58 protein-coding genes and 1 pseudogene (1 of these 59 running past the window's edge) are annotated in these 54269 nt (G+C 68.1%); 11 read left to right on the plus strand and 48 right to left on the minus strand.

The features are described from left to right. Positions 1 to 135: 135 nt before the first annotated feature. The 3 genes from ACE3TL_RS05310 to ileS form a co-directional block, all read right to left on the minus strand. Positions 136 to 705 (minus strand): DUF3035 domain-containing protein, encoded by a 570-nt coding sequence (locus ACE3TL_RS05310; protein ID WP_374577685.1) that lies wholly within the window; start codon positions 703 to 705, stop codon positions 136 to 138. A 79-nt stretch (positions 706 to 784) separates the two neighbouring features. Further along, positions 785 to 1270, minus strand: a complete 486-nt coding sequence (lspA, locus tag ACE3TL_RS05315) for a signal peptidase II (RefSeq protein ID WP_374577736.1) — start codon at positions 1268 to 1270, stop codon at positions 785 to 787. Between the two features lie 129 nt (positions 1271 to 1399). Then, positions 1400 to 4312, minus strand: a complete 2913-nt coding sequence (gene ileS / locus ACE3TL_RS05320) for an isoleucine--tRNA ligase (RefSeq protein ID WP_374577686.1) — start codon at positions 4310 to 4312, stop codon at positions 1400 to 1402. A gap of 486 nt (positions 4313 to 4798) precedes the next feature. Between ileS and ACE3TL_RS05325 the strand changes: the two genes are divergently transcribed. Continuing rightward, positions 4799 to 5191, plus strand: coding sequence for a GreA/GreB family elongation factor (locus ACE3TL_RS05325; RefSeq protein WP_374577687.1), 393 nt, complete (start codon positions 4799 to 4801; stop codon positions 5189 to 5191). Here the strand turns inward: ACE3TL_RS05325 and ACE3TL_RS05330 are convergent. The 7 genes from ACE3TL_RS05330 to ACE3TL_RS05360 form a co-directional block, all read right to left on the minus strand. Beyond that, the gene (locus ACE3TL_RS05330; protein ID WP_374577688.1) at positions 5188 to 6123 is read right to left on the minus strand and encodes a bifunctional riboflavin kinase/FAD synthetase; all 936 of its coding nucleotides are present in this window, start codon (positions 6121 to 6123) and stop codon (positions 5188 to 5190) included. The two genes, ACE3TL_RS05325 and ACE3TL_RS05330, sit on opposite strands and share 4 nt — an antisense overlap. Positions 6124 to 6127: 4 nt before the next feature. Beyond that, positions 6128 to 6556, minus strand: coding sequence for a MaoC family dehydratase (locus ACE3TL_RS05335; RefSeq protein ID WP_374577689.1), 429 nt, complete (start codon positions 6554 to 6556; stop codon positions 6128 to 6130). A gap of 36 nt (positions 6557 to 6592) precedes the next feature. Continuing rightward, complete coding sequence (locus ACE3TL_RS05340; RefSeq protein ID WP_374577690.1) at positions 6593 to 7456, minus strand: TIGR01459 family HAD-type hydrolase; 864 nt, start codon at positions 7454 to 7456, stop codon at positions 6593 to 6595. Positions 7457 to 7502: 46 nt separating this feature from the next. Further along, a complete protein-coding gene (locus tag ACE3TL_RS05345; protein WP_374577691.1) occupies positions 7503 to 8807 on the minus strand; it encodes an EAL domain-containing protein in 1305 nt (434 codons plus the stop codon). Positions 8808 to 8910: 103 nt separating this feature from the next. Next, a complete protein-coding gene (locus ACE3TL_RS05350; protein WP_374533633.1) occupies positions 8911 to 9789 on the minus strand; it encodes a 3-hydroxybutyryl-CoA dehydrogenase in 879 nt (292 codons plus the stop codon). A gap of 289 nt (positions 9790 to 10078) precedes the next feature. Further along, positions 10079 to 11023, minus strand: a complete 945-nt coding sequence (locus ACE3TL_RS05355; RefSeq protein ID WP_374577692.1) for an electron transfer flavoprotein subunit alpha/FixB family protein — start codon at positions 11021 to 11023, stop codon at positions 10079 to 10081. Continuing rightward, positions 11023 to 11769, minus strand: coding sequence for an electron transfer flavoprotein subunit beta/FixA family protein (locus ACE3TL_RS05360; protein WP_374577693.1), 747 nt, complete (start codon positions 11767 to 11769; stop codon positions 11023 to 11025). The genes ACE3TL_RS05355 and ACE3TL_RS05360 overlap by 1 nt, the downstream gene beginning before the upstream one ends. Before the next feature lie 158 nt (positions 11770 to 11927). Here ACE3TL_RS05360 and ACE3TL_RS05365 point away from each other — a divergent pair, with 158 nt between their 5' ends. Beyond that, positions 11928 to 12221 carry a hypothetical protein gene (locus ACE3TL_RS05365; protein ID WP_374577694.1) on the plus strand — a complete coding sequence of 98 codons (294 nt, stop codon included), beginning with the start codon at positions 11928 to 11930 and terminating at the stop codon, positions 12219 to 12221. Here ACE3TL_RS05365 and ACE3TL_RS05370 read toward each other — a convergent pair. From ACE3TL_RS05370 to ACE3TL_RS05390, 5 genes are all read right to left on the minus strand, one after another. Beyond that, the gene (locus ACE3TL_RS05370; RefSeq protein WP_374577695.1) at positions 12218 to 12787 is read right to left on the minus strand and encodes a cob(I)yrinic acid a,c-diamide adenosyltransferase; all 570 of its coding nucleotides are present in this window, start codon (positions 12785 to 12787) and stop codon (positions 12218 to 12220) included. The genes ACE3TL_RS05365 and ACE3TL_RS05370 overlap by 4 nt on opposite strands. Position 12788: 1 nt before the next feature. Beyond that, positions 12789 to 12992, minus strand: coding sequence for a twin transmembrane helix small protein (locus ACE3TL_RS05375; RefSeq protein ID WP_374577696.1), 204 nt, complete (start codon positions 12990 to 12992; stop codon positions 12789 to 12791). Between the two features lie 32 nt (positions 12993 to 13024). Continuing rightward, the gene (locus tag ACE3TL_RS05380; RefSeq protein WP_374577697.1) at positions 13025 to 13642 is read right to left on the minus strand and encodes a TetR/AcrR family transcriptional regulator; all 618 of its coding nucleotides are present in this window, start codon (positions 13640 to 13642) and stop codon (positions 13025 to 13027) included. 174 nt (positions 13643 to 13816) lie between these two features. Continuing rightward, the gene (locus ACE3TL_RS05385; RefSeq protein WP_374577698.1) at positions 13817 to 14470 is read right to left on the minus strand and encodes a TetR/AcrR family transcriptional regulator; all 654 of its coding nucleotides are present in this window, start codon (positions 14468 to 14470) and stop codon (positions 13817 to 13819) included. Between the two features lie 538 nt (positions 14471 to 15008). After that, positions 15009 to 16649: an acyl-CoA dehydrogenase family protein gene (locus ACE3TL_RS05390; RefSeq protein WP_374577737.1), complete on the minus strand. Its 1641-nt coding sequence runs from the start codon at positions 16647 to 16649 to the stop codon at positions 15009 to 15011. Positions 16650 to 16725: 76 nt separating this feature from the next. Between ACE3TL_RS05390 and ACE3TL_RS05395 the strand changes: the two genes are divergently transcribed. Continuing rightward, positions 16726 to 17358: a glutathione S-transferase family protein gene (locus tag ACE3TL_RS05395; RefSeq protein WP_374577699.1), complete on the plus strand. Its 633-nt coding sequence runs from the start codon at positions 16726 to 16728 to the stop codon at positions 17356 to 17358. Positions 17359 to 17428: 70 nt separating this feature from the next. On the opposite strand, the gene ACE3TL_RS05400 is transcribed toward ACE3TL_RS05395, so the two are convergent. The 7 genes from ACE3TL_RS05400 to ACE3TL_RS05430 all read right to left on the minus strand — a co-directional run bounded on the left by ACE3TL_RS05400 (position 17429) and on the right by ACE3TL_RS05430 (position 24700). Continuing rightward, positions 17429 to 18211, minus strand: coding sequence for an alpha/beta fold hydrolase (locus ACE3TL_RS05400; RefSeq protein WP_374577700.1), 783 nt, complete (start codon positions 18209 to 18211; stop codon positions 17429 to 17431). An 82-nt stretch (positions 18212 to 18293) separates the two neighbouring features. After that, on the minus strand, positions 18294 to 19394 hold the full coding sequence (locus ACE3TL_RS05405; protein WP_374577701.1) for a Rieske 2Fe-2S domain-containing protein: 1101 nt from the start codon (positions 19392 to 19394) through the stop codon (positions 18294 to 18296). 86 nt (positions 19395 to 19480) lie between these two features. Then, on the minus strand, positions 19481 to 20092 hold the full coding sequence (locus ACE3TL_RS05410) for an ATP-dependent Clp protease proteolytic subunit (RefSeq protein WP_374577702.1): 612 nt from the start codon (positions 20090 to 20092) through the stop codon (positions 19481 to 19483). 146 nt (positions 20093 to 20238) lie between these two features. Next, positions 20239 to 21285 (minus strand): hypothetical protein, encoded by a 1047-nt coding sequence (locus tag ACE3TL_RS05415; protein ID WP_374577703.1) that lies wholly within the window; start codon positions 21283 to 21285, stop codon positions 20239 to 20241. 80 nt (positions 21286 to 21365) lie between these two features. Beyond that, positions 21366 to 22841, minus strand: coding sequence for a M20 family peptidase (locus ACE3TL_RS05420; RefSeq protein WP_374577704.1), 1476 nt, complete (start codon positions 22839 to 22841; stop codon positions 21366 to 21368). A gap of 66 nt (positions 22842 to 22907) precedes the next feature. Next, positions 22908 to 23660, minus strand: coding sequence for a sulfite exporter TauE/SafE family protein (locus ACE3TL_RS05425; RefSeq protein WP_374577705.1), 753 nt, complete (start codon positions 23658 to 23660; stop codon positions 22908 to 22910). A gap of 74 nt (positions 23661 to 23734) precedes the next feature. Then, positions 23735 to 24700: an alpha/beta fold hydrolase gene (locus tag ACE3TL_RS05430; protein WP_374577706.1), complete on the minus strand. Its 966-nt coding sequence runs from the start codon at positions 24698 to 24700 to the stop codon at positions 23735 to 23737. Positions 24701 to 24782: 82 nt separating this feature from the next. Between ACE3TL_RS05430 and ACE3TL_RS05435 the strand changes: the two genes are divergently transcribed. Further along, the gene (locus ACE3TL_RS05435; RefSeq protein ID WP_374533650.1) at positions 24783 to 25547 is read left to right on the plus strand and encodes an SDR family oxidoreductase; all 765 of its coding nucleotides are present in this window, start codon (positions 24783 to 24785) and stop codon (positions 25545 to 25547) included. 43 nt (positions 25548 to 25590) lie between these two features. Here the strand turns inward: ACE3TL_RS05435 and ACE3TL_RS05440 are convergent, their stop codons facing one another. Continuing rightward, positions 25591 to 26352: a hypothetical protein gene (locus ACE3TL_RS05440; RefSeq protein ID WP_374577707.1), complete on the minus strand. Its 762-nt coding sequence runs from the start codon at positions 26350 to 26352 to the stop codon at positions 25591 to 25593. Positions 26353 to 26473: 121 nt separating this feature from the next. Further along, positions 26474 to 27640, minus strand: a complete 1167-nt coding sequence (locus tag ACE3TL_RS05445) for an aminotransferase (RefSeq protein WP_374577708.1) — start codon at positions 27638 to 27640, stop codon at positions 26474 to 26476. A 41-nt stretch (positions 27641 to 27681) separates the two neighbouring features. Between ACE3TL_RS05445 and ACE3TL_RS05450 the strand changes: the two genes are divergently transcribed. Then, on the plus strand, positions 27682 to 28143 hold the full coding sequence (locus ACE3TL_RS05450; protein ID WP_374577709.1) for a GNAT family N-acetyltransferase: 462 nt from the start codon (positions 27682 to 27684) through the stop codon (positions 28141 to 28143). A gap of 9 nt (positions 28144 to 28152) precedes the next feature. On the opposite strand, the gene ACE3TL_RS05455 is transcribed toward ACE3TL_RS05450, so the two are convergent. From ACE3TL_RS05455 to typA, 3 genes are read right to left on the minus strand one after another with little or no spacing between them, the layout of a single operon-like run. Further along, the gene (locus ACE3TL_RS05455; RefSeq protein WP_374577738.1) at positions 28153 to 28497 is read right to left on the minus strand and encodes a response regulator; all 345 of its coding nucleotides are present in this window, start codon (positions 28495 to 28497) and stop codon (positions 28153 to 28155) included. 13 nt (positions 28498 to 28510) lie between these two features. Further along, positions 28511 to 29809, minus strand: coding sequence for a sensor histidine kinase (locus ACE3TL_RS05460; protein WP_374577710.1), 1299 nt, complete (start codon positions 29807 to 29809; stop codon positions 28511 to 28513). Positions 29810 to 29819: 10 nt separating this feature from the next. Next, on the minus strand, positions 29820 to 31655 hold the full coding sequence (typA, locus tag ACE3TL_RS05465; protein ID WP_374577711.1) for a translational GTPase TypA: 1836 nt from the start codon (positions 31653 to 31655) through the stop codon (positions 29820 to 29822). A gap of 399 nt (positions 31656 to 32054) precedes the next feature. Here typA and ACE3TL_RS05470 point away from each other — a divergent pair, with 399 nt between their 5' ends. Next, positions 32055 to 33326 carry a DNA recombination protein RmuC gene (locus ACE3TL_RS05470; RefSeq protein ID WP_374577712.1) on the plus strand — a complete coding sequence of 424 codons (1272 nt, stop codon included), beginning with the start codon at positions 32055 to 32057 and terminating at the stop codon, positions 33324 to 33326. A gap of 14 nt (positions 33327 to 33340) precedes the next feature. Continuing rightward, on the plus strand, positions 33341 to 33850 hold the full coding sequence (def, locus tag ACE3TL_RS05475; RefSeq protein WP_374577713.1) for a peptide deformylase: 510 nt from the start codon (positions 33341 to 33343) through the stop codon (positions 33848 to 33850). 62 nt (positions 33851 to 33912) lie between these two features. Here def and ACE3TL_RS05480 read toward each other — a convergent pair whose 3' ends face one another. Continuing rightward, positions 33913 to 34269 carry a hypothetical protein gene (locus ACE3TL_RS05480; RefSeq protein ID WP_374577714.1) on the minus strand — a complete coding sequence of 119 codons (357 nt, stop codon included), beginning with the start codon at positions 34267 to 34269 and terminating at the stop codon, positions 33913 to 33915. 91 nt (positions 34270 to 34360) lie between these two features. Here ACE3TL_RS05480 and fmt point away from each other — a divergent pair, with 91 nt between their 5' ends. Together fmt and truA are read left to right on the plus strand one after the other, a co-directional pair. After that, entirely contained in the window at positions 34361 to 35287 is a 927-nt protein-coding gene (fmt, locus tag ACE3TL_RS05485; protein WP_374577715.1) for a methionyl-tRNA formyltransferase, read from the plus strand. Continuing rightward, on the plus strand, positions 35287 to 36024 hold the full coding sequence (gene truA, locus ACE3TL_RS05490; protein ID WP_374577716.1) for a tRNA pseudouridine(38-40) synthase TruA: 738 nt from the start codon (positions 35287 to 35289) through the stop codon (positions 36022 to 36024). Before fmt ends, truA begins: the two co-directional genes overlap by 1 nt. A gap of 9 nt (positions 36025 to 36033) precedes the next feature. Here the strand turns inward: truA and dapE are convergent, their stop codons facing one another. Continuing rightward, a complete protein-coding gene (dapE, locus tag ACE3TL_RS05495) occupies positions 36034 to 37176 on the minus strand; it encodes a succinyl-diaminopimelate desuccinylase (protein WP_374577717.1) in 1143 nt (380 codons plus the stop codon). Between the two features lie 295 nt (positions 37177 to 37471). On the opposite strand from dapE, the gene ACE3TL_RS05500 reads away from it, so the two are divergent. Beyond that, complete coding sequence (locus tag ACE3TL_RS05500; protein WP_374577718.1) at positions 37472 to 37993, plus strand: hypothetical protein; 522 nt, start codon at positions 37472 to 37474, stop codon at positions 37991 to 37993. 4 nt (positions 37994 to 37997) lie between these two features. On the opposite strand, the gene ACE3TL_RS05505 is transcribed toward ACE3TL_RS05500, so the two are convergent. From ACE3TL_RS05505 to ACE3TL_RS05585, 17 genes and pseudogenes are all read right to left on the minus strand, one after another. Then, positions 37998 to 38489: a hypothetical protein gene (locus ACE3TL_RS05505; RefSeq protein ID WP_374577719.1), complete on the minus strand. Its 492-nt coding sequence runs from the start codon at positions 38487 to 38489 to the stop codon at positions 37998 to 38000. Between the two features lie 342 nt (positions 38490 to 38831). Beyond that, complete coding sequence (gene dapD / locus ACE3TL_RS05510; RefSeq protein WP_374577720.1) at positions 38832 to 39662, minus strand: 2,3,4,5-tetrahydropyridine-2,6-dicarboxylate N-succinyltransferase; 831 nt, start codon at positions 39660 to 39662, stop codon at positions 38832 to 38834. Continuing rightward, on the minus strand, positions 39663 to 40325 hold the full coding sequence (locus ACE3TL_RS05515) for a pyrimidine 5'-nucleotidase (RefSeq protein WP_374577721.1): 663 nt from the start codon (positions 40323 to 40325) through the stop codon (positions 39663 to 39665). It abuts the gene before it with no gap. Continuing rightward, the gene (gene argB, locus ACE3TL_RS05520; RefSeq protein WP_374577722.1) at positions 40322 to 41236 is read right to left on the minus strand and encodes an acetylglutamate kinase; all 915 of its coding nucleotides are present in this window, start codon (positions 41234 to 41236) and stop codon (positions 40322 to 40324) included. The genes ACE3TL_RS05515 and argB overlap by 4 nt, the downstream gene beginning before the upstream one ends. Positions 41237 to 41310: 74 nt before the next feature. Then, positions 41311 to 42453, minus strand: coding sequence for an acyl-CoA dehydrogenase family protein (locus tag ACE3TL_RS05525; RefSeq protein ID WP_374577739.1), 1143 nt, complete (start codon positions 42451 to 42453; stop codon positions 41311 to 41313). Positions 42454 to 42531: 78 nt separating this feature from the next. After that, positions 42532 to 43182, minus strand: coding sequence for a ribosome biogenesis GTP-binding protein YihA/YsxC (gene yihA, locus ACE3TL_RS05530; protein ID WP_374577723.1), 651 nt, complete (start codon positions 43180 to 43182; stop codon positions 42532 to 42534). Next, complete coding sequence (gene yidC, locus ACE3TL_RS05535) at positions 43179 to 44984, minus strand: membrane protein insertase YidC (protein WP_374577724.1); 1806 nt, start codon at positions 44982 to 44984, stop codon at positions 43179 to 43181. Before yidC ends, yihA begins: the two co-directional genes overlap by 4 nt. Before the next feature lie 39 nt (positions 44985 to 45023). Then, the gene (gene rnpA, locus ACE3TL_RS05540) at positions 45024 to 45395 is read right to left on the minus strand and encodes a ribonuclease P protein component (protein ID WP_374577725.1); all 372 of its coding nucleotides are present in this window, start codon (positions 45393 to 45395) and stop codon (positions 45024 to 45026) included. Between the two features lie 34 nt (positions 45396 to 45429). Beyond that, complete coding sequence (gene rpmH / locus ACE3TL_RS05545) at positions 45430 to 45564, minus strand: 50S ribosomal protein L34 (protein ID WP_374534891.1); 135 nt, start codon at positions 45562 to 45564, stop codon at positions 45430 to 45432. 77 nt (positions 45565 to 45641) lie between these two features. Beyond that, positions 45642 to 46391, minus strand: a complete 750-nt coding sequence (gene map / locus ACE3TL_RS05550; protein WP_374577726.1) for a type I methionyl aminopeptidase — start codon at positions 46389 to 46391, stop codon at positions 45642 to 45644. A 15-nt stretch (positions 46392 to 46406) separates the two neighbouring features. Further along, complete coding sequence (locus ACE3TL_RS05555) at positions 46407 to 47384, minus strand: NADPH:quinone oxidoreductase family protein (protein WP_374577727.1); 978 nt, start codon at positions 47382 to 47384, stop codon at positions 46407 to 46409. Further along, on the minus strand, positions 47365 to 48423 hold the full coding sequence (locus tag ACE3TL_RS05560) for an alpha/beta hydrolase (protein ID WP_374577728.1): 1059 nt from the start codon (positions 48421 to 48423) through the stop codon (positions 47365 to 47367). Before ACE3TL_RS05560 ends, ACE3TL_RS05555 begins: the two co-directional genes overlap by 20 nt. A 6-nt stretch (positions 48424 to 48429) precedes the next feature. Then, positions 48430 to 49053, minus strand: coding sequence for a TetR/AcrR family transcriptional regulator (locus ACE3TL_RS05565; protein ID WP_374577729.1), 624 nt, complete (start codon positions 49051 to 49053; stop codon positions 48430 to 48432). Positions 49054 to 49120: 67 nt separating this feature from the next. Continuing rightward, positions 49121 to 49396 carry a hypothetical protein gene (locus ACE3TL_RS05570; RefSeq protein WP_374577730.1) on the minus strand — a complete coding sequence of 92 codons (276 nt, stop codon included), beginning with the start codon at positions 49394 to 49396 and terminating at the stop codon, positions 49121 to 49123. A gap of 62 nt (positions 49397 to 49458) precedes the next feature. After that, positions 49459 to 49824, minus strand: coding sequence for a helix-turn-helix domain-containing protein (locus ACE3TL_RS05575; protein WP_374577731.1), 366 nt, complete (start codon positions 49822 to 49824; stop codon positions 49459 to 49461). After that, positions 49817 to 50038 (minus strand): annotated as a pseudogene (locus tag ACE3TL_RS05580) (BrnT family toxin); the annotation flags it as partial. The gene ACE3TL_RS05575 and the pseudogene ACE3TL_RS05580, both read right to left, overlap by 8 nt. Before the next feature lie 197 nt (positions 50039 to 50235). After that, a complete protein-coding gene (locus tag ACE3TL_RS05585; RefSeq protein ID WP_374577732.1) occupies positions 50236 to 52176 on the minus strand; it encodes a methyl-accepting chemotaxis protein in 1941 nt (646 codons plus the stop codon). Between the two features lie 237 nt (positions 52177 to 52413). On the opposite strand from ACE3TL_RS05585, the gene ACE3TL_RS05590 reads away from it, so the two are divergent. Continuing rightward, on the plus strand, positions 52414 to 52722 hold the full coding sequence (locus ACE3TL_RS05590) for a hypothetical protein (protein WP_374577733.1): 309 nt from the start codon (positions 52414 to 52416) through the stop codon (positions 52720 to 52722). A gap of 70 nt (positions 52723 to 52792) precedes the next feature. Here the strand turns inward: ACE3TL_RS05590 and ACE3TL_RS05595 are convergent, their stop codons facing one another. Both ACE3TL_RS05595 and ACE3TL_RS05600 read right to left on the minus strand, forming a co-directional pair. Continuing rightward, positions 52793 to 53596 carry a DUF72 domain-containing protein gene (locus tag ACE3TL_RS05595; RefSeq protein WP_374577734.1) on the minus strand — a complete coding sequence of 268 codons (804 nt, stop codon included), beginning with the start codon at positions 53594 to 53596 and terminating at the stop codon, positions 52793 to 52795. Positions 53597 to 53612: 16 nt separating this feature from the next. After that, positions 53613 to 54269 carry part of the coding region annotated (locus ACE3TL_RS05600; protein WP_374577735.1) for a M28 family metallopeptidase on the minus strand (this coding region is incomplete at its 5' end). Its footprint extends 658 nt past the window's final position, so 657 of the 1315 annotated nt are shown.

The raw sequence follows: 54269 nt of genomic DNA on the forward strand, positions 1-54269 counted from the left end.
TGTGTTTGTATTGGCCCCCGGGGGGGGTGTGTGTTCCGCGACGGTTCTGGGGGGGCATTTCTGACTCGGCGGGCCCCCTCCGTCTCGGCGCGATGCGCCGATCCACCTCCCAGCGGGGGAGGAATTTATCGATGATCAAAGCCCTGGGAGCTTGATGCGGGTCTGCTTTTCGCGGGCGATGACGACCTGGCCGCCGCCGGTCAGGCCCTTGACCTTGGCTTCTTCGGCCGCGGGGTCGATGGGGGCGGCGACGTTGTCGGCGGCCGCTGCGGTGACGGCCTGGCTGGGGGCCTCCTTGCCGTCCTTCCAGAACATCACGCGGTCGGCGAAGGATTTTTCCTTGTGGGCGAGGTCGCCGGTCTCGTCGTCGACGACGTAGCGGATCAGCGGATCGGCCTTGTCGGCGCCGGCCTTGGCGACCAGCAGCTTCTCGCCGTCCGAACGGGCCTGGGCCTCGCGCTGGCCGAGCAGGGCGGTGCGCGCGGCGCTTTCCGGCTGCAGCTCCTGCGGGCGCGGCTCGCCTGGGGCGGGCGGGCGCAGGGCGTAGTCGGGCGGCACCACCAGCGGAGCCTTGGAAACCACGCGGAATTCGTCGGGCGTGACCTTGGTCATGCCCAGCGCGCTGCGGGTCGAACTGCAGCCTGCCAGGCTCAGGCCGGCGACCGCCACCAGGGCCGAGGCGGCAAGCACACGGTTCAGACTCATCAGGTTAAGCTCCAATAGCCGCCCCCCGGCGGTGAAGGGATCGTTTGAATAGCGCATCGGGCGATACCCGCCAACGCGATTAAGCATCCGAATCCTTACGTGCGGAATCGAGCAACAAGAAGACCACGCCGATGGTGATGGCGCTGTCGGCGATGTTGAACACCCAGGGAAAGAAGCCCAGTCGCTGGAAGTCGAGGAAGTCGACCACCGCGCCGAACCGCAGGCGGTCGATGGCGTTGCCGATCGCCCCGCCGATGACCAGGCCGAGACCGAGGCCGAGGAACGGACGGACAGCCTTGCGCGCCCAGACCGCCAGGATGACGGCGACCACCACCGAAAATAGCGTCAGCGCCCAGCGCATCAGGTCCTGGTCGGCGCGGAACAGCCCGAAGCTGACCCCGCGGTTCCAGACCATGGTCAGCGAGAACGGTCCGGCGATCGGTGTCGAGATGCGGCTGGGGAGGTCGTAGACGTAGAGTATCCAGTACTTGGAAAGCTGGTCGACCAGGATGACCAGGGCGGCCAGGCCGTAGGCTGTCCAGCCGAGTTTGGAGATGGATTTCAACACTTCACTCTTTTCCGCTCATCCCGGCGAAGGCCGGGACCCAGGTGAAGCCCACCAGGCGCACCAGATGAATCTGGGCCCCGGCCTTCGCCGGGGTGAGCGGATTTTTGGTCGATCCCACGTCCAGCTTCAAGCTCGCGCCGCACCCCCGGCGGCGACCGCCTCGGCGTCGCGCAGCGAGAGGTCGGGATAGCGCGGATCGGTTCCGACCTCCGGCAGGATGCGCCAAGAGCGGGCGCACTTGCGGCCTTCAGCGCGCAACGGTTCGACCGCCACGCCGGGGATTTCGGCCAGGCGGAAGGCGCCGTCCGGACCCTCGCCGGCGACCAGGGTCGCCTGGCTGGTGCGGAACACCTCGGCGGCGTCCAGGCCCTCGAAGGCGGCGAGGAGGCCGGCGTCGGAGATGTGGACGCGAGGCGCAGCTTCCAGGGCCGCGCCCATGCGCTTTTCGCGGCGCTCGATCTCCAGCGCGCCGGTGACCACCGAGGTCACCGTCTGGACCTTGGCCCAGCGTTCGGCTTCGGCGGGGCTCGCCCATTCGGCCGGCGTTTCGGGAATGATGCGCAGGGCGTTGGAATGGGCGTCCGGATAGCGGGTGGTCCACGCCTCTTCCATGGTGAAGGGCATGAGCGGGCCGAGCCAGGCGGTCAGGCGCTCGAACACCGCGTCCATCACCGTGCGCGCGGCGCGGCGGCGGATCGCCGTCGGCTGGTCGCAATAGAGGCTGTCGCGGCGGATGTCGAAGAACAGCGACGACAGCTCGTTCTGGCAGAACTCGATCAGCGGGCGGATTACATCCTGGAAGCCATAGCCTTCGTAGGCGGCGCGGACCTGGGCGTCGAGCTCCCACAGCCGGTGCAGGATGAAGCGCTCCAGCGGCGGCATCTGGTCGAGTTCGACCGCCTCGTCGGGCGAATAGTCGGCCAGGGCGCCCAGCATGTAGCGGACGGTGTTGCGCAGCTTGCGATAGGCGTCGGAGGTGGTGGCCAGGACGGTCTTGCCGATGCGGCTGTCGTCGGAATAGTCGATCATCGCCGCCCAAAGGCGGATGATCTCCGCGCCGCTCTCGCGGATCACCACCTGCGGGTCGACGACGTTGCCCTTGGACTTCGACATCTTCTCGCCGTTCTCGTCCATGGTGAAGCCATGGGTGAGGATGGCGTCGTAGGGCGCGCGGCCGCGGGTGCCAGAGCTTTCCAGCAGCGAGGACTGGAACCAGCCGCGGTGCTGGTCGGAGCCTTCCAGATAGAGGTCGGCCGGCCAGCGGGTATGGGCGCGGTTCTCGAGCGTGAAGGCGTGGGTCGAGCCGCTGTCGAACCAGACGTCGAGGATGTCCTCGACCTTCTCATAGCGGTCCGGGTCGTGCTGGCCGAGGAAGTCGGTCGCCGGGCGGGTGAACCAGGCGTCGGCGCCTTCTTCGCGGATGGCGGCGACGATGCGGGCGTCGACCTCGGGATCGTGCAGCGGCTGGCCGGTGTCCTTATCGACGAACATGGCCAGCGGCGCGCCCCAGGCGCGCTGGCGGCTGATGAGCCAGTCGGGGCGGCTCTCGACCATCGAGCGGATGCGGTTCTTGCCGGCGGCCGGATAGAAGGCGGTGGCCTCGATGGACTCTAGCGCCGTCTCGCGCAGGGTGCGGCCGTGCAGTTGCGGCGTGTCGATCGGCTCGTCCATGCGGATGAACCACTGCGGGGTGTTGCGGAAGATCACCGGCGCCTTGGAGCGCCAGGAGTGCGGATAGGAATGCTCCATCCGGCCGCGGGCCAGCAGGCGTCCGGCCTCGATCAGTTTCTCCATGACCGCGCCGTTGGCCGGGCCGAACTTGCCGGCCTTCTTGCCTTCGTTCTCCAGCACCTTGAGGCCGGCGAACAGGGCGACGTGCGGATAATAGGCGCCGTCGGGATCGACCGTATCGGGGATCTCGCGATGGCCGTGGGCGAGCCAGACCAGGTAGTCGTCGGCGCCGTGGCCCGGCGCGGTGTGGACGAAGCCCGTACCGGCGTCGTCGGTGACGTGATCGCCCTCCAGCAACGGCACCTGGAAGCTGTAGTGCGTATCGAGCGCGGCCAAGGGATGCTCGCAGACCATGCCCTGGCAATCGACGGCTTCGAGCCGGCGGGCCTTGGCGATCTTGGCCGCCTTGAAGACGTCGTCGGCCAGCTTGTCGGCGAGGATCAGGCGATCGCCCGGCTTGGCCCAGGGCTCGAACTCCAGCCCCTCTTCCATCGCCTCGACCTGGTAGACGGCGTAGTCGATGGCGTCCGAATAGCTGATCGCGCGGTTGGCGGGGATGGTCCAGGGGGTGGTGGTCCAGATCACCACGCTGGCGCCGCGGGCGGCCTGGCTGCCCTCGACCACCGGGAACTTGACCCAGATCGTGGGGCTGACGTGGTCGTGATACTCGACCTCGGCGTCGGCCAGGGCGGTGCGCTCGACCGGGCTCCACATCACCGGCTTGGAACCGCGATAGAGCTGGCCGGAGGCCACGAACTTGTGGAACTCGGCGACGATGGCCGCCTCGCTCGAATAGTCCATGGTGGCGTAGCGGCCCGCCCAGTCGCCGATCACGCCCAGGCGCTTGAAGCCCTCGCGCTGCACGTCGATCCAGTGTGCGGCGTATTCGCGGCAGCGGGTGCGGAACTCGGCCTTGCTGACCTCGTCCTTGCGGCGGCCCTGGCTGCGCAGCTCCTCCTCGATCTTCCATTCGATCGGCAGGCCGTGGCAGTCCCAGCCGGGCACGTAGTCGACGTCGTAGCCGAGCAGGAAGCGCGAGCGGACCACGAAGTCCTTCAGGGTCTTCTGCAGCGAGTGGCCGATGTGGATGGCGCCGTTGGCGTAGGGCGGGCCGTCATGCAGCACGAACAGCGGCGCGCCGGCGCGCTGCCGCTCGGCGCGGACGGTGTTGTAGAGGTCGATGGCGTCCCATTTGGCCAGGATTTCCGGCTCCTTCTGCGGCAGGCCTGCGCGCATGGGGAACGGGGTTTCCGGGAGGAAGACGGTTTCGCGATAGTCGCGCGAAGGCTTTTCGGCGTCGTCGGCCATGGGACTTTCCAGCTTGGCTCGGAACTTGGGGACTAGGACGGGGAAACCCGGCGCGCGCTGGAGCGGTCGTCCGGCGGCGTCACGCCGGGCGGGTAATTCGAACGGGCTTCCGAACCGCAGTCATGCCCCGGGCTGTAGCAGAGGGCGCGGGCGGGCGCGAGCCCCTTTGCCCTCGGCGCGCCTGCGTAGCGCGCGGATTTGACATCGCCGCCGGGCCCGGTCAGGATCGATGCAGGATGTGTATTTACGCCAACATGCCGCGCCGAGCGCACCATGCGGGACGCCTAGTCACAGGAGACTAGCCCCGGGCTCATAGCGGCTGCACGCCGCGAGTTCGGGGATGCTTCATCCAAACACCACGACCGCCCCTTTCCACTCGCCACGTCGGGTCGCCTGGGGATCGTGATCTTACCAGGACATCGTCCGGCGCCCGCCTGAACCGGCGGCGCTTTGCCGTGCGCGCCGGAAAACTTCGAGGATACTTTCATGACCGCCAAGTCGAAGACCCGCCCGAGGGTGCGGGTGACCGAGGCCGATTTCGAAACCCTGGCCGCCATCGGGCGGGCCAGCCGGAACCCCATGCCGGGGCTGGACCTGCTGCTGGACGAGCTGGAGCGATCGTCGGTGGTGTCGGGTCCAGATCGCAGGAAGCCGTTTGTCCGGCTGGGGTCGAAGGTCACCTATCGCGACCTGTTGCTGAACAAGGACCGCACGGTGCGCGTCGGCCTGCCGGGCGAGGCGGACGTGGACGAGAACCGGATTTCGGTGCTGGCGCCGGTCGGCGCGGCGCTGATCGGGCTGTCGGTCGGCGACGCCTTCGCCTGGGTGGGCGCGGACGAGCGCGAGCGGCGGATCGAGGTGCTGTCGATCGAGGATTAGAGCTCGGGCAGCAGCAGGGCGCGGGCCTGGGCGGCGTCGCGGCGAATCTGTTCGACCATCGGCTCCAGGCCGGAGAATTTCTCCTCGGGGCGCAGGAAGGCGATCAGGTCGGTCTCGATGACCTGATCGTAGAGGTCTTCGTCGAAGTCGAACAGCCAGACTTCCAGCCGCGGGGCGATCTCGCCGGGGACCGTCGGATTGACGCCGATATTGGCCACGCCGGCGATCTCGCGCCCGTCTGGCAGGCGGGTGCGGGTGGCGTAGACGCCGAAACGCGGCGTCACATAGTCGGTCAGGGCGACATTGGCGGTGGGGAAGCCCAGGGTGCGGCCGAGCTGGCGCCCGCGCTCCACGACGCCTTCGATGGCGAAGGGACGGCCGAGGATGGCGGTCGCATCCTGTGGGCGGCCTTCGCGCAGGGCCTGGCGAACGCCGGTCGAGGAGAACTTCTCCTCGCCCTCTCCCAGCGCGTCGGCGACCGAGACGGTGAAGTGTAAGTCCTTGCCGTAGGCTCTCAGCAGTTCGGGGCTGCCTGTGCGCCCCTTGCCGAATGAGACGTCGAAGCCGACCGCCACGTGCTTTACGCCGAGCCCCTGTGCGAGGACCTGGCTCGCAAACTCGTGGTCCGTAAGGTTGGCCATCTCACTATCGAACGGCAGCACATAGAAGATATCCACGCCGAGCGCCGCCAATGTACGCGCCTGCTGGTCGGTCTTCATGATCCGGAAGCTCGGCGCGTCCGGCTGGAAAATCTGCCGAGGATGTGGATCGAAGCTAATGACCCCCAGTGGCGCTTTCAGAGCCTGGGCGGCTTTGGCCGCCTCGGCGATGACCTTTTGGTGACCGCGATGGACTCCGTCGAAATTGCCGTAGGCGACGGAGGCGTGTTTGTCGGCCTCTTCGAGGCCCTTCCAGCCGTGAACGATCCGCATCGGCTCAGGCGTCCTTCGGCCGGCGCGGCGCCATGACGACGGCCTCGCCGTCGACCACGGTCTTGCCGTCGACCTGGCAGACGGTCGCCAGGGTGACGTGGGCGCGGCGTTCGTCCAGCGCCTGGACGGTGACGCGGGTGACGACCGGATCGCCGATCTTCACCGGCCGGCGGAAGCGCAGCGACTGGCTGAGATAGATGGCGCCGGGTCCCGGCAGCCGGGTTCCCAGCATCGCCGAGATATAGGCGCCCGACAGCATGCCATGGGCGATGCGGCCCTGGAACGGCGTGGTCAGGGCATAGGCCTCGTCGAGATGCACCGGGTTGGTGTCGCCGGAGACGGCGGCGAAGGCCTCGATGTCGGCTGCGCCGACGATCTTGGTGGTCTCGGCGAACTGGCCGACGCTCAAATCCTCGAAGTAGTAGCCCTGCACGCGACGCTCCCCCCGTTTCTAATTAGACGCTTTTGCTCACCACGCCAGATCGGCCATGGCGTAGGCGGCGTGCGCGCCTTCCCGCGCCAGCAGCGCCTCGACCGCGGCCGGGTCGAGGCCGTTCTGGCCGATGGTCTCGGCGCCGTGGATGCCGCTGGCGACGAACAGCAGGTCGAGGTCCTGGCGGTTGGCGCCGCGGGCGTCGGTGGCCACGCCGTCGCCGATGCAGAGCACCCGCGCGCGGTCCAGAGGCCGCCCGAGGATGAGCTGGGCCTCGGCCAGGCAGAGGTCGTAGATCGGGGCGTGCGGCTTGCCCGCCATGATCACCTCCCCACCCATCTCCTCGTAGCGTTGGGCGAGCGCGCCGCCGCAATAGATCAGGCGGTCACCCTTCTGGACCACGATGTCGGGATTGGCGCAGATCATCGGCAGGCGGCGTTCCAGCGCGACCTTGAAGCGGGCTTCGTAGTCGTCGGGCCCTTCGACATCGTCGTCATAGGGGCCGGTGCAGGAGATGAAGGCCGCGCCGTCCGGGCCGGAAAAGGCCAGGTCCAGGCCTTCGTAGAGGGCGGCGTCTTTGTCGGGGCCGATCGCCCAGGCCGGGCCTGGCGCGCGGGCGCTGAGCAGGATGCGGGTGGCGTCGCCCGACGAGACGAAGGCCGACCAGGCTTCGCGCGGCACGCCGAGCTGATCGAGTTGGGAATGGACGGCGCTGGAGGGGCGCGGGGCGTTGGAGATCAGGATCACCGGCCCGCGCTCGGCCCGCCAGCGCGCCAGGGCCTCGCAGGCCGCACGGAAGCTTTCGCGGCCGTTGTGGATCACGCCCCAGACGTCGGAGAGCAGCACGTCGTATTGGTCGGCGACGGCCGAGAGGCCGTTGATCGGGGCAGGCGCGGTCATGGGCTCGGGCGGTAAAGGTCCGGCGGCCCGCGGTCAATGCGGCGCGTCAGATCCGGGTGGCGGCCGCGCGGCGGCTGGCCAGCACGCCGACGCCGCCGCGCGCATGGCGGGGTGGTTGCGGCGGCGTATCGGCGGAGGGCGCGTCGGCCTCGGCCAGCACCGCGTCGCGGATGGCGCGCGGTTCGCCGAACAGGTGGCCCTGGCCATAGGCAATGTCGAGTTCGAGGATGTCGACGATCTGGCGTTCGCTCTCGACCTTCTCGGCGATCACCTCGACGCCGTAGCGGCGGGTGAGGGCGGCGAAGTCCTCGGCCGCGAGATCGGGCATGGACCGCAGGACGAGGCCCTCGTCGGTCTCCATCAGTTCGTCCAGCAGCACCGGGGCGCTGACCTTTAAGAACTTCACATCCGAACGGGCGAGGTCCTGGAAGTCGAGGTCGAGGTCGACGACCTTGTCGAGCGAGAAGCGGAAGCCGAGGTCGGCCAGCTTGCCCATGTTGCGGGCCTCGACCGAGCCGCGGGCGTCGAAGGCCGCCTGGCCGAGTTCGAAGATCAAGGCGCCCGCCAGGTCGCGGTTGGCGGCCAGCAGTTCGAGGAACTGCGGGAAAAAGGTCTCGTCCGCCAGGCTGGCGGTGGAGATGTTGCAGAAGATGCCGACCTTGCGGTCCTGCTTGGCCAGGCGGCGGACGATCTGCACGCAGCGGAACAGCAGCAGGTTGTCGATGGAGGTGACGAGGCCCTCCGGCTCGGCCACCGTCAGGTACTCGGCGGGCATCATCACCCGGCCGGTGGCGTCGCGCAGACGCGAATAGCTTTCGTAGAAGACGGTGCGGCGCTGGGGCAGGGCGACGACCGGCTGCAGGTAGAGATCGACGCGGTTCTCGGCCAGGGCTTCGCGCACGGTGTCGAGCAGGGCGGCGGACTGGCGGCCGCGATGGGCGGCCTCGTGGCGGGCGGGAGCCGCGGCGGCGACGGACACCCGCTCCTCCAGGCGCTGGCCCAGCTTCTGGACGAGGCCCTCGAGCATGTGCATCTCGTCTTCGAGCGCTTCGGAGCGGCCTACGTCATCGCTGACGGCTGCGGCGACGTCGCTCATGCGCGCGTCGACCTGTTCCATCTGAGAGAGCATCACGCGCTGGGCCTCGCGGACTGCGTCGAGTTCCCTGCGCAGGGCGCGGACCTTCAGGGACTGCTGCACCAGGCCATGGACGGCGAAGCACAGGCCCAGGCCGCCGACCAGGGCGGCGACGCCGGCCGCCCAGCCGCCTCCGTTCCGCCACAGCAGCAGGGCGACGATAAGCGCCAGACAGAGATAGGCGGCGGAGAGCGCCACCGAAGTGAACTGTCGCATAAGCCTGCAGAATCCGAATCGCTCCGGGATTATCGGATGCGTCGGGCGGGCAAGTCGAATGGATTAACGAACGCTTCACCACTTGGAAGCGTTCGAGCCTGCCTCAGCGGGTCGGGACGGGCTTCTCGCCGCGATAGTCGTAGAAGCCGCGGCCGGCCTTGCGGCCGAGCCAGCCGGCCTCGACGTACTTCACCAGCAGCGGGCAGGGGCGATACTTGGAGTCGGCCAGGCCCTCGTAGAGCACGTTCATGATCGACAGGACGGTGTCGAGGCCGATGAAGTCGCCCAGTTCCAGCGGGCCCATCGGATGGTTGGCGCCCAGCTTCAGGGCGGTGTCGATGGCTTCGACGGTCCCCACCCCTTCGTACAGCGTATAGATCGCCTCGTTGATCATCGGCACCAGGATGCGGTTGACGATGAAGGCGGGGAAATCCTCGGCGTTGGCGGTGGTCTTGCCCAGCGAGCGGGCGAAGTTGACGGCGGTCTCGTAGGTGGCCGCGTCGGTGGCGATGCCGCGGATGATCTCCACGAGGTTCATCAGCGGCACCGGGTTCATGAAGTGCAGGCCGATGAAGCGTTCGGGACGGTCCGAGGCGGCGCCCAGGCGGGTGATCGAGATCGACGAGGTGTTGGAAGCCAGGATGGTGTCCGGCGACAGGTGCGGCGTCAGGGCCTTGAAGATGGTCTTCTTGACCTCTTCGTTCTCGGTCGCCGCCTCGATGGCGAGGTCGGCGGCGCCGACCGTCTGGAGTTCGGGCGCGGGCTTGATACGGGCCATGGCCGCGTCCATCGCGGCCTGCTCGATGATGCCGCGCACGACCTGGCGGCTGAGGTTCTTTTCGATCAGCCCGCGGCCGGTGGCGATCCGGTCCTCGCTGACGTCGTGCAGCAGCACGTCGTAGCCGCCAAGGGCGCATACATGGGCGATGCCCGAGCCCATCTGGCCCGCGCCGATCACGCCGACGGTCTTGATCTGAACCATGCCGAAAACAGCCTCGATTGACCCGGGCGCGGCCGCCCGCTTGTGACGGGTTTCTAACATGCGGAACGGCGCCGTCGCCAAGCTTTTGCTGCGACGCAGCGTAGTTCCGTCGTGGATTCTTTGCGTTGCGGGGAGATCAGGGTCGAATGGTCGCGGAGCAGGCCAATAACAGGTCGCTCTGCAGGTGTGCCGCCGGAAAGCTCTCCTCTCCATTGCGCCGGGTGGAGGATATGAAAAAGAGGCGGCCCGCGAGAGCCGCCCCTTGATCGTTTCGGGTCTGGGCCGCCGGTTACTTGCCGGCGGCGGCCAGGGCGTCCATCAGTTCGGGCACGGCGTTCTTATAGTCCGCGACCAGGCCGAAATCGGCGACCTGGAAGATCGGCGCGTCGGCGTCCTTGTTGATGGCGACGATGACCTTGGAGTCCTTCATGCCGGCCAGGTGCTGGATCGCGCCGGAGATGCCGACGGCGATGTACAGTTCCGGGGCGACGACCTTGCCGGTCTGGCCGACCTGGTAGTCGTTCGGCGCATAGCCGGCGTCCACCGCGGCGCGCGACGCGCCGACCGCCGCGCCGAGCTTGTCGGCGAGCGGCTCGATGACCTTCTGGAACTCTTCGGCCGAACCCATGGCGCGGCCGCCGGAGACGACGATCTTGGCGCCGGCCAGTTCCGGACGGGCCGACTTCACCAGTTGCTGGTCGACGAACTTGACCTTGGCCGAGACGGCGCCGGCGGCGACGTTCTCGATCGCGGCCGAGCCGCCTTCGCCGGCCGCCTTGAAAGCGGTGGCGCGGACGGTGATGACCTTCTTGGCGTCGGACGACTGGACGGTCTCCAGCGCGTTGCCGGCGTAGATCGGGCGCACGAAGGTGTCGGGGCTGACCACTTCGACGATTTCCGAGATCTGCGCGACGTCCAGCTTGGCGGCGATGCGCGGGCTGACGTTCTTGCCTTGCGAGGTGGCCGGGGTCAGGACCGCGTCATAGTTCGCCATCAGGGGGACGACGGTGGCCTCGACCGCTTCGGCCAGGCCCTGGCCCAGCTCGTCGCTCTCGGCCAGCAGCACCTTGCGGACGCCGGCGATCTTGGCGGCGGCCTCGGCGGCTGGCTTGGCGTCCTTGCCGGCGACCAGCACGTCGACGTCGCCCGAGAGGGCGAGGGCGGCGGTGACGGTCTTGTTGGTCGAGTCCTTCAGCGACGCGTTGTCGTGATCGGCGATGACGAGAACAGCCATTAGAGGACCCCCGCGGTCTTGAGGTTGGCGACCAGGTCGCCAGCGGTTTCAACCTTGATGCCGGCCGAACGCTTGGCCGGCTCGGCGACCTTCAGGACCTTCAGGTGCGGCTTTAGGTCGACGCCCAGCGAGGCGGCTTCCTTGACGTCCAGCGGCTTCTTCTTGGCCTTCATGATGTTCGGCAGCGATGCGTAGCGCGGCTCGTTCAGGCGCAGGTCGGCGGTGATGATCGCCGGCAGGCCGACCTCGATGGTCTGCAGACCGCCGTCGACTTCGCGGGTCACCTTGGCGACGTCGCCCGAGAGCTCGACCGCCGAGGCGAAGGTCGCCTGCGGCCAGTCCAGCAGGGCCGCGAGCATCTGGCCGGTGGCGTTGTTGTCGCCGTCGATGGCCTGCTTGCCCATGATGACCACGTTCGGGTTCTCTTCGGCGATCGCCGCCTTGAGCACCTTGGCCACTTCCAGCGGCTCCAGATCCTGATCGGTCTGGATCAGGACGGCGCGGTCGGCGCCCATGGCCAGGGCCTGGCGCAGGGTTTCCTGAGCCTGGGCCGGGCCGATCGAGACCACGACGACCTCGCTGGCGACACCCTTTTCCTTCAGGCGGACGGCCTCTTCGACCGCGATCTCGCAGAAGGGATTGATGGACATCTTCACATTGGCGAGGTCGACGCCCGACTGGTCGGACTTGACCCTGGCCTTTACGTTTGAATCGATCACCCGTTTGACCGGGACCAACACCTTCATGGGTTGCTAGCGCCTCAAATTTGCATTGCGAAAAATTCGGTCCGATGCGGCATAACGCTTCCACAGCGCTTTGCAAGTCAGGGCTGGTTCACAGTTCGCCGCATTTTTGGCTGTGCAAGCTGCTGGCGGGCGGCGTTCGCGGCGATTAGAAGCACCCCATGAACCGTACGATCGACCGGCTGAAGCTGATCTTCCTGGGCCTGTTCGCCATCCTGAGCGCGGGCGCGCTGGCCTATCACGTCTTCTGGGTCTGGCCCGGGCAGAAGTGCGAGGCGGCCGGCGACTGGTGGGATTGGCGCAGCCGCACCTGCGCGCGGCCGGTCCTGATCTCGGACATCACGGGACGCCCGATCACCGACAAGGCCAGCCGCGAGGCGGCCAAGGCCGATGCGGCCGAGCGGGAGGGCAAGGCGCCGGACAAGGCCCCGGCGACGCCTCCGGCCAAGCCCTAACGGGTCGCGCCGGACACCCAGAACACTTCGCTGGCGCCGCGGTCGTTGGCGTAGCGGGCGGCGACGAACAGGTAGTCCGACAATCGGTTCAGATATCGGATGGCGCTCGGGCTGACCTCCGCGCCGCTTTGCGCCAGGCGGACCGCGGCCCGTTCGGCGCGGCGGACCACGGTGCGCGCCAGGTGGAGGTTCGCGGCCGCTGGCGTTCCGCCCGGCAGGATGAACGAGGCGAGTGGCGGCAGATGCTCGTTGAGGGCGTCCAGTTCCCGCTCCAGCCGGTCGACCTGGCTCTGGACCATCCGCAGCACGTTGGTCTCGCCCTCGCGCGGCGGGGTGGCCAGATCGGCGCCCAGGTCGAACAGCTCGTTCTGGATGCGGCCGAGGGCGGCGTCGAGCTCCGCATCGCCCTGGGTGTGCAGGCGGGCCAGGCCGAGGCAGGCGTTGGCCTCGTCGACCGCGCCATAGGCCTCGACCCGCAGGTCGGCCTTGGAAACCTGTTCGCCGCTCGCCAGGCGCGTGGCGCCCTGGTCGCCGGTGCGGGTGTAGATCTTGTTCAGGACGACCATGTCAGCCGCCGAACTTGGTGCGCCACCAGACCGCGAGAACCAGGATGGCGACGGCGATCGCCTGCAGCACCACGCGCAGGCGCATGAGCTTGTTCGAATAGGAACGCCCGAAGTCGCCGCCGCGGAACAGGGCGTAGAGGCCGATGAAGAGCGTGATCGTGACCGCCGCCAGGCTGATGGGGATCAGGTAGGTGAAGATGTTCATGGGACGATCCTAGCCGTATCGGCGGCCGTGGCCTATCGGTCGGCGGGGGTGGGAGGCCGAAAGCCGCCGGCGATCAGACCGATGTGGCGATCCATCACCGCGCTCATGGCCTCGGCGTCGGCGTCCTCCCAGGCGGCGAGGCGGTAGGTCCAGGCGTAGGAGGCCATCAAGGCGTCGACGACGACGTCGAGGTCGGCGGCGGGATCGACGTCGCCGCGGGCGATCCCGTCGATCAGGCAGTCGCGCACCACCGCCCGCAGACGCGGGTTGCGGCCGTAGGGGCGGCTGGTCGGGCCCAGGGTCCAGTTGTAGGCGGCGGCGATGTGGGCCAGGAACAGCCGTGTGCGCCGGGTCTCGAAGGCGTAGTGGATGGCGAAGATCGAGCGCAGACGGTCCGGGGTCGATCCGCGCAGATGCGGCGCCAGCCGGTCGAGTTCGGCGTAGAGCGCGTCCAGCCGGTCGGCCATCACCTGGCTGAGGATGTCGCCCTTCGAGGCGAAGGTGGTGAAGACGCTGCCGACCGAGACGCCGGCCATCCTGGCGATGTCCCGCACGGTGGCCGCCTCGAAGCCCTTGGCCTCGAACAACTCGCGCGCGGCGTCCAGGACGCGTTGACGGGTCGCCTCCTTCTGGGACTTCCGCAGGCTCAAATGGCTCCCCCCGGCCGCCGCGCGGCGCTCGCCGCTGCGGCTAGGTTGAATCCGTCGGGAGCGGACGCGAATGCGGCGTGTATGCGACAGTTCGCCGCAGGGCCTGCGGGAGCCGTGATTTCAGAGTGGAGGGGCGCCGGACGGGACATGATGCGAGCCCCGTCCGGCGGCTTGTCAGCCGCGCCGAGCGCCGGCGAGGATCACGCGAATCTGGTCCTTCGACTTGGCCTGGAGCGCATCGAGGCTCCAGCCGCCGAAGATGGCTTCCTGGAAGTTGGCCAGATAGCAGTCGAACAACATCTGGCTGCGCAGCTTCACCTCGGCTTCCTGGGAAAGCTCGCCGCGTTCGACGCCCTGGACCAGGGCGTCGTTGAACAGTTCCTGGATCAACTGGACCGGCGCCAGCTCGCGCAGTTCCTGGCCTTGCTCGGGCAGCCAGGAGACGCCGAAGGCGGCGCGGGCCAGGGGCAGGCGGCTCTTGTAGAAGGCGTAGCCGGCCACGAAGACCTTGAGCAGGACGTCGTCGACGCCACGGCCGCGGTTGGCGCCGTCGCGCATCGTCTCGACCAGGGTGTCCATGTCGGCGGCCATGATCTCGCGGAACAGGTCCGACTTGTCGGTGAAATTGGCGAACACGGCGCCCGTCGACATGCCGGCTTCGGCGGCGATGTCGCGGATGGTCGCGCCTTCGTAGCCCGCCTCGGAGAACAGATGGCGCGCGGCGGCCAGCACCTTGGCGCGGGTCTGCTGCTTGGCCAGCGCGCGACGGGTCGGGACGCGGACCTCGGCTTCGCCGGCGACTTCGATATTACCGGAAACGTGTTTCATCGGGCGATCCTCACCGTAGCCAGCGCCACCCGCGGTTCGAATTCTACGCAATACTCTTCCACTACCTTCTCGAGCAGCTCGCACCCGCGCCGCACAGCGCGCAGCCCGGCCTGGGCGGCGGCGCGCAGCACGGCGGAGAGCCGGCTCAGGGTTACTACGGCTTGGACGCCGCCCGGGGGGAGACGGGCGGCGGTGTCGCAGGTCGTCATGACCACAGATTTCCTCTTAACCCCTCGCGTCGGCGCGTCCAAGCGATGGGTTTTATTGAGCGTGTTCAGCGAACTCGTTCCGCGATGCGAGCGTGGTTTGGATTTAGCGTGGGCGCGGAGGTTTTACGGTGTGGCGCAGCGTCGCAGATCACCGTTTTGCAGAGATATTGGCGTGTAATCTGTCGATTCTCCGATCAAACTGTGACCGCGACTCGTTGAGCATGATCGCGCAACGCCGTGTGTCGAGCTGAGCGCTCTCGATGTCCGGCGTCTCTGACAAGACGTCGGCGCGCGCCTTTCCCTCAACGGAAGGGCGAGGTTTGCGAGGTTCAGTTGCTGGCGTCCAGCAGGCGCCTGGCGATCACCTGAGCCTGGATTTCCCCGGCGCCCTCGAAGATGTTGAGGATGCGGGCGTCGGCCAGGATGCGGCTGACGGCCTGCTCGCTGGCGAAACCATTGCCGCCGTGGATCTGCACGGCGTTGTCGGCGGCGGCCCAGGCGACGCGGGCGGCGACCAGCTTGGCCATGCCGGCCTCCAGGTCGCAGCGGCGGCCCTCGTCCTTGGCGCGAGCGGCGAACCAGGCCAGGCGGCGCGCGCCCAGCAACTCGGCGGCCATCATGGCGATCTTGTTGGCCACGCGCGGGAAGCGGGCGATGGGTTGACCGAACTGCTTGCGGGTCAGGGCGTAGTCGACGGCGAGGTCGAGGGCGCTCTGGCCGACGCCGATGGCGCGAGCGGCGGTCTGGATGCGGGCGCTCTCGAAGGTGACCATGAGCTGGACGAAGCCCTGTCCCTCCTGCCCGCCCAGCAGGTTCGCGTGCGGGACGCAAAAGCCGTCGAAGCCGATCTCGTATTCCTTCATGCCGCGATAGCCGATCACCTCGATCTCGCCGCCGCTCATGCCGGGGGCGGGGAAGGGATCGGCGTCCGTCCCGCGCGGCTTCTCGGCCAGGAACATCGATAGGCCGCGGTGGTCCTTGGAGGCGGGATCGGTGCGGACCAGCAGGGTCATCAGGTCGGCGCGGGCGGCGTGGGTGATCCAGGTCTTGGCGCCTGTGACCCTCCAGACCTGGCCGTCGCGCTCGGCGCGGGTGCGCAGCGAGCCGAGGTCGGAGCCGGAGTCCGGTTCGGTGAAGACCGCGGTGGGGATGATCGCGCCGCTCGCGATGGCCGGGAGGAAGCGCTGCTTCTGCTCCTCCGTCCCGTGGGCGAGGATCAACTCGGCGGCGATCTCCGAGCGGGTGCCGAGCGAGCCGGTCCCGATCCAGCCGCGCGACAGGGCTTCGGAGACCACGCACATGGCGACCTTGCCCAGCCCCGAGCCGCCGTAGTCTTCGGGCGCGGTCAGGCCGAAGACGCCGAGGCCGGCCAGCTCCTCGATCAGCGGCAGGGGGATGAGCGCGTTGCGCAGGTGCCAGCCCTGGGCGAAGGGGGCGATCTTCTCGCGGGCGAAGGCGTCGAACTGGCCGCGGATCTGCTCCAGGGTCTCGTCCAGGCCGCTCGCCTCCAGCGAGGGCGCGCCTTGGGCGGCCTCCAGCAACTCGACGATACGCAGGCGGACCGCCTGGCCGGCGCCGGGCGCCAGGCGGGCGATGAGCGGGTGCAGGCCCGAGGCGTCGAGGTCGAGATCGGCCGGGCGGAACGCCTCGCCCTGGTTCATCGGCAGGCCGCCGGCCAGTTGCGAGAGGTATTCGTAGGCGAGGAGCTGGGCGGGCAGGGCCTCGGCCTCGCTAAGCCGGCCCTCGGCCTCCAGGTCTCGCGCCCACTCGGCGGTCTGGCGCAGGGTCTCGGCGTAGGCGGCGGCCCAGGCCAGGCCGTGGGCGACATGCTGCTCGGCGTCCAGGGCGCGGCGGTCGAGTTTTCCGTCGGGGGCGATCCGCATTGCAACTGCGGCCTTGGCGCGGGCCACATGGTCTTCGGCGCAAAGGGCGGCGTCGGCCAGCAGGCCGGGGAGGTTCGGGAGCATCATGGCGGCGCGACTATAGGGCAAGCTTGCCGCCCGTCACCGCTGACGCTACGCCACCTGCAAGCGGAGGAAGCACGCCATGATCGTCGTCCATCACCTCAACGACTCGCGCTCGCAGCGCATCCTGTGGCTGCTGGAGGAGTTGGAACTTCCCTACGAGATCAAGGCCTATGCGCGCGATGCGGCCACGCGCCTGGCGCCGCCGGAGCTGACCGCCGTGCATCCGCTCGGCAAATCGCCGGTGGTGACCGAGGACCGGACCAGCGTTCACGAGTCCGGAGCGATCATCGACTACATCCTGCGCCGCCACGGAGCCGGGCGGCTGGCGCCGCCGGTCGGCACGTCCGACTACGAGCAGCACCAGCAGTGGCTGCATTACGCCGAGGGTTCGGCCATGCTGCCGCTCATGCTGCAGATGTATGTCGCCCGGCTGGGCGAGGCCGGCGCGCCGCTGCAGCCGCGGATCGAGAGCGAGATCGCCAACCACCTCGGCTATATCGACCGCGCCCTCGAGGGCCGCGATTACCTGATGGGGCCGGAGCTGACCGCAGCCGATATCCAGATGAGCTTCGTCGGCGAGGTGGCCGGCGCCTTCGGGCGGTTCGAGACCTATCCGAACGTCGCCGCCTGGGTGGAGCGCTTCCAAGCCCGCCCGGCCTATCGGCAGGCGCTGGACAAGGGCGGACCGTACAACCTGGGCCCGAGGCGGTAGCAATCGGTGTCATCCCGGTTTGCGCAGCAAGACCAGGATGACACTTGAGAAGGCGCTGGACGTTGGGCGCTCACCGCGCCCAGGGATCGTCGAGCACGCCGTCGATGAAGTCGAAGACGGCGGCCTTGGTCAGGGCGTGGGGGATGGCCGAGAAGTGGTCGCAGCCCGCGACGACGACGCCCTTGCCCAACGGGAAGGCCTGGGCCAGCGCCTCGGGATCGCCGTTGCTTTCGCGGGCGCCGGCGACGACCAGCACCGGCATGGGCAAGGTTCCGAAGGCGGCGACGTCCAGCGGCGGGCTGGAGGCGCGGCTGAAGGCGGCGAGGGCGGCGCGGTCCTCGCCCTGTTCGTCGGCGAACTGGCGGAAGCTGCGCAGGAAGGGCTCGGAGATCATGGCCGGGTCTTCGGCCTCCATCGCCTCGGCGACGGCGTCCGATCGCGGGCGGCCGGCCTCGTTCAGCAGCTTGTCGCCCACCCCGCCGAGGATCAGGTTCGAGAACCGCTCGGGCCAGGTCAGCGCCGCCTGGGCCGCGACCCGCGCGCCCATGGAATAGCCGAACAGGTCGACGCGTTTGACGCCCAGGTGGTCCATCAGCTCGACCACGTCCCGGGCTTGCTTGTCGCGGCCATAGGCGGCCGGATCGTGCGGGGTGGCGCTCTGGCCGTGGCCGCGCTGGTCGAGGGCGATCACCCGGAAGCGGCGGCGCTCCAGGGCCGTGTACCAGCCGGTGCGCTTCCAGCCTTCGTTACGGTTCGAGACGAAGCCGTGGACGAGCAGGATGGCTCGCTCGTAGTCCGCCGGCGCGATGTCGTCATAGGCGAGGGTCAGGCCGTCGCTGGTGGTGAATTCCATGATGCAAATGGCTTGGTTCTGAATGGCGCGTCGAAATGGACGGTCAGCAGAACCTCCGGCGGGCGCGATGGCAAGCGGACGTTTAGCTGCGCCAGCGCAGGGTGGCCGCCTCGACCGGGTTCTGGAACGCCCGGCCCGCCTTGCGGCTGGCGGTCCATTCGCGCTTGAGCTGCTGGTACCACTTGGCCTGGCGGTCGGCGTCGTCGATCCACAGCAGGCTGGGATCGTAGCGCAGGCCTTCGTTCTGCAGGTTCACCATGTCGCCGTCCTGGCGCAGGAAGGCGCGGGCGCCGGCGGCGATGAACGGCTTGAGCACCAGGAAGGCCGGATGATCGGACCAGACGATCTGGGTGATGCGGGTCTTGGTCTCGTGGATCGGGGTCAGGCAGGTCAGCGACAGCACCTGGCGCTTGCCGACCGTGACGTGCTCCCAGCGCAGGCCGGGAATGCGGAAGGTGATCTCGGTCAGGGGCTCGCCGCCCAGCACCGCGTAGGCGCGGCTGTTCTTGCTGGGCTCGTGCCGGACCATGGAGAAGCCCATCTCGCGCGGCTCGAACTTCTTGGATTTCTCGTGCTGGCTTTTGGCCGAACGCCACCACCATTGCTGGTGAACATAGGGGCCGTGGGCCGGATCCATCAGGCCGACGACGGCGTGGTCGATATGCGAATCGAAATCCATGCGGTCGACCAGCTTGGGCCCGCCGCCGACAACGCCGGGAAAGGTCGGCGGGGCGATGTCCGGCTCGTCGTCGAAGCGGGGGTCGGCCGAAATCCAGACGAAGACCAGGCCCTGGCTCTCCGTCGCCGGATAGCGGCGCACGCGGATGCGCGAGACGTCCATCGCCTGGTCCTCGACCAGCGAGGGGATCGCCGTGCAGGCGCCGTCGGTGCGGAAACGCCAGCCGTGATAGGGGCATTCGATGCTGGGCGTTCCGTCCGCCTCCGCCGTCAGCTTGCCGGCCGATAGCGGCGCGGCGCGGTGAGGGCAGATGTCCTTGACCGCATAGACCTTCCCCGCCCGATCGCGGCCCAGCAGGATCGGCTCGCCGAGGATTTCGTAGCGCTGGAGCTTGCCGGCCTTCAGGTCCGAGCCGAGGGCGGCGAAGTACCAGATGTCGTGCAGGAAACCGTGGCCGAACTTCGTGTCGGCGGTGGGGCGGGTCTTGGCGTCGCCGTCGGGCATGGAAGTCTTCTAGCGCGTCCGGCCAGCCGGAGGAACCGGGCGGGGACGGGCGACCGCGCCCTGGCGGAAGGGCGCGGTCATGACCTTCAAGCCTCGGTCGCGTTGGTGATGATCTTGGAGACCACGCCGTATTCCACGGCGGCCTCGGCGCTCATCCAGAAGTTCCGCTGGGTGTCCTTGACGATCTTCTCGTAGGGCTGGCCGGTCTCGCGGGCGATCACGCGGTTCACCCGCTCGCGCATCTTCACGATCTCTTCGGCCTCGATCTCGATGTCGCTGGCTTGGCCGCGGACGCCGCCGGTCGGCTGGTGCAGCAGGAAGCGGGTGTTGGGCAGGCAGAAGCGGTTTTCCTTGGACGCGCCGAGGAAGATGTGGGCGCCCGAGGAGGCCACCCAGCCGGTGCCGATGACCTTCACCTGCGGGCCGCAGAACTTGATCATGTCGTGGATGGTGTCGCCGCTCTCGACGTGGCCGCCGGGGGAGTTGATCACCACCTTGATCGGGTCGTGGCTCTCGGCCGACAGGGCCAGGAGCTGGGCGGTGACGCGCTCGGCCAGGCGCATGTCGATCTCGCCGAACACCAGGACGGTGCGCGACTTGTAGAGCGCGTTCTGCACGGGCCCGGCCGTCATCGGCATGTCGGGCTTGCGGGCGCCGTCTTGGCTATCGTCGTCTTCGTCCAGGCGCCAGTTACGCATAAAGGGGTCTCCAATTCAGTTGCACGGAACGTGCGATGCGCAGCGCCGCTTCGCAAGGGCCGGAACGACATGCGGCGCGTGATTCCTGCGCGAGGATGCGCAGGTCTAGGCGGTTTGTCTGACGAAGTGGTTTCTGCGGCGCGGCTTCAGCGCAGCTTCAAGGCCAGGAGGACAAGCAGGGCGGAGGCCCCGATCTGCAGCAGCATGAAGCGCACCAGCACCTGGCTGTTGGTCCATCCCAGTTCCTTGCGGCAGTGGTCGTGCAGCGGGAAGCGCACGCGCGAGAGCACCTTCAAGCCGAAGAAGCGCATCAGAGCCACCTTCACCAGTCCGGTCGCGCCGTTGAGCAGCAGCACCGAGCCGATCAGCAGCAGGAAGAGCGGATTGTTGGTGGCGACCACCAGCATGCCGATCAGCAGGCCGATGGGCCGCGAGCCGGCGTCGCCCATCAGCACCTGGCTGGGCGGGGCGTTGTACCAGAGGTAGCCGGCGATGCAGCCGACCATCAGGAAGGCCATGATCGCCCAGTTCGCGCCTTCGCGATTGACCGGGATGCCGAGGTGGGAGGCCACGATGTCGTTGCCGATGACGGTGTAGAGCAGGCCGCCCAGGATCATGATCGCCACGCCGCTGAGGCTGCCGGAGACGCCGTCGACCCCGTCCGAGCAGTTGGTGGCGTTGATCGACAGCCAGATCACCGCGGCGGTGAGCGGTATGGCGATCCAGGCCGGCAGGGTGAGCGCGCCCTTCCAGAGCGGCAGCCAGATGTCCACCGGTTGGAAACCGCAGATCACGGTGGCCGCGCCGAGCGCGATCGCCGCATCCATGACGGCGAGCTGGTATTCGCTGAAGCCGCCGCGGCGGTCGTCCAGGTAGCCGACGACCAGGGCCGCCAGCATGAGGGGCGTGGTCAGCAGGGCGCGGGCCGAGATCGGCACGAAGATCAGCGAGGCGACGCAGAAGATGGTCACGAAGATCACCCCGGCGCTGACCGGCTTGCCGACGCTCTGGTCGGCGTTGATCGCAAAGGCCCGGCCGCGGTCGGTCGGCAGCAGCGACCACAGCCGCGGCAGCAGGATCCAGGTCGCCAGGGCGCAGGCGGCGAACCCCATGCCCGAGAGGAAGAAGAACGAGTTGAAGAGCCGCAGCGGACCCCAGGCCTCGCCCAGGGTCGTGTAGATCCAGTTCAGCATTCAGGTCGCGGTCCGCGCGGTTGAGCGATCGAGCCGATGTGTCGCAAACCGCGCGGCTTGTCGATGCGGCGAACCCGCCTTCAGCCGACGCTGGTGGCGATCAGCCGGGCGTAGAACCGCACCGCCCGTTCCAGGTTCTCCAGGCTCATATGCTCGTTGGTGCCGTGGATCATCTTGATGGTCTCCAGCGAGAAGACCATCGGCTGGAAGCGATAGACGTCGTCGGCGACGCCGGAGAGGTAGCGGCTGTCGGTGCCGGCGGTGACCAGGCTGGGGGCGACCGGGCTCTTGGACGCATCGGCGGCCAGGGCCGCGACCATCTTCCAGGCCTCGGAGCTGGTGGACGAGACGGGCGAAGGCTCGTTGGGCGGGCGGTCCCACGAGAACGCCAGCGGCAGGCCGCTGGTCGCCGCCTTGGCGCGCTCCAGCACCGCGGCCGAGGAGTCGCCGGGAGCGATGCGGTAGTTGATCCAGGCGCTGGCGTCCTGCGGCAGGACGTTCTCCTTGGGGCTGCCCTTCAGCATGGTCGGGGCGATGGTGGTGTGCAGCAGGGCCGCGCCCGAGGGGGTGGCCGCGGCCTGCTTGAGGATCAGCGGCTCGAACAGCCAGCGGTTGGCCATGGCCATGCGGATGGCGAAGGGGCCTTGCGGGGCAAGGGTCTCCATCATCATGCCGCCGGGGCCGTCCAGCTTCAGCGGCGCCTGGTCCTCGGCGATGGCGATCACCGCCTTGGCCAGGGTGACGACGCCGCCGGAATCGGCCGGCGGGGCGGAGGAGTGGCCGCCGGTCGCCTCGGCGGTGACCTTGAGGGTCGCATAGCCCTTTTCGGCGACGCCGATCAGCGCCACCTGGCCGCCGGTCAGCGGGTTGTCGGAGATGATGGCCATGCCCTCGTCCAGCACGAACTGGGCCTTGATCCCTCGCGCCTTGAAGAGCTCGGCGACCGCCTGGGCGCCGCTGCCGCCGGCTTCCTCGTCGTGACCGGAGACGATGATCAGGGTGCGGCGGGGCGCAAAGCCGCTCTTGGCCAGGGCCTCTGCGCCCTCGAACAGGGTGACGAGCGAGCCCTTGTCGTCGATGGAGCCGCGGCCCCAGACGGCGCCATCGGCGATCACGCCGCCGAATGGCGGATGCTTCCAGTCGCCTTCGGTGCCCGGCGTCACCGGCACCACGTCCTGGTGGGCCATCAGCACGACCGGCGCCAGGCTCGGGTCCGAACCCTTCCAAGTGTAGACGAGGGTGTGATTGGCGACGACCTCGCGGGTCATGGCGGCGTGGGCGGCCGGATAGGCAGCCTGGAGCCAGGCGTGCAGCTTGTCCCATTCGCCGTATTGGTTTTCGGCCGGGTCCTGATGGCTGACGGTCTGGATCTGGACCGCCTGCGACAGGTGCTGGGCGGCCTGGCTGGTGTCGACGGCGACGGGCGCGGCCAGCTTCACCTGGGAGAGATCGGCGCCTGACGGGGGTTTGTAGGCCGCTGTCCGAACGCCGACGATCACAGCCAGCAGCAGAAGGACCGCGACCAGGCCCAGAGCGATTCGACCGATGAGTTTCATGCGTGTCTCCCCCACGATGACGGCGTGACCATAGGGCGGCGCCGCAGCGGAAGGAAAGCGCAGCGGTCAGCGTGCGGCGCGCACGAAGAAGACGACGGTCATGGCGACGGAGAGGGCGATGGTGGCGGCGCGCACCAGCCGCGGGTCCAGCCGCCGCCCAAGGTGCGCGCCGAGATAGCCGCCGAGGATGGCGGTCGCGCCCACGATCAGGGCCTCGCGCCAACGCACGGCGCCGGCAAGGGCGAAGCAGACGACGGCGACGGTGTTGGCGGCGCTGACCATCAGGGTCCTTGCCGGATTGAGCGCCTTGAGGTCGGCGCCGGCGAGCAGGCTCCACGCCGCCATCATCATCAGGCCCACCGCCCCGCCGAAATAGCCGCCATAGACGCCCAGCGCGAACTGGAGAACCAGGATCGGCGGCGCGCCGAGTTGCGCATGCCGCTGAAGCCAGGGCGCGACCTTCGGCCCGAAGGCCAGGGCGAGGGTGGCGGTCGCCAGCAGCCACGGCAGGATGGCGTCGAAGGCCGAGGACGGCGTCCAGAGCAGCAGCAGCGCGCCGGCGAGGCCGCCGGCCAGGGTGACGGCCAGCATCGGACGCGCCGGAACGCCCGCCACCTCCCCCAGGCCGCTGCGATAGACCCAGGCGCTGGCCAGGCCCCCTGGGTAGAGGGCCACTGTGCTGGTGGCGTTGGCGGCGATGGACGGCACGCCCGCGGCGATCAGGGCCGGCAGGGTCACGAACGAGCCGCCGCCCGCCAGGGCGTTCATCGCTCCGGCCAGAAGGCCGGCGCCCGCCAGCAGCAGGGTGGTTTCGAGCATGGCGTGAGGCTGGCCTCAGCGCCGGCCGCGCGCAATGCGTGTTCCCCGCAGCCAGCCTTCGCAGGCCGCGAAGGTCAGAGCGCCTTCAGCCAGGGGATCAGGCGGGCGTTCACCTCGGCCGGCCGCTCCTGCTGGGTCCAGTGGCCGCAGCCGGGCAGGATTTCGGCGCCGCGCAGGTTCGGCATTTCGGCGCCCATGATCGCCATCAGGTCGCCCTTGCCCATCATCGACAGCACGAGGTCGCGTTCGCCGCCGACGAACAGGGCCGGCTGCTCGATCCTGCGACCCTCGAAGCGGCGCAGGAATTCGAAATCGCGCTGATGGTTGCGGTAGCGGTTGAGCGGCCCGCGGAACCCCGAACGCTGGAACTCGCCCACATAGTAGTCGAGGTCCTCCGGCGTCAGCCAGGCGGGGAACGGGTCGGGATCGGCCAGGCCCTCCAGCAGGCTCTGGCCGTGGGTCTTGTCGTTGGGCCACGCGCCGTCGGGAGCATCGCCGCTGATCGCGTAGTAGAACTTGCGCAGGGTCCCGCGGACGTCGGCCTCCAACTCGGCCTCGGCCGGGCCGATATTCTGGAACCAGGCCTGGTAGAAGAACTTGCCGCGGCTGGTGAACACCGCCTCGATCATGTCGCTGAACGGCCGCTTGGGAACGCCGGTATAGGGCACCGAGAGGCCGGCGACGGCGCGCACGCGCTCGGGGCGGGTCAGGGCGGTGTTCCAGACGATGGGCGCGCCCCAGTCGTGGCCGACCAGGACGGCGGGCGCATCCGGACTCAGAGCCTCGACCAGGGCGGCGACGTCGCCGGTCATGCGCTCCATGTCGTAGGCTTCGACCGGATGGGGCTTGGAGGAGCCGCCATAGCCGCGCACGTCGATGGCGCAGGCGGTGAAGCCGGCCTCGGCGACCGGCCCCATCTGGTGTCGCCAACTGTACCAGCTCTCGGGAAACCCGTGGACCATCACCACCAGCGGTCCCTCGCCTTCGATGGCGCAGCGCAGGCTGACTTCGGGCAGGGTGATCTCTCGAAACGTCGGCATGGTCGGCTCCCGGCTTGACCCAGCGGCGCCCGCTGCGGCAAATGGCGAGGATAAAATCAAACATGTGTTTGGAGGGAACGCCATGGGCGAACTGTTCGACCTGACGGGTAAGGTCGCCGTCATCACCGGATCCTCGCGCGGGATCGGCAAGGCGATCGCCGAGCGAATGGCCGAGCACGGGGCCAAGGTGACCATCTCCTCGCGCAAGGCCGGCCCCTGCGAGGAGGTCGCCGCCGAGATCAATGCCAGGCATCCGGGCGCGGCCATCGCCGTGCCGGCCAACATCTCGTCGAAGGAAGACCTTCAGCGGCTGGTGGACGAGACGCGCAAGGCGTTCGGCAAGATCGACATCCTGGTCTGCAACGCCGCCTCGAACCCCTATTACGGCCCGATGAGCGGGATCGGCGACGATCAGTTCCGCAAGATTCTTGAGAACAACGTCATCGCCAACAACTGGCTGATCAACATGGTCTCGCCGGAGATGCGCGAGCGCAAGGACGGCTCGATCGTCATCATCTCGTCCATCGGCGGCCTGCGCGGCACGGCGGTGATCGGGGCCTATGCGATCTCCAAGGCCGCCGACATGCAACTGGCGCGCAACCTCGCCCAGGAGCTGTCGCCCGACAACATCCGGGTCAACTGCATCGCGCCGGGCCTGGTGAAGACCGACTTCGCCAAGGCGCTGTGGGACACGCCGGAAGGTGAGAAGCGGGCCTCCAGCGGCACGCCGCTGCGCCGCCTGGGCGAGCCGGACGACATCGCCGGCGGGGCGGTGTTCCTGGCTTCCAAGGCCGGGTCCTGGATGACCGGCCAGACCATCGTCATCGACGGCGGCTCGACGTCCTGACCAACAAAAAGGCCGCCCTTCCAGGCGGCCTTTTCATTTTCGATCAGTAGACGACCGGCGGGCTATAGGCCGGGCCGTGGCCGGGCGGCGGACCATAGCGGTCCTGGGGCGGAGTGTAGGGAGCTGGACCGGCGCCGTAAGGGGCGGGTTGGGCGTAATAGCCTGGCGGCGGGCCCTGGTCGTAGGCCGCGGGCGGCGGAGCGCCTTGCGGATAGGGCGCGCCCTGGCAGCAGGGGCTGGCCGGATAGGACCGGTAGACGCGGCGGTATTCGTAATAGGTCACCGGCTGCGGGCCGCCATAGGCGTAGGTCGGGTGCGCGTAGCCGCTTTGATAGTACCCGCCATCCTGCGGGGCGTAAGCGCCCTGGTCGTAGGCCGGAGCGTAACCTGGTCCGTAGGCGGGGCCGTATCCATAGGCTTGGCCGTAGGGTTGCTCGAACGGCGGATAGTTGCCGGCGCGCGCGGCCAGGGCCGCGGTGCCGCAGGCCGCCGAGCTGGAGCCGGCCTTGCCGCCGGCCAGAGCTCCGACCAGGCCGCCGAGGCCCGCGCCTTCAGCCACGACGCCGGCGCCGGCCGCCGCGCCGCCGGCGAGGCCGCCGGCCAGCAGGCCGACGATGCCCCAGCCGAGGCGGCGCTCGGCGGCTTGCCGCGCGCAGGGATCGGCCGGGCCATATGGGACGTGGGCGCGAGGCGCGGCGTCCCCGCGATAGCGGACGTCGTGGGCCTGGGCGACGCCGCCCAGGGTCGCGCTGGCCATCGCCAGGGCGAGGCCGCCAGCCACGGCTTGTCTGACACGCAGGTGCATTTGCGATCCTCTCGAAAGGTTCTCGCCCGAAGATACACCCAGGGCGCGGGCGGTGCGAAACCCAGACAACCTCCGCGGTATCTGCGGTTCTTTCGCAGGGGGAACGCCAGGACGGCCTCGTTCAGCCGCCTCTGGAAAGCTCCCGGGCGCGGGCGAGGCGCGCCACGCCTTCGTCCAGGGTGGCGTCGGCCTTGGCCAGGCAGAGCCGCAGGATGGTCCGCACGTGGTCCTGTTCGTAGAAGGCCGAAACCGGGATGGTCGCGACCCCGGCTTCCCTGACCGCGCGCAGGGCGAAGCTGCGGTCGTCCTCCGTCACGCCCGAGGCGAGCAGATCGATGTTGAGGAAGTAGGTGCCTTGGGCAGGCAGGGGGACGAATCCTTCCCGCCTCAGACCCTCGGCCAGCCGATCGCGGGAGCGTTGCAGGCCTGCGGGCATTTCCTCGAACCAGCCGTCGCCGCGGCTCAGGCCCCAGGCGACCGCCGCTTGCAGGTTCGGCGGGGTGGTGAAGGTCAGGAACTGGTGCGTACGGGACAGCGCGCGGGTCAGTTCGGCGCCCGCACAGAGGAAGCCGACCTTCCAGCCGGTGAGGCCGAACATCTTGCCGGCCGACCCGATCTTCACCGTCCGCTCGCGCATGCCGGGCAGGGCGATGAGCGGGACGTGGCGGGCGCGCTCGAAGATCACCTGCTCCCACACCTCGTCGCAGATCGCGACGGCGTCGTGGGCGATGCAGACCTCGGCCAGCAGGGCGAGGTCCTCGGGCGGCAGGACGGTCCCGGTCGGGTTGATCGGATTGTTCAGCACGACGAAGCGGGTGCGCGGGCCGAAGGCGGCCTCCAACATCGCGCGGTCGAACCGCCAGTGCGGCGGTTGCAGGGTCACGAGGCGCGGCACGCCCCCGGCGCGGCGGATCAGCGGCAGGTAGGCGTCGTAGAACGGCTGGAACACCACCACCTCGTCGCCAGGCTGGATGAGGCCGAGGAAGGTGGCGGCCAGGGCCTCGGTTGCGCCGGAGGTGACGGTGACTTCGCTCTTCCAGTCGAGCTCCAGGCCCTGGGTGCGGCGATAGTGGCCGGCGACCGCTTGCCGCAGTTCGGGCAGCCCGGCCATGGGCGGATACTGGTTGTAGCCGTCCAGCACCTCTTCGGCCGCCTTGCGCCGGATCGCTTCGGGGCCGGGATCGTCCGGAAAGCCCTGGCCGAGATTGATCGCGCCCAGGTCGCGGGCGAGGCCCGACATCTCCTCGAAGATGGTGGTGGGCAGGTTTGCGAAGATCGGATTGGCCATGGGCCTTGCCTAGCACAGCTCGCGGCGGGATATCCCGGCCCATGCGGATCGTCCCCTTCGAACCTCGTCACGCTGACGCTTGGCGGAAGCTCAACGAAGCCTGGATATCCAGGTATTTCGCTATCGAGCCCAAGGACCGGCTGGTGCTCGACGACCCGGCCGGCGAGGTCCTGGCCAAGGGCGGCCGGATTCTCATGGCCGAACAGGGCGGCGAGACGGTCGGCTGCGTGGCGCTGATCGCCATGGCCGATGGCGGACTGGAAGTGGCCAAGATGACGGTGGCCGAGGCTGCGCGTGGAACCGGGCTGGGCCGGCTGCTGATGCAGGCCTGTATCGATGCGGCGAATGCGGCGGGGGCGCGGCGGCTCTATCTCGAAACCAATTCCAGCCTGGGGCCGGCTTTGGGGCTCTACCGCGCCATGGGCTTCGTCGATCTGGCGCCGGAGATGCGACCGTCCAGCGGTTATGCGCGGGTCGACGTCTGGATGGAGCGCCTGCTCTAGCCGCGAAGCCTACTCGATCGAGGCCAGGGCCGTGCTGAGCGAGCGGCGGGTCAGCGGCTTGTCGATGAAGCCGATGGGATTGATCTCGACCATGGTCCGCCGGAAATCCTCGGTGATCGAGCCGGAGAGGAACAGCGAACGCACGCCGAACCGGTCGTAGAGCTTGCGCGCCAGGGTCCCGCCGTCGCTGTCGTGGGCGAGACGCACGTCGACCAGGGCGAGGTCGGGCGCGAACTGTTCGGCGAAATTCAGCGCCATCGGCGCGTCCGAAGCCTCGGCGACGACCTCGTGGCCCATGTCCTCGAGCAGCCCGACGATATCGAGCGCGATAAGCGCGTCGTCTTCGACAACCATGATCCGCAAGGCGTCACGAACTCCGTGGGAAGACCACCGCAAAACTGGCGCCGGCCTTCGGATGACCAATCTCGAAGCTTCCACCGAGTTGACGGGCCAGCACTTCGATGGCCCGCATGCCCAGGCTCTTGCTCTCGGCCGGCGAGAAGGCGCTGGGCAAGCCGTCGCCATCGTCGGCGACGCTCAAACGGAGAAGCTCGCCCTCGGTTCCGAAGCCGACCCTTATTCTGGAGGGCCTATCGGCAGGGCAGCCGTACTTCAAGGCGTTGGTGATCAATTCATTGAGGATCAGAGCGAGCGGTACGGCGTGGCGCACCTCCAGCATGACGGGCTGGATCTCGGTCTCCAGGCGCACGTCCTCGCGGCCCAGCGATTCGACGAGGTCGCGGGCCAGGCCCTCGGCGTAGCGGCCGGCGTCGAACAGGCCGACGGCGTCGTCGGCGCGGTAGAGCTGTTCGTGTACGCGCCCGACCGCCATGATGCGGTCGAGGGTCTTTTCCAGCGCATCACGCGCGTCGGGATGGTCCACCGCCCGCGCCTGCAGCCGGACCATGCTGGCGACCTGGGCCAGGGAGTTCTTCACCCGATGGTTCACCTCGGCCAGCAGCAGTTCGCGGTCGGCGAGCAGGCCGCGCAGGCGTTCGGCGGTGTCGGCCTCGGCCTCGCGGTCCAGGCTGATGTCGCGCAGGGCGCGGAAGAAGATCAGCGCCAGCAGCGCCGCGAAGATCAGCAGCGCGGCGAGAACGATGATGCGCACCGCGTTCACCTGGCGCGCCCGCTGGTGCTCCAGCCGCTTTTCCTCGGCTTCCAGTTCGGCGGCGATGCGGCGCACGCCGTCCATGGCCGCGACGCCCTCGCCCTTCATGATGATGCGGATCGCCGCCACCGGCGCGCCGGTCTTTCGCGCAGCGACGGTCTGATCGATCACCGTCAGGTGGGTGTCCATCAGGGCGCGCAGCCGCGTCAGCCGCGCGCTCTGGTCGGGGCTGTCGGCGGTCAGAGCCTTGAGGGTGACGAAGCGGGTCTCTGCGTCGATGCGGGCGGCCTCGACCTGCTCGGCGAAGCGGGGTCGGCCGGTCAGGACATAGGCGCGATGGGCTGATTCGGCCTCGGTCAGCGACTGACGCAGGCCCTCCAGCTCGGCCCGCACCTGATGGGCGTGGGCGAGCATGCCGGCGGCGTGGTCGTACCAGAAGAACGCCCCGCCTAGCGCCGCGAAGGCCAGGAACAGAGCGCTGACCGCGACGGCGAGCAGACGGAAGGCCCGCTCGCGGGCGGCCTGGCGGCTTGAACCTCTGCTGCCTGCCGCCATCGCGCCTCCGTCAGTCTTCCTTGGAGCGCCGCTTGCGGAACGAGGGGTTCAGCACCTGCTTGCGCAGACGGATCGACTTGGGCGTCACCTCGACCAGTTCGTCCTCCTCGATATAGGCGATGGCCTGTTCGAGGGTCATGCGGCGCGGCGGGGTCAGGCGCACCGCCTCGTCCTTGCCGGAGGCGCGGACGTTGGTGAGCTGCTTGGCCTTCATCGGGTTGACGTCCAGGTCGTCGGCGCGGCTGTTCTCGCCGATGATCATGCCCTGGTAGGTCTTTTCCCCAGCGCCGACGAACATGGTCCCGCGCTCTTCCAGGTTCCACAGGGCGTAGGCCGCCGTTTCGCCGTCGGAGTTGGAGACCAGCACGCCCTTACGTCCGGCGTCGATGGCGCCCTTGTAGGGCTCGTAGTGGCTGAACACGCGGTTCAGCACGCCCGAGCCGCGGGTGTCGGTCAGGAACTCGCCCTGATAGCCGATCAGCGAGCGCGAGGGGCTCATCAGGCTGATGCGGGTCTTGCCGGCGCCCGAGGGGCCCATGTCCTTCAGCTCGGCCTTCCGGGCCGACAGCTTCTCGATGACGATGCCGGTGAACTCGTCGTCCACGTCGATCATCACGTCCTCGATCGGCTCCAGGCGCTCGCCGGTCTCCGGGTCCTGCTGGAACACCACGCGCGGGCGGCTGATCGAAACCTCGAAGCCCTCGCGGCGCATGCTCTCGATCAGCACGCCGAGCTGCAGTTCGCCGCGACCGGCGACCTCATAGGCGTCCTTCTCGGCGGTTTCGGTGACGCGGATCGCCACGTTGGACTCGGCCTCCTTCAACAGGCGGTCGCGGATGACGCGGCTCTGGACCTTGTCGCCTTCGCGGCCGGCCAGCGGGCTGTCGTTCACGGACACGGTCATCGAAATGGTTGGCGGGTCGATCGGTTGCGCGGGAAGCGGCTCGACGACGTCCAGGGCGCAGAGGGTGTCGGCGACCGTGGCCTTGGAGAGGCCGGCGACGGCGACGATGTCGCCCGGCTCGGCGCCGGCGTCGACCGGCTGGCGCTTCAGGCCGCGGAAGGCCAGAACCTTGGTGATGCGGCCGCGCTCGATCTCCTTGCCGTCACGCGACAGGGCCTTGATGGCCAGGCCCGGGACGGCCTTGCCCGCCTCGATGCGGCCGGTCAGCAGGCGGCCGAGGAACGGATCGCTTTCGATCAGCACCGACAGCATCTGGAACGGCTCGTCCTGGCGGGTCTCGGCCTTGGGCGGGGGCACGTGATCGACGATGAGGTCGAAGAGCGGCGCCAGATCGTCGTTCGGCTGGGCGAGATCCAGCGTGGCCCAGCCGTTCTTCCCCGAGGCGTAGATGTGCGGGAAATCGAGCTGCTCGTCGCTCGCGCCCATGGCGGCGAAGAGGTCGAAGGCGTCGTTCAGCACCCGGTCCGGATCGGCGTGGGCGCGGTCGACCTTGTTGAGGCAGAGGATCGGGCGCAGGCCCATCTTCAGCGCCTTGCCCAGCACGAACTTCGTCTGGGGCATGACGCCTTCCTCGGCGTCCACCAGCAGGACGCAGCCGTCCACCATGCCGAGGATCCGTTCGACCTCGCCGCCGAAGTCGGCGTGGCCGGGAGTGTCGATGATGTTGATGCGGGTTTCCCCCGCCTTTCCGTTCCAGAGGACGCTGGTGCACTTGGCGAGGATGGTGATCCCGCGCTCGCGTTCCTGGTCGTTGGAGTCCATGGCGCGCTCAACCGTCGCCTCATTGGCTCGGAAGACGCCCGATTGAGCTAGGAGCTGGTCGACCAGGGTGGTCTTGCCGTGGTCGACGTGGGCGATGATGGCGATGTTGCGGAGCGACATTGAATTGGCTTTGGGAGGCCCTATTTGGGGAAGCGCGCGCTTTTAGGCGGTCGCTGGCCGATTAGCCAGCGCCTTCTCGTCGCGGTGACGAACGTCGATATCATGACATTGTGCGATGCAGCAATCTGAGTTGTGGGTATGGCGTTTCAAATCTCACTGATTTGTAACGTAATTTTTCTGAGCCATCGAAAAACGTGATGCCATTTCCATAAAATCTCTTGTTGTTTTGTGCGCCGCACCGTATATATTCGAACTGTGAGGCGTCGCTGACGCTTCTGCCCTTCCTGGGCGTTTCCTCCCTAATGAACTGCCGGGCCTTTTGGCCCGGCTTTTTTTTTGGCCTGTCGCCTGGCCTCCCCACGCCTAGCTCGCCGGCCCGACTCCGTGTAGGAACGGAGCATGAACTTGGACGCCATTCTGCTTGCAATCCTGGCCGCCCTGCTGGCGGCGATCCCTATGCTGGCCTGGGCGCTGATGGAGCGTGGGCGCGCCGGCCGGGCCGAGGCGCGGGTGTTCGAGTTGCAACAGGCCGCCGCGCGGCTGCGCGTGCTGGAGGAGCAGGAGGAGAAGAACGCCGCCTTCCTGCAGGCCAGGGCGGCCGAGGCGATCGCCGAACAGGTGATGAAGCGCGCCGACGAGACCTTTCATAATAGAGACAAGCTCGCCCAGGCGCGGCTGGAGGCCCAGCTCAAGCCGGTGGCCGACACCCTGGCCAAGTTCCAGGAGCAGGTCGTGGCGGTCGAGAAGGTGCGGGCCGAGGAGACCGGCGGGCTCAAGGAACAGATCAGCCAGCTCCTGGCCGCCTCCAGCGCCACCCAGGCCGAGGCGCGCAAGCTGTCGGCGGCCTTGCGCCGTGGCGCGGGCGTCCAGGGGCGCTGGGGCGAGCAGACCCTGCGCAACGTGCTGGAATTGGCGGGGCTGCAGAATCGATTCGATTTCAACGAGCAGGTCTCGACTACGACCCAGGACGGCCGACTGCGGCCCGATGTGGTGGTGCGGATGCCGGGCGGGGGCGCCCTGGTCATCGACGCCAAGGTCTCGATGACCGCCTTCCTGGAGGCGCAGGACGCGCTGGACGACGGCGCCCGCGAGGCCGCCTTCCTGCGCCACGCCGACAGCGTTCGCGGGCATATCCGCGGCCTGGCGGGCAAGGCCTATCAGAGCGAACTGCCCGACAGCGCCGATTTCGTCGCCATGTTCATTCCGGGCGACGGCTTCCTGGCTGCGGCGCTCGACCGCTATCCCGACCTGTTGAACGAGGCGATGAACCAGAAGGTCGTGGTGGTGACGCCGACCTCGCTGTTCGCGCTCTGCAAGGCGGTGGCCTATGGCTGGCGGGTGGAGGAACAGGCCAAGGGCGCGGCCGAGATCGCCAAGGCCGGCCGCGAACTCTATCGGCGGCTCTCCGACGTGGGCGGGCATGTGGTCGGGGTCGGCAGGGCGCTGGGCTCGGCGGTCGACAGGTACAATACCCTCGTCGGGTCGCTGGAGACCCGAGTCCTGCCCCAGGCGCGCCGGTTCGAGGAGTTCGCCGCCGACCATGAAGGCAAGGCCATGCCGGAGCTGAAGGCCATCGAGGCCAGCATCCGGCCGGTCACCAAGCTGGCGGTGGAGGCCGAAGAGGAGGGAGAGCCGGGACGCCTCGCCGCCTTGACGTCGAAAGGGCGCTGACCTACCTGCGTTCCATGGCCATTCGCGAAATCCTCGTTGTTCCCAACCCCGTGCTGAAGCAGGTGTCGCAGCCTGTCGACAAGGTCGACGACGAACTGCGCGCGCTGATGGATGACATGCTGGAGACGATGTACGACGCGCCGGGCATCGGCCTGGCCGCCATCCAGATCGGCGTGGCCAAGCGGGTCATCGTCATGGACCTGTCAGGCCCGGACGAGGAAAAGGCCCCGCGTTATTTCGTGAACCCGGAAGTCCTCTGGCGCGCCGAAGAGACCGCGCCCTACGAGGAAGGCTGCCTGTCGATCCCAGAAATCTATGACGAGGTCGAGCGCCCGGCCCGCGTGAAGCTCAAGTACCTGAACTACCAGGGCGAGGAAGTGATCGAGGACGCCGAGGGCCTGTTCGCCGTCTGCATCCAGCACGAGATGGATCACCTCGAAGGCGTCCTGTTCATCGACCACCTGTCACGCCTGAAGCGCGACCGCGCCGTCGCCAAGGTGAAGAAGCAGGCCCGCGCGGCCTGACACGGCGTCTGCGCCGATAAGGTTCGCGCCGCGCGGCTCTTAGGACCGCGCGGCGCTTTCTTTTACTTCGGCGCGGTGGCTTCGTGGACCGCAGCCTTGGCGTCCGCAGCCGCGTCCTTGGCCGCAGCCTTGGCGTCGGCGGCGGCATCCTTAGCTGCGGCCTTGGCGTCGGCGCCGGCGGTCTTCATGTCCGCGCCGGCCTGCTTGGCCATGGCGCTGGCGTCCGCCGCTGCGTCCTTGGCCTCGGTGGTCATGGAGCTGGCCGCAGCTTCGGCGTCGGCCTTGGCCTTGTCGGCGGCGGCCTGGGCGTCGGCGGCGGCCTGATCGGCCGTGGCCTTGGCCGAATCCTGTGTGGCTTGCGAGCAGGCCGCAAGGGCCAGACCGGCCGTAGCCAGGGTGACGATCATCAGTTTGCGCATGTTGGTGGTTCTCCCTACCCGAATGTCTCGATTAACGGCGAAGCTTGCTTGTGGTTCCTAAAATCCTTCCTCGCCGCTACATGCAGTTTCAATGCGTATCGCCTTTCTAGGAACCCCGGATTTCGCCGTAGCGGCGCTGGACGCTCTCGTTGCGGCCGGCCACGAGATCGCCTGCGTCTATTCGCAGCCTCCGGCCCCGCGTGGCCGTGGCCAAGTGCTGAAGCCTTCGCCGGTGCACGCCTACGCCGAAGAGCGGGGCATTGTCGTCCGCACGCCGAGTTCGATGCGCGACCCGGCCGAGATCGCGGCGTTCGCGGGCCTGAACCTCGACGCGGCCGTGGTGGTGGCGTTCGGCCAGATCCTGCCCGCCGCCGTGCTGCAGGCGCCGAAGCTGGGCTGCTTCAACCTGCACGCCTCGCTCCTGCCGCGCTGGCGGGGGGCCGCTCCGATCCAGCGGGCGATCATGGCCGGGGATGAGGTGACGGGCGTCGAGGTCATGCAGATGACCGAGGGGCTGGACGAAGGGCCGGTGCTGGCCTCTGAAACCGTGCGCATCGATGCGCTGGAGACCGCTGGAACCTTGCACGACCGCCTGGCCGTCGTGGGCGCGGCCCTGCTGGCCCGCACACTGGCGGCGGTGGAACGCGGCGAGGCGGTTGCGAAGGCGCAGGCGCTGGAAGGCCTGACCTACGCCAAGAAGATCCGGCCGAAGGAGGCGCGCATCGCCTGGGCGCGCCCGGCCGCAGAGGTCGACTGCAAGATCCGCGGGCTTTCGCCCTTTCCCGGCGCCTGGTTCGAACTGCCGACCGCAAAGGGCCCGGTGCGGGTGAAGGCTTTATTGTCGCAGGTCGAGGATGGCGCAGGCCTGCCGGGCCGCACCCTGGACGACGCCTTGCTGGTGGCCTGCGGCGAGGGCGCGGTGCGGCTGCTGCGCGTCCAGCGCGAGGGCAAGGGGCCACAGGATGCGCAGGCCTTTCTGCGCGGCGCCGCCGTTCCGGCGGGAACCGACCTGGGCTGATGCCGCGCTACAAGCTCACCATCGAGTACGATGGCCGGCCCTATAAGGGGTTCCAGGCTCAGGACGGCCTGCCCTCGGTCCAGGGCTCCATCGAGCGGGCGGTCAAGGCGTTCAGCGGCCAGGAGCTGCGCCTGCAGGCGGCCGGGCGGACCGACACCGGCGTCCACGCCACCGGCCAGGTGATCCATATCGATCTGGAGCGCGATTGGCGGGCCGAGGTCGTGCGCGATGCGATGAACGCCTATCTCGTGCCAGAGCCGATCGCCGTGCTGGAGGCCGAAGTCGCGACGGGCGACTGGCATGCGCGTTTCTCGGCGACCGAGCGGCGCTACATCTACCGCATCCTCAATCGCAAGGCGCCGCCGGCCCTCGACCGCGGCCGGGTCTGGCACGTGAAGAAGCCGCTGGACGCCGAGGCGATGCACGCCGCAGCCCAGGCGCTGATCGGCCACCACGACTTCACCACCTTCCGCCACATGCAGTGCCAGGCGAAGTCGCCGATGAAGACGATGGACGTGGCCCGCGCCTGGCGCGAGGGCGACTATGTGCTGCTGGAGTTCGCCTCGCGCTCGTTCCTGCATCGCCAGGTGCGCTCGATGACGGGAACCCTGGGAGAGGTCGGCGTCGGCCGCTGGAGCGCAGACGACGTCCGTGCGGCGCTGGAGGCCAGGGACCGCAAGGCCTGCGGCCCGGTGGCGCCCGCCGACGGCCTCTATCTGACCGGCGTGAAGTACTGAGCTTCCAAGCTAAGCGAAAGCCGTGAAGTATCGTGCGATCAGCCGCTCGTAGACGCGCTGGAGGTCGCGGATCTCCTGGACCGGCGCGCGCTCGTCGACGGCGTGCATGGTCTTGCCGACCAGGCCCAGCTCCACGACCGGGCAGAGGGCGCGGATGAAGCGGGCGTCGGAGGTGCCGCCGGTGGTCGAAAGCTCCGGCGCGACGCTGGCCACGTCCTGGACCGCGCCGGCCACGACGTCGGTGAAGGCGCCCGGCTCGGTCAGGAAGGCTTCGCCGCTGACGACCGGCTCGACGGTGATGGTCCCGGCGAACCCCTCACGCGAATGGGCCGCTTCGGCCTCGATCCAGGCGGCGAGCTCTGCGCCCTTGTGGGCCGGGTTGAAGCGGATGTTCAGCCGCGCCTTGGCCTGGGACGGGATGACGTTGGTGGCGGCGTTGCCGACGTCGACGGTGGTGACCTCGAGGTTCGAGGGCTGGAAGCCGGTATAGCCGTCGTCCAGCACATGGTTCTGCAGCCGCCCCAGCAGGTCGATCAGCACCGGGATCGGATTGGCTGCGCGGTGCGGATAGGCCACGTGGCCCTGGCGGCCGTCGACCGTGATCCAGACGTTGATCGAGCCGCGGCGGCCGATCTTGATCATGTCGCCGAAGGTTTCGGCGCTGGAGGGCTCGCCGACCACGCAATGGTCGATGACCTCGCCCTCGGCGGCCAGGGCCTCGACCACCATCTTGGTGCCATGAGTGGCCACGCCTTCCTCGTCGCCGGTGATGAGGAAGGAGAGGGAGCCCCTCACCTCGCCGCCGGCGATCGCCTTGGCCGCGGCGGCGGCGAAGGCGGCCACGGCGCTTTTCATGTCCACGGCCCCGCGGCCGATCAGCATGCCGTCGACGATCTCGGCGGCGAAGGCCTCGCGGGTCCAGGCGGCCGCGTCCCCGACCGGCACGACGTCGGTATGGCCGGCGAAACAGAGGTTCGGGCTGGCGGTTCCGTAACGGGCGTAGAGGTTCTCGATCTCGCCGAACCTCATGCGGCGGCAGGCGAAGCCGAGGCCGCTCAGGGTTTTCTCGACGACGTCCATGGCGCCTTCGTCGGCGGGGGTCACCGACGGGCGGCGGATCAGTTCCTGGGTGAGGGCGACGGGATCGATCATGGCTCCGCTGGTAGCGGCGCGCCGGGCGGCGGGCAATGGCCTGAGTCGCACGGCGTCAACCGGCCTTGCCCGGAATGGGATGCTTAATCGCCGTTTACCATCCCGATATGGGAAGCAACCGTATCGACCCGGGACACCCCTTCAAGAACTATGCCTCGTCTTCGGTGCGAGGTTTCGATTCATGTTCAATATCTTCAGGAGGAAACCGGCCAAATCACCCGCGCAGAAGATCGAGGATATCATAGATATTCTGGAGCGTGGCGGCGTTATCCGCGGAACTCAGATTCCAGCACAGATGAAGGCGCCAAAGATTGGTCATCAAGTCTCGGCCAGCGATCATCTCTATTTCGCCGTTCGTTCGGTGGCCGCCGACGGTCGGCAGCACGTGATGCAGTACGCCTTCGTCGACGATCGCGGAAACGTGGCGCTCAGCGCCTTCGTGCGCTCGGCCAGCCCGGCCGCCCTGTTCGGCGGTTCGGCCGCCGAGGACGTCTTGGTCGATCCGATGGAGGAGAGCGAGTTCGCGGCCCTGGCGATGAGGCTGTGCCGTGGCGCGACCCTGGTCGCCTTCCACCGGGTCCTGCAAAGCGGCCTGCTGCCCCCCGACGCCGTCAGGTCGGCGGCCGGGGTGGAGTGCGTCTGGCGGCGGTTCCAGGCCGTGGCGCGCCGCAAGGGCATCCGCCTCTCGCGGCACGAGCCGCTGGCGCTGAACGACTGCCTCCAGAAGCTCGGCATGCCGCTGTTGCAGACCGACGATGCGGCCATGCGCGCGCTCGCCATCCGCAATCTCTGGCGGCGATTGGACACCATCGAATAGGGGATCAGCGCTCCAGGCGCACCGCGTCCCAGAACAGCGGCTTCAGGTCGGCGAAGAACTGGTCGACGTCATAGCCCTCGCCGAGGGTGAAGAGGCCGTCCTCCTCGCGGTTCAGCAGGCCGCGGTCAACCAGGGCGAGCAGCTTGCGCCGAGCCGTTTCGCGCGGGATCTGGGTGATGTCGGAAAGGCTGAGTGCGTTCAGGCCGCGCCGCCGGCGGAAGGTCTGCGGCGGGCGCGGACCGCGCGGCAGGGATTCGGAAATCTCCGCCAGCAGGAAGACCAGATAGAGCAGGTACTGGTCGAGGTCGCCGTCGAACCGCGAACGCACCCGGATCAGGGTCGCCGACAGGTGTCCGCCCCAGCGGTAGAAGAACCGCATGGCGTCCTGTTCCAGATAGCCGGCCGTCGGTTCGGCCCAGGTCGCTGCTTCAGGCTCCTGGTCCGGCAGAGCGTCAATGGAGGGCTTGGATGCGGCGATGGAAAGCGCTGGCTTCATGTCCGGGCGGCCCCGCGTTACAGTTAATCCGGGTCGAGCACGGTCAAACCAACAAACGTACATGTCCTTGAATAACAACGGGCTCCGAGCGCGCCGCGATGTGCATTAAGGATATATGTTAGTATTCGTCGGTTTATGCTCGCGTCGTGGGAGAAGCTATCTTCACCAAAGTATCGCGAGAAGCGAATGCTATAGTTAATGCCGCTTTAAGTGTCGTGCGTGAGCTTTTTCTTGTGGATGACGCGTGCGTCAGCCTGAAAACGCAGACGCCCCGGTCCGCGATCTGCGGCCGGGGCGTGCAAAGAGGCCGCCTGCAAGCGCAGGGACGGCGAATCGGCGGGATCAGTCGCGCAGCAACTCGTTGATCGAGGTCTTGGCGCGGGTGCGCTCATCGACCGTCTTCACGATGACCGCGCAGTTGATCGACGGCAGGCCCTCGCCGAACGGGCTGGGCATCGAGCCGGGCATGATGACCGAATAGGGCGGAACCTCGCCCATGAAGACTTCGCCGGTCTTGCGGTCGACGATGCGCGTGGTCGAGGTGATGAAGGTGCCCATCGAAAGCACGCTGCCCTCGCGCACGATCACGCCCTCGGCCACTTCGGAGCGGGCGCCGATGAAGCAGTTGTCCTCGATGATGGTCGGGTTGGCCTGCAGCGGCTCCAGCACGCCGCCGATGCCCGCGCCGCCCGACAGGTGGACGTTCTTGCCGATCTGGGCGCAGGAACCGACGGTCGCCCAGGTGTCGACCATGGTCCCTTCGTCGACATAGGCGCCGATGTTCACGAACGAGGGCATCAGGATGGTGTTGCGGGCGATGAAGGCCCCGCGGCGCGCGACGACGCCGGGCACGGCGCGGAAGCCGGCGGCTTCGAACCGGGCGGCGTCCCAGCCGGCGAACTTGGTCGGAACCTTGTCCCAGTAGGGGCCGGGCGTCGGGCCGTTCATCAACTGGTTGGCGTTGAGGCGGAAGGACAGCAGGATCGCCTGCTTGGCCCATTGATGCGTGGTCCACACGCCGTCGTCGCCGCGGCTGGCGACGCGCAGGGTCCCGGCGTCGAGGCGGCTGAGAGTCTCCTCCACCGCTTCGCGCACCTGGCCCTGGGTGGCGGTGTTGATCCCGTCGCGGGCTTCCCAGGCGGCCTCGATCACGGACTTCAGGTCGTCGGACATCTACTTGCTTTCCTTCAGGCGCGCGCCGGCCAGGAATGGCGTCAGCCTGGCGGTGCGATGGTGGACGAATGGAGCGGTGGAGGCGGGGGCCCGCGAGCCGACCAGCACGGTGGTCATGCCGAGATCGGCGGCCGGCTTCAGGTTCTTCTCGGAGTCCTCGAAGAACGAGGTGGCCTGCGGATCGAGGCTATGGGCGTCGATCATGCGCTGGAAACCCAGCGGGTCGGGCTTTGGCGCGAAATCGAAGGAAGCGATGTGGAACACGTCGTCGAACAGGTCGCGCAGGCCCAGGTGCTTCAGCACGCGCTCGGCGTGGACCTCGTCGGCGTTGGTGAAGATCAGCCGCCGGCCCGGTAGCTTGGAGAGCGCGCTCAGCAGTTCGGCGTCGCGCGCCAGCACCTCCAGCGACAGGTCGTGGAACAGGGCGTGGAAATCGGCCGGGTCGACGCCGTGATGCAGCATCAGGCCCTTCAGCGTCAGTCCATGCTCGGCCAGGTACTTCTTCTGGAGCGCATAGGCTTCGTCGCGCGGAAGGCCGGTGACCCTCTCGACGAAGCCCGTCATCCGGCCCTCGACCTCCCGCATGAACCCGGACTCCTCAGGATAGAGGGTGTTGTCCAGGTCAAAGAGCCAGGTGTCGATGTGGGAGAGGTCCGGGCTCATGCGCGGATGAGCGTGCCCGATCCATGCTCGGTGAAGAGCTCGGTCAGCATGGCGTGCGGCCGCCGGCCGTCCAGGATGACCACGGCCTCGACGCCGGCGCGCACGGCGGCGATGGCGGTCTCCAGCTTGGGGATCATGCCGCCGGTGGCCACGCCCGAAGCGATCGCCTCCTCGGCCTCGGCGATGGTCAACTGGCGGATCAACTCGCCGTTCTTGTCCAGAACGCCACGCACGTCGGTCAGCAGCAGCATCCGCTTGGCGTTCAACGCCCCGGCCAGGGCGCCGGCCACGGTGTCGGCGTTGATGTTGTAGGTCTCGCCCTCTTCCGACACCCCGATCGGGGCGACGACGGGGATGTAGTCCTCGTCGGCATAGATCAGGGCCTCGATCAGCTTGGGGTCGATGCGGGTGGGCTCGCCCACGAAGCCCAGGTCGACTACCTGCTCGATCTGGCTGTCGGGGTCCTTCTTGGTGCGGACGGCCTTCTCGACGGTGATCAGCCGCGCGTCCTTGCCCGACAGGCCCACGCCGCGTACGTCGGCTTCGGCGCCGGCCAGGGTGATCCAGTTGGCGATCTCCTTGTTGATCGCGCCCGACAGCACCATTTCGGCGACTTCCATCGTCGCCTCGTCGGTGACGCGCAGGCCATCGATGAAGGTCGACTTCACGCCGGCCTTGTCGAGCATCCGCGAGATTTGCGGCCCGCCCCCATGCACCACGACCGGATGGACGCCGAGCATCTTCAGCAGCACGGCGTCGGCCGCGAACAGCTTGGCGACGCTTTCCTCGCCCATGGCGTGGCCGCCGTATTTGATCGTCACGACCTCGCGGTCGTAGATCTGGATGTAGGGCAGGGCCTCGGCGAGGGTCTTGGCGGTGGCCCAGCCCTGTTCTTCGGCGTCGTCGGTCAAGGCTTCGGCCCTCCAGGCAGCTACGGGCGCTCCGATAGCGGACCCTGGCGCGCCTGTCACCGCCCGGGCGCCCGTCAGATCGAGCGCGCCACCACTTCCTTCATGATCTCGCTGGTGCCGCCGTAGATGCGCTGCACACGGGCGTCGCGCCACAGCCGGGCGATCGGGTACTCGTTCATGTAGCCGGCGCCGCCATGCAGTTGCAGGGCGATGTCGCAGGCCTCCCATTGCAGCTCGGTGTGGAAGAGCTTGGCGGCCGAGGCCTCGGCGGCGTTCAGCTCGCCGGCGACATGGCGTTTGATCGCCCAGTCCAGGTGCGCCCAGCCGGCCTGCAGCTTGGCCTTCAGGGCCGCCAGGGTGAAGCGCGTGTTCTGGAAGTCGAAGATCGCCTGGCCGAAGGCCTTGCGGTCCTTGGTGAACTTAACCGCCTCGTCGAAGGCGCGCTGAGCGCCGGCCTGGCCGGCGATGGCGATCTGCAGCCGCTCCTGCGGAAGCTGGTTCATCAGATAGGCGAAGCCGCGGCCTTCCTCGCCCAGGCAGTTGGTGATCGGCACGCGCACGTCGTTGAAGAACAGCTCGGAGGTGTCGGCCGAGTTCTGGCCGACCTTGTCGAGGTTGCGGCCGCGCTCGAAACCCTCGCGCCCCCGCTCCACCAGGATCAGCGAGACGCCCTTCGATCCCAAGCTGGGATCGGTCTTGGCCACCACGATCACCACGTCGGCGTTCTGGCCGTTGGTGATGTAGGTCTTGCTGCCGTTCAGGACGTAGTGGTTGCCGTCGCGGATGGCGGTGGTCTTGACCCCCTGCAGGTCGGAGCCGGTCCCGGGCTCGGTCATGGCGATGGCGGTGATGATCTCGCCGGAGACCATGCCGGGCAGCAGGCGCTGCTTCTGCTCTTCCGAACCGTAGTTGATGATGTAGTCGACGGTGATGTCCGACTGCAGGGTGACGCCCGCCGAGGAGCCGGCATAGGACAGCTCCTCACCGATCACGGCATTGTAGCGATAGTCGAGCCCCAGCCCCCCATATTCGGCCGGAACCTGCGGGCAGAGCAGGCCGGCCGCGCCATAGGCCTTCCAGAAATCCCGGTCGACGATGCCTTGCTCTTCCCAGCGGTCGAGGTGCGGGTAGAGCTCCTTGTCGAAGACCTTGCGCACTTGGTCGCGGAACAGGTCGAGATCGCTGTCGTAGGCGGTGCGGCCGGCGGTGGAGAGCATGGGGCAGTCCTGAAGTTGCTTCACCCGCCTTGTTCCATGCGCCTGCGGCGCGGCAAAGACTGACCTCACGTCAGGCGTTCAGGGCGTCACCGCGCAGGCGGCCATGATCTCGGCCCGCAGTTCAGGCAGGCCGGTTCCCTTTTCAGACGAGGTGGCCAGCACGCGGGGATGGGCGGCGGGCCGCTTGCGGATGGCCTCTTCGGTGCGGCGGCGAACGGCCTCGACCTCGGAGGCCTTCAACTTGTCGGCCTTGGTCAGGATGATCTGATAGGAGACCGCGGCCTTGTCGAAGGCGTCCATTGGCTCCTTGTCGACCTCTTTCAGGCCATGCCGGGCGTCGATCAGCAGATAGGCGCGCTTGAGATTGGCGCGGCCGCGCAGGAAGTCGCGGCCGAGGTTCTGGAACTTCTTGACCTCGACCTTGGAGGCCCTGGCCCAGCCATAGCCGGGCAGGTCGACCAGCCGCAGCTTGTCGTCCAGCACGAAGAAGTTCAGCTCGCGCGTGCGGCCTGGCTCGTTGGAAGCGCGGGCCAGGTGCTTGTGGCCCACCAGGGCGTTGATCAGCGAGGACTTGCCGACGTTCGAGCGGCCGGCGAAGGCCACCTCCGGCAGGTCGCCGTCCGGCAGGCCGTCGATGGAGACCGCCCCCATCAGGAAGCTGGCCTGCCGCGCGAACAGCACTCGGGCGGCCTCCAGCGTCTCCTCGTCGTAGAGCGGTTCTTCGGTCACCCGACTTCCCTGGGCTTGCCGGTCAGCTTGGCGATGATCTGGTCGATCGGATTGTCGACCTTGAACCGGCGCATGATCACGTACTGCTGCAGGATGGTCAGGACGTTCGACCAGCACCAGTAGATCAGCAGGCCGACCGCGAACGGGGCCATGATGAACATGAACATCAGCGGCATGAACTGGAAGATCTTCTGCTGGATCGGATCGGGCTGCGGGGGGTTCATGGCCGTCGAGAGGAACATGGTCAGGCCGTAGAGCAGGGCCATCGGGCCCAGGTGCAGCAGGTCTGAATTCAGGATCGGCCCGACCAGCGGCACGGTCGCCGGATTGTAGGGCAGCAGGCCGAACAGGTTCCAGATGGTCAGCGGGTCCTTGGCCGACAGGTCCTGGATCCAGCCGAAGAACGGCGCGTGACGCATTTCGATGGTCACGGTCAGCACCTTGTAGAGGCCGTAGAAGACCGGGATCTGCACCAGCATGGGCAGGCAGCCCGTCAGCGGGTTGATCTTTTCCTTCTGGTACAGGCCCATCAGCTCCTGCTGCTGTTTGGCCGGGTCGTCTTTGAATTTGGCGCGCAGCGCTTCGACCTGCGGCTGCACCTTCTTCATCTTGGTGAGCGACTCATAGCTCTTGTTGGCCAGCGGGAAGAACAGCAGCTTCACCGTGACTGTCAGCAGCAGGATGGCGATGCCGAAGTTGCCGACCAGGTGGAAGAAGAACTCCAGCAGCATGAACATCGGCCGGGTGATGAACCAGAAGTTCCCCCAGTCGACGGCCGAATCCAGCCGGGGCACGCCCAGCTTGGCGTCGTAGTCCTTGAGCACCGGCACGACCTTGGCGCCCGCGAACAGGTGGGTGGTCTGCACGACCTGCTTGCCGGCCGGGATGATGTGCGGGCGGCCGACGAAATTGGCTTCGTAGATATCGGTCGCGCCGGACTTGGTGACCCGGTACTGGCCCTGGATCGCTTCGGTCTGATCGGGGATCAGGGCGGTCAGCCAGTACTTGTCGGTGATGCCGGTCCAGCCGCCGGTGGAAGAGACGGTCGGCCCGCCTTCCTTCAGCCACTTGGCGTACTTCACCTGGCGCAGTTCGTCGCCCAGCCAGCCGATGGCGCCCTCGTGGACGATCTGGTTGCGGCGGTCGTTCGGAATGCCCTGGCGCTGGACCGAGGCGTAGGGCGCCAGGGTGACCGAGCCGGTTCCGAGGTTGGCCACGGTGTCGGTCACCGTGAACATGAACTTATCGTCGACCTCGATCTTGCGGGTGAAGGTCAGGCCCTGGCCGTTCTGCGTGCGCAGCACCAGCGGCTTGCCGGGGGCCAGGGTCGAGCCTTCCACCACCTGCCAGACCGTCTCGGCGTTGGGCAGGCCGGGCAGGTTGGCGCCGGTCCAGCCGAACTCGGCGAAATAGGCGTTTTCCGCGCCCTCGGGGCGCAGCAGCTCCACGGGTGGGGCGTTCTTCTCGACCGTGGTCCGGTAGTTCTTCAGATAGAGGTCGTCGATGCGCGCGCCGCGCAGCGAGATCGAACCGGAGAGGGCGTCGGTGGCGATCGGCGCGCGCGGGCTGGCCGCCGTGGCCTGGGCGCGCGAAACCACCGTTGTCCCGGCGCTGAGACCGGGCGCGGCGACGCCCTTGGGCGCATCGGCCTGGGTCGAGGCCGCCGCCGCGCGCTGCTGCTGCGCCAGTTCGGCGCTGCGCTTCTTGGCGGCGGGGTCCAGCACGAAGAACTGGTAGGCGATCAGGATGACGACCGCTGCGACCACAAAGATGATCGTATTGCGGCTGTTGTTATCTTGCATGGGAACGCGCGCTCGGCGGAGAAAGGTGGGGGCGCGCTGCTAGGCGCGGGACGGGCTGTCGCTTTCGGCCGCGAGGCTTATCAGCGCGGTTTTCACATCGTCAAGCAAACGCGGCCATGCGCGCGTCGGGGCGCCGCCGCGAGCGATCAAAACATAGTCAAAGCCGGGCTTTCCGAGCTGCGGCAGAATCGCCTGGGCCGCGGCGCGCATCCGCCGCTTGGCGCGATTGCGCACGACGGAGCCACCCACCTTGCGGGTGGCGGTGAAGCCGACGCGGATGACGGGGGAGTCGTCGGCCCGGTCGCGGGCCTGCATCACCACCGCGCCCTTGGCGCACGAACGCGCCCGCGCGGCGGCGAGGAAGTCCGAACGCTTCTTCATGCGTTCGAGGACGAGGGGGGCGTCGGTCACGCCGACACCATGGTCGTCAGGACGCCGGAGCGTCTTAGGCGGTCAGGCGCTTGCGGCCCTTGGCGCGACGGCGGGCGACGACCTTGGCGCCGTTCTTGGTCGCCATGCGCGCGCGGAAACCGTGACGGCGAGCACGCACCAGTCGGGACGGTTGGAAAGTCCGCTTCACGAGATTAGCTCCGGGTCGAAAATTGAGCGGCGGTCTCTACGGGAGGCAGGCCCCCGAGTCAACCACCAAAGCCTGTTTCAGGCGGCGAGCGTCAGGATCACCGGGCCGCGACGGGTGGCGACCAGGGTGTGTTCGTACTGCACGGTCGGCTCGTGGCCGGGCGGGGTCAGGGTCCAGCCGTCATCGCCTTCCTCCACCCAATCGGCGCCCAGCGAGAGGAACGGCTCGATGGTGAAGACCAGCCCTTCATGGATGCGGCGGCGATCATGCGGCTCCCACCAGGTCGGGATCTCGCCGGGATCGTCGTGCAGCGAGCGGCCGACGCCGTGGCTGGCGAGGTTGGTGACCAGGGTGTAGCCGTTCTTGTCGGCGAAGCCCTGGATGGCCTTGCCGATCTCGTTGAGCTTGCCGCCCGGCCGTACGGCGCGGATGCCGGCCCACATGGCGCGGCGGCCGTCGCGGCACAGGCGCTCGATCCGGGGTTTCACTGGCGGTACGGCGAAGCTGGCGCCCGTATCGCCGAAGAAGCCGTTCAGCTCGGCCGAGACGTCGATATTGACCAGGGCGCCGGCTTCGATGCGGCGGTCGTCCGGGATGCCGTGCGCGCAGTCGGGCGCCACGGAGATGCAGGTCGCGCCGGGGAAATTGTAGGTGATCTCGGGCGCGGAGTTGGCGCCTTCCTTCTCCAGCATCCGGCGGCCGAGCTGATCCAGCTCACGCGTGGTGATGCCCGGCTCCAGCGCCTTGCCCATGGCCTCCAGGGTGCGGGCCACCAGGCTGCCGGCGGCCTTCAGGCCCTCAAGCTCGTATTCGTGTTCGATGGTCATGGGCCGATCATACGCTCAGAGGTCGGGCCGCACGATGGTCTTGCCGACCACCTTGCGTTCGGCCAGGGAATCGAAGGCCGCGCGCCAGTCGTTAAGCGGAAACTCGCGATCGACGCGCGGCTTCATCCTATCGGCCAGGGCCCAGATGGCGGCCTGGTTCTCGCGGCCCTTCTCGGGGAACCGGCGGCCGTATTCTCCAGCGCGCACGCCCATCACCGAGAAGCCCTTGATGAGCGCCAGGTTGACCGGCAGCGTCGGCAGGCGGCCGGAGGCGAAGCCGACCACCAGCAGGCGGCCGTCGAAGGCGATGCAGCGCGTGCTCTCGTCGAACACGTCTCCCCCGACCGGGTCGTAGATCACGTCGGCCCCGCGGCCGCCGGTGATCTCCTTGACCTGCTCGCGAAAGCCGCCGGTGACATTGACCACGGCGTCGGGGGCGTACTCCGCCTGGACGGTGGCCAGTTTCTCGTCCGAGGCGGAGGCGGCGATCACCTTGGCGCCGAGATGCTTGGCCAGGTCCACGGCGGCCAGGCCGACGCCGCCCGCCGCGCCATGCACCAAAACCCATTCACCGGGCTGGAGCTGCGCACGGCGCACCAGCGAGACATAGGCCGTGAGATAGGCCGTGGCGTAGCCGGCCGCCTGGCTGAACGACAGTCCCGCGGGTTTGCGGCGCAAGCCCGCGGCCGGCGTGACGGCGTATTCCGAGAAGCCGCCGATCCTGGCCCCGCCGACCACGGCCTCGCCGATCTGGAAGGCGGTGACGCCCTCGCCCAAGGCGCTGACCTCGCCAGCGATCTCCAGGCCCGGGATGAAGGGCAGGGGCGGCTTGTGCTGGTATTCGCCGCGGGTCTGCAGCAGGTCGGGAAAGTTCACGGCGGCGGCCCTGACGCGCACCTGCACCTCGCCCGGCCCGGGAGCGGGAGTTTCGATCTCCTTCACGACGCAGCCGCCGTAGTCGGGAGCCAGTTCCTCAACCAGCAGCGCGCGCAATCCGTCCCTCCAGCCCTTCGCGGACCAGGCCCGCAATTTCTCGGCAGGCGACGTCCGCGCAGGGGACGGCGCCGGTGAATGCGGTGAAGCCGTGCGCCAGGCCGTCGTAGCAGCGATAGATCACTGGCGCGCCCGCCGCCTGGAGGGCCTTGGCGTAGGCTTCGCCCTGGTCGACCAGAGGGTCGAAGCCGGCGGTGACCACCACGGCAGGCGCCAGGCCCGAGAGGTCCAGCTCGCGGATCGGCGACAGGCGCGGATCGGCCGGATCGTCCTGCGGGCTCATATAGTGGCCGATGAACCACTCCATCGTGGCGCGGCCGAGCGGGAAGGCTTCGGCATAGGTCGTCATCGAGGCGGTCTCGCTGGCCACGTCGACGCAAGGGTAGATGAGAAGCTGCAGATCCGGTTGCGGCTCGCCGGCGCGCCGCAGTTCCTGGCAGACGACGGCCGCGAAATTGCCGCCCATCGAATCGCCGCCGATCACCGCCCGGCCGGCTGGCGCGCCGTAGTCGCCGGCGTGGTCGCGGACGTGGCGATAGGCGGCCAGGACGTCCTCCAAGCCGGCGGGGAAGCGATGTTCGGGGGCCAGCCGATAGTCGACGGAGATCACCGGGGCGCGGGCGATCCTGGCCAGGACGCCGCAGAAGGCGTGGCAGGTCTCGAGATCGCCGATCACCCCGCCGCCGAAGTGGGCGAAGACGATGGCCGGCGCCTGCGGGTCCTGGTCCTGGGGGCGATAGACCTGGACGGGGATGTCGCGCCCCTCGGTGGCGATGCTGGCGGGCGTGGCGGCGACGCCAGGCTCGGGGCGGCCGCCATAGATCTTCTGACCCTGGCTGGCGGCGCGCCGGGCGTCGGCCGGGGTCATGGCGGTCAAGGATGGCGCTCGGGCGGCCTGGGCGGCCAGGAACTGGAACCTCGGGTCGAGCGTGCGTCCGCCCAGATGGACCGCCTCGCCCCCCGACAGCAGGCGCAGGACCGGCGGCGGAAGCGACAGCAGGGTCCTGGCGATCATGCGGACGAGCGAACCTTCGGCCACGTCCGGTCAGCTCCCGGCCTGGGGCAGGCCCTTCAGTCCGCCCTGGATCATGGCCACGGCGAAGGCGGTGGCGCCCTCAGTGTCGATCGGGCGGCGGGCGATCATCTTCTCGCCGACCTCGCGGGCGATGGCGATGCAGGCCGCGGCCAGATAGTCCGGGTCTGCCGCCGGGGCGCCGCCGCGGGCGATCTCCTCGACGATGGCCTCGCGCACCTCGTTGAACACTGCCGCCATCTCCGGGGTCTCGCCCTGGACGTGCGGCTGGATCTCGCCTGGCGGCCGCTGGGCCAGCCAGCTCTTGTGGGCGTCGGCCAGGAACAGGAAATAGGCCTCGATGGCGGCGTGGACGAACTCTTCCCAGGTGGCCGACTGGGCGCGCAGGGCCTTCAGCAACGGCGCGAACTGGCGCGCGCCTTCGCTGGCCAGGGCCAGGTAAACCTCGTCCTTGGACTTGAAGTAGTTGTAGAACGTGCCGGCGGCCAAGCCGGTGCGACGGATGATGTCGCGCACCGTGGCGGTCTCGTAGCCTAACTCGCCGAACACCTTGCGCGCCGCGTCCAATATGGCCTGTCGATTGGCGACCTTGGTCTGTTGGCGTTTGCCGACGGGAAGATAGGCGACTTCGGACATTCTGGGACTCAAAAACGTGACGCCCGTCACATTATGGCCATACCGTACGGGAAGCCAAATGTTCTCGTCACGAGCGCGGCGGAAGAGCGGAGACGCTCTGTCGGCGCGCCGCCGCCTCGCAGGCGTTGCGGCATTGCATCCAGCTTGGGGCGCAGTCCTCGGCCGCATCGGTCGACAGGCAGAAATAATAGCTGCTGGCGCAGGTCGTGCGGCATCGCTGGACATCGGTAGCAGGCGCCGGCGCTGGCGCAGGCAAGACCGGCGTCGGCGCGCCGCTCTGCTGGGCCGCCGCCGGCGCGGCCAAGCCAAGGGCCAGGATCAGCAGGAAGGGGCGCAGGCGCATGAGCGATGCTGGCCGCGCGTCGCCTTAAGATGCGGTTAACCCTGTTTGAAGCGGCGAGGCTGCTAAGCGGCCTGGCCTTTACGGGAAAGCGCCCTTTGCACCATCGCCGGTTCGCGCAGGATGACTTCGAGGAAGGCGACCGCGGTCTCGTCCGCGGTTCGGCGGCCGCTCTCCCATCCCTGAACCGTCCGAACATTCAGGTGAAAAGCTTCGGCGAATTTCGCTTGCGAGAGGCCGGAGGCTTCCCGCGCCTTGCGTGCGAGCCGGCGTGTACGCCCCCGTTCCCACGCCTCGTCGGTCAGGGGACGACTATCGGGGTCGGCGGCGGCATTGGCCTCGATCTGCGCCTCGCTCATCGAGGCGAGACGGCGTTTCTCCTCGTCCGACATCACGACGGGGCGTTCGGGATCGGGGGTGAACTTAACCATTGGCATATCGACGACGTTCCTGTGCGGTGGCGAGGCGCGCGCTGATGATCCGCATCATATCCGCGCGTCGCTCGACAAAGACGACGAACAGGACGGAAGCGTCGACGGCGCCTATGACGATCTCGCGGCGCTCGCCATAGGCCTCGGAGTCGTCCTCCGCATAGATGGCCATCGGATCGTCGAAGACGCGGGTCGCAGTCTCGAAGCGGACGCCATGCTTGCGAAGGTCTCAGCCGCCTTCTGGTCATGCCATTCGAAACTCAGGCCGCCGCCCATGTTTGAGATATACGTCAATGGCGTATGATGCGCAAGCCGCCGCGAAGCGACCGCTTCGAGCCCGGAGGCCCTCGGCGATCACTTCGCGGCCTGGAACGCTTGGCCTGGCTCGGGAAGAGCGCTTCTGGCGTCTGGCTAGAATTCTTCCCAGCTATCCTCGTCCGCCTGGGCGGCCGGGGCCAGGGCGGTGGCGCCGCGGGTCGCGAGACGCGGCGGCGGGGCGGCCGTGCGCGCCGGGCTCGAGGGGGCGGTGCGGGTGGCGGTGTGCAGGCCGCCGCCAGTGACCTTGAAGCGGGCGACCAGCCGGGCCAGCTCCTGGGCCTCGTCGGCCAGCACGCGGCTGGCCGCGGTCGACTGCTCGACCATGGCCGCGTTCTGCTGGGTGACCTGGTCCATCTGGTTGACGGCGGTGTTCACCTGGCCGAGGCCCAGGGCCTCTTCCTTGGCGGAGGCGGCGATCTCGCCGACCACGTTGGAGATCTCGCCCACCTGGCGGACGATCCGTTCCAGCGCCTTGCCGGTCTCGCCGACCAGGCTGACGCCTTCGCTGACCTGGGCCGAAGAGGCGCTGATGAGGGTCTTGATCTCTTTGGCCGCTTCGGCCGAGCGCTGAGCCAGGGCACGCACTTCGGAAGCGACGACCGCGAAGCCCTTGCCGGCGTCGCCGGCTCGCGCGGCTTCGACGCCGGCGTTCAGGGCCAGAAGGTTGGTCTGGAAGGCGATCTCGTCGATCACGCCGATGATCTGGCTGATCTGCTTGGCCGAGGTCTCGATCTGGCCCATGGCCTCGATCGCGCGGCCGACGACCAGGCCGCCTTCCTCCGCATCGGTCTTGGCCGAGGCGACGGCCTCGCGGCCGTGGCTGGCGCCGTCCGAGGTCTTGTTGACCGTAGCGGTGATCTCGTCGAGCGCCGCGGCGGTCTCTTCCAGGGTCGCGGCCTGATGTTCGGTGCGACGCGACAGGTCGTCGGCCGAGGTGCTGATCTCGCCCGCGCCGGACTGGATGGAGGCGGTGGCGCCGGCGATGGCGCTCATGGCTTCTTCCAGCTTGGCCGAGGCGGCGTTGAAGTCGTCGCGCAGCTTGCGATAGTCGCCGGGGAATTCGCGGTCCAGGCGGTAGGTGAGGTCGCCCGAGGCCAGGCTGTCCAGCGCCTGGGCCAGCGAATTGACCACCATGGCCTGTTCCTCGGCGATGGCCGCGGCGGCTTCGGCGTTCTGGCGGCGGGTGACCTCGGCGGCCGCTTCGGTCTGCTCATGCTCGACGCGCAGCTTCTCGAGGTGAAGCTGGTTGTCGCGGAAGATCGTCAGCGAGGAGACGATCGCCCCCAGCTCGTCCTTGCGGGCCAGCTTGTCGAGGTCGATGGCGTTGTCGCCGCGGGCCAGGGCCTCGGTGGCGCCGGCGATCTGCTTGACGTCGCGGCGCAGCATCATGGTCAACGCCCAGGCCAGGGCGCCGGCGATCAGCAGGGTGGCCAGGGCGGCGACCAGGGTGATCGTCTGGGCCGTGTTCGAGCGGGCCTCGCTGGCCTTGGCGTTGGCGTCGGTCAGGGCGTTGTTGGCGGCGACGATCTTGTTCAGCATGCCAGTCATGTTCGAGTATTCCTGCTCGAACGGGGCGGCGAAGCCGGCGGCGGTGCCGAAATCGGTGGAGATCATCGCGGCGATGACGTCGAGGGCGTCACGGGTGCCCTTCAGCGCCTTGGTCAGTTCGTCGAAGGACTTCTTCTGCGAGGCCGGCGCCGTAGCGGCGATGGCCTGCACTTCCTTGGTGATCGCGTCCACCTCGGTCAGCATGGCCTGGCTCTCGCCCTCGATCTTGTCGGTGTCGATCGAGGCGGCCTGGTGGGTCAGCAGGAAGTAGAGCTGGCCGTGAACGGCGGTGATCCGTTCCGACACCTTCTGCAGACGCAAGCTGTTGGGCAGGTCAGTATGGACCACCTGTTTGAGGTCGTTCGCCTGGCCGCGTTGAATAATGACGGCGCCGCCGGCCGTCAGGGCCAGCATGACCAGTGCGAAAGCAGGTGCGAAGCCGATCTTTGCGATCAGCGGCAGGTCGACAAGCCGAAAGCGCTTCACCAAATTTTCCCCCGACTACGTATAGCCTTTTCGGAAACATGCCGGGAGGTTGCTAATCAATCGTCACTGAAAATCTGGAAATTGCAGACTTCACGTGCGCAATAAATATAGAGACACCAAAATTGTGATTCTGAGATTTACGGTGTATTAACCAAATCGAATTCTGCGCCATCAGATTCTTTTAACCTGAATGCCCGATAGAGGAGATGCGTCCGTTATCTAGAAAGGAGTGGGGCGATGAAAAATCTCATCAAGATCGGGGGCGGTGTTGCTCTCAGCCTGGCGTTGGCCGGCGCGGCGACTGCGGCCGATTTCCAGGAAAGCATGTCCAAGTGCCTGACCAAGCACGCCAACACCCGCGATGCGGCCACGGTGATGCTTGAGTGCAACGCCGACGGCGGCAAGCTGTCGGGCTGCAAGGTCCTGGAAGACAGCAAGGCCGGCAAGGGCTTCGACAAGGCCGCCCTGTGCGTGGCCGAAGCGCTTCCGATGGGGTCGAAGACCGGCGTCGTGAAGGTGCCGATGCGCTTCCCCGGCGGCGCCTGAGCCGCTTCAAGAATTCGCATTCTTGCATGTTGCGCCCCCGGCTCGTCCGGGGGCGTTTTGCGTTTTGGGACTATCTTCCGACCCGTTTGAGCAGTTCCTGCGCCGCCGCCGGGGCGCGAACCTTTCCCTCGTGGATGAAGAAGACGAAGGTCTCGCGCGGGCCTTCGGCCGGTCCCGTCCGATCCAGCGGGACGAGGTCGCCAGGCACGCGGCCTTGCGAATATTCCCCGAACCGTTCGGCCCAGGCGTCGAGGTCCTTTGGGGCATAGCCGGTCGGGATGTCGTCCGACCCCATCTGCAGGCGCGCATAGACGAAGTCGGCGGTTATGTCGCAGATCAGCGGATAGTGTTGGTGCTCGGAGAGGCAGATCGCGACGCCCCGGTCGCGGCAGAGTTTCACGAAGGTCGGGTCGACGAAGCTCGCATGGCGCACCTCGACGCAATGGCGCAGCGCAAGGCCGTCCAGGGTCTTGGGCAGCAGGTCCAGGAATCCGGCGAAGTCGTCCGGATCGAACGCCTTGGTCGGCGCGAATTGCCAGAGGATCGGCCCCAGCCGGTCGCCCAGTTCGACGATTCCCTGGTTCAGGAATTTCCCGACCGACTCTCCGGCCTCCGACAGCACCCGCCGGTTGGTGCAGAACCGGGAAGCCTTCAACGCAAAGACGAAGCCGTCGGGCGTGGCCGCCGCCCACTTGGCGAAGGTCTGCGGCTTCTGGCTGGAATAGTAGGTCGAGTTGATCTCGATCGAGGTGAGATGGCGCGAGGCGTAGGCCAGTTCGTCCTTCTGCTTTAGGTCGTCCGGGTAGAAGACCCCCCGCCAGGGCTCGAAGGTCCAGCCTCCGACGCCCGCCCGGATCACGCCTGCCTGCGCCATCTTATGCCTCGTGTCGCTACTTCCTCTGGGCCGCGGTGGCGTCGCGGGTCGGCTTGAATTCCGAGCCGTCCTTCCAGTCCGGCCAGACGGTCGAATTGGCGAGCTGGCGGCCCAGTTCGAACATCAGTTCGCCGTCCCGGGCCATGCCTTCCAGGTTCCAGCTCGGATCGTACTCGTCGGCCGGCTGGTGATAGCGCTCGGCGGTATAGACCTTGGCGAAGGCTTCGCCCGCCGCCCGGCCGCCGGTCACCAGGTCGCGGCCCGAGCCGAACGAGATCGCCGGCACGCCGCGCTTGGCGAACGGGAAGTGGTCGGAGCGGAAGAACGAGCCGGCCTCCGGGCGCGGATCGGGCGTGTAATAGCGGCCCTTGGCCTTGCCCACCTCGATCAGCGCGTCCTGCAGGGTCGAGGCGGCGTCGCCGGAGGTGGTGAAGTCCTTGGCCGGGCCGGTGGGCGACAGGGCGTCCATATTGATGTCGGCGACGGTGGTGGCCAGCGGATAGAGCGGGTTGGCGGCGTAGTACTCCGACCCCAGCAGGCCCTTCTCTTCGGCGGTCACGGCGAGGAAGACCACAGAGCGGTCCGGCTGCGGCCCCTTGGCGAAGGCGCGGCCGATCTCGATCATGGTGGCGATGCCGTCGGCGTTGTCGACCGCGCCGTTATAGATGGTGTC

The sequence above is a fragment of the Phenylobacterium sp. genome (assembly GCF_041920015.1).
Classification (GTDB): Bacteria; Pseudomonadota; Alphaproteobacteria; order Caulobacterales; family Caulobacteraceae; genus Phenylobacterium.

Excerpts from the sequence above, each read along its gene's own strand:
- ACE3TL_RS05310 (WP_374577685.1), bottom strand. The coding sequence starts at position 705 with ATGAGTCTGAACCGTGTGCTTGCCGCCTCGGCCCTGGTGGCGGTCGCC.
- ACE3TL_RS05420 (WP_374577704.1), bottom strand. The coding sequence starts at position 22,841 with ATGAAACTCATCGGTCGAATCGCTCTGGGCCTGGTCGCGGTCCTTCTG.
- ACE3TL_RS05435 (WP_374533650.1), top strand. The coding sequence starts at position 24,783 with ATGGGCGAACTGTTCGACCTGACGGGTAAGGTCGCCGTCATCACCGGA.
- ACE3TL_RS05430 (WP_374577706.1), bottom strand. The coding sequence starts at position 24,700 with ATGCCGACGTTTCGAGAGATCACCCTGCCCGAAGTCAGCCTGCGCTGC.
- ACE3TL_RS05590 (WP_374577733.1), top strand. The coding sequence starts at position 52,414 with ATGAAAAATCTCATCAAGATCGGGGGCGGTGTTGCTCTCAGCCTGGCG.
- map (WP_374577726.1), bottom strand. The coding sequence starts at position 46,391 with ATGACCATCGAACACGAATACGAGCTTGAGGGCCTGAAGGCCGCCGGC.
- ACE3TL_RS05360 (WP_374577693.1), bottom strand. The coding sequence starts at position 11,769 with ATGAAGGTGTTGGTCCCGGTCAAACGGGTGATCGATTCAAACGTAAAG.
- ACE3TL_RS05500 (WP_374577718.1), top strand. The coding sequence starts at position 37,472 with ATGAAGGCGCCAAAGATTGGTCATCAAGTCTCGGCCAGCGATCATCTC.
- ACE3TL_RS05525 (WP_374577739.1), bottom strand. The coding sequence starts at position 42,453 with ATGCTCTCCACCGCCGGCCGCACCGCCTACGACAGCGATCTCGACCTG.
- ACE3TL_RS05415 (WP_374577703.1), bottom strand. The coding sequence starts at position 21,285 with ATGCTGAACTGGATCTACACGACCCTGGGCGAGGCCTGGGGTCCGCTG.
- ACE3TL_RS05350 (WP_374533633.1), bottom strand. The coding sequence starts at position 9,789 with ATGGTTCAGATCAAGACCGTCGGCGTGATCGGCGCGGGCCAGATGGGC.
- yidC (WP_374577724.1), bottom strand. The coding sequence starts at position 44,984 with ATGCAAGATAACAACAGCCGCAATACGATCATCTTTGTGGTCGCAGCG.
- ileS (WP_374577686.1), bottom strand. The coding sequence starts at position 4,312 with ATGGCCGACGACGCCGAAAAGCCTTCGCGCGACTATCGCGAAACCGTC.
- ACE3TL_RS05450 (WP_374577709.1), top strand. The coding sequence starts at position 27,682 with ATGCGGATCGTCCCCTTCGAACCTCGTCACGCTGACGCTTGGCGGAAG.
- ACE3TL_RS05325 (WP_374577687.1), top strand. The coding sequence starts at position 4,799 with ATGACCGCCAAGTCGAAGACCCGCCCGAGGGTGCGGGTGACCGAGGCC.
- ACE3TL_RS05565 (WP_374577729.1), bottom strand. The coding sequence starts at position 49,053 with ATGTCCGAAGTCGCCTATCTTCCCGTCGGCAAACGCCAACAGACCAAG.
- ACE3TL_RS05425 (WP_374577705.1), bottom strand. The coding sequence starts at position 23,660 with ATGCTCGAAACCACCCTGCTGCTGGCGGGCGCCGGCCTTCTGGCCGGA.
- ACE3TL_RS05345 (WP_374577691.1), bottom strand. The coding sequence starts at position 8,807 with ATGCGACAGTTCACTTCGGTGGCGCTCTCCGCCGCCTATCTCTGTCTG.
- ACE3TL_RS05515 (WP_374577721.1), bottom strand. The coding sequence starts at position 40,325 with ATGAGCCCGGACCTCTCCCACATCGACACCTGGCTCTTTGACCTGGAC.
- ACE3TL_RS05460 (WP_374577710.1), bottom strand. The coding sequence starts at position 29,809 with ATGGCGGCAGGCAGCAGAGGTTCAAGCCGCCAGGCCGCCCGCGAGCGG.
- ACE3TL_RS05480 (WP_374577714.1), bottom strand. The coding sequence starts at position 34,269 with ATGCGCAAACTGATGATCGTCACCCTGGCTACGGCCGGTCTGGCCCTT.
- fmt (WP_374577715.1), top strand. The coding sequence starts at position 34,361 with ATGCGTATCGCCTTTCTAGGAACCCCGGATTTCGCCGTAGCGGCGCTG.
- ACE3TL_RS05405 (WP_374577701.1), bottom strand. The coding sequence starts at position 19,394 with ATGCCCGACGGCGACGCCAAGACCCGCCCCACCGCCGACACGAAGTTC.
- ACE3TL_RS05355 (WP_374577692.1), bottom strand. The coding sequence starts at position 11,023 with ATGGCTGTTCTCGTCATCGCCGATCACGACAACGCGTCGCTGAAGGAC.
- ACE3TL_RS05385 (WP_374577698.1), bottom strand. The coding sequence starts at position 14,470 with ATGAAACACGTTTCCGGTAATATCGAAGTCGCCGGCGAAGCCGAGGTC.
- ACE3TL_RS05330 (WP_374577688.1), bottom strand. The coding sequence starts at position 6,123 with ATGCGGATCGTTCACGGCTGGAAGGGCCTCGAAGAGGCCGACAAACAC.
- dapE (WP_374577717.1), bottom strand. The coding sequence starts at position 37,176 with ATGATCGATCCCGTCGCCCTCACCCAGGAACTGATCCGCCGCCCGTCG.
- ACE3TL_RS05400 (WP_374577700.1), bottom strand. The coding sequence starts at position 18,211 with ATGGAATTCACCACCAGCGACGGCCTGACCCTCGCCTATGACGACATC.
- typA (WP_374577711.1), bottom strand. The coding sequence starts at position 31,655 with ATGTCGCTCCGCAACATCGCCATCATCGCCCACGTCGACCACGGCAAG.
- ACE3TL_RS05505 (WP_374577719.1), bottom strand. The coding sequence starts at position 38,489 with ATGAAGCCAGCGCTTTCCATCGCCGCATCCAAGCCCTCCATTGACGCT.
- dapD (WP_374577720.1), bottom strand. The coding sequence starts at position 39,662 with ATGTCCGACGACCTGAAGTCCGTGATCGAGGCCGCCTGGGAAGCCCGC.
- truA (WP_374577716.1), top strand. The coding sequence starts at position 35,287 with ATGCCGCGCTACAAGCTCACCATCGAGTACGATGGCCGGCCCTATAAG.
- ACE3TL_RS05395 (WP_374577699.1), top strand. The coding sequence starts at position 16,726 with ATGATCGTCGTCCATCACCTCAACGACTCGCGCTCGCAGCGCATCCTG.
- ACE3TL_RS05570 (WP_374577730.1), bottom strand. The coding sequence starts at position 49,396 with ATGCGCCTGCGCCCCTTCCTGCTGATCCTGGCCCTTGGCTTGGCCGCG.
- ACE3TL_RS05470 (WP_374577712.1), top strand. The coding sequence starts at position 32,055 with ATGAACTTGGACGCCATTCTGCTTGCAATCCTGGCCGCCCTGCTGGCG.
- ACE3TL_RS05445 (WP_374577708.1), bottom strand. The coding sequence starts at position 27,640 with ATGGCCAATCCGATCTTCGCAAACCTGCCCACCACCATCTTCGAGGAG.
- def (WP_374577713.1), top strand. The coding sequence starts at position 33,341 with ATGGCCATTCGCGAAATCCTCGTTGTTCCCAACCCCGTGCTGAAGCAG.
- ACE3TL_RS05410 (WP_374577702.1), bottom strand. The coding sequence starts at position 20,092 with ATGCGTAACTGGCGCCTGGACGAAGACGACGATAGCCAAGACGGCGCC.
- ACE3TL_RS05575 (WP_374577731.1), bottom strand. The coding sequence starts at position 49,824 with ATGGTTAAGTTCACCCCCGATCCCGAACGCCCCGTCGTGATGTCGGAC.
- ACE3TL_RS05390 (WP_374577737.1), bottom strand. The coding sequence starts at position 16,649 with ATGATGCTCCCGAACCTCCCCGGCCTGCTGGCCGACGCCGCCCTTTGC.
- ACE3TL_RS05455 (WP_374577738.1), bottom strand. The coding sequence starts at position 28,497 with ATGGTTGTCGAAGACGACGCGCTTATCGCGCTCGATATCGTCGGGCTG.
- ACE3TL_RS05440 (WP_374577707.1), bottom strand. The coding sequence starts at position 26,352 with ATGCACCTGCGTGTCAGACAAGCCGTGGCTGGCGGCCTCGCCCTGGCG.
- ACE3TL_RS05375 (WP_374577696.1), bottom strand. The coding sequence starts at position 12,992 with ATGAACATCTTCACCTACCTGATCCCCATCAGCCTGGCGGCGGTCACG.
- ACE3TL_RS05370 (WP_374577695.1), bottom strand. The coding sequence starts at position 12,787 with ATGGTCGTCCTGAACAAGATCTACACCCGCACCGGCGACCAGGGCGCC.
- ACE3TL_RS05365 (WP_374577694.1), top strand. The coding sequence starts at position 11,928 with ATGAACCGTACGATCGACCGGCTGAAGCTGATCTTCCTGGGCCTGTTC.
- ACE3TL_RS05340 (WP_374577690.1), bottom strand. The coding sequence starts at position 7,456 with ATGACCGCGCCTGCCCCGATCAACGGCCTCTCGGCCGTCGCCGACCAA.
- ACE3TL_RS05595 (WP_374577734.1), bottom strand. The coding sequence starts at position 53,596 with ATGGCGCAGGCAGGCGTGATCCGGGCGGGCGTCGGAGGCTGGACCTTC.